This window comes from Bacillus pacificus (assembly GCF_020861345.1).
GTDB lineage: Bacteria > Bacillota > Bacilli > Bacillales > Bacillaceae_G > Bacillus_A > Bacillus_A pacificus.
The window spans coordinates 115344-173014 of the sequence record NZ_CP086329.1; the positions used below are offsets into that span (position 1 = coordinate 115344).

Annotated in this window: 49 protein-coding genes and 4 pseudogenes (2 of these 53 cut by a window edge); 37 read left to right on the forward strand and 16 right to left on the reverse strand. The window is 31.7% G+C overall.

The window, feature by feature from the left end; all coding sequences use genetic code 11:
- Positions 1-107, reverse strand: the 5' portion of a protein-coding gene (locus tag LMD38_RS27625) for a hypothetical protein (RefSeq protein WP_162837644.1). Its footprint begins 37 nt before the window's first position; the window shows 107 of its 144 coding nt (coding positions 1-107); the start codon lies at positions 105-107; the stop codon falls past the left edge of the window.
- A gap of 943 nt (positions 108-1050) precedes the next feature.
- On the reverse strand, positions 1051-2760 hold the full coding sequence (locus tag LMD38_RS27630; RefSeq protein ID WP_046647645.1) for a hypothetical protein: 1710 nt from the start codon (positions 2758-2760) through the stop codon (positions 1051-1053).
- A gap of 1178 nt (positions 2761-3938) precedes the next feature.
- On the opposite strand from LMD38_RS27630, the gene LMD38_RS27635 reads away from it, so the two are divergent.
- On the forward strand, positions 3939-5636 hold the full coding sequence (locus tag LMD38_RS27635; RefSeq protein ID WP_046647643.1) for a helix-turn-helix domain-containing protein: 1698 nt from the start codon (positions 3939-3941) through the stop codon (positions 5634-5636).
- Between the two features lie 161 nt (positions 5637-5797).
- On the opposite strand, the gene LMD38_RS27640 is transcribed toward LMD38_RS27635, so the two are convergent.
- Positions 5798-6265: an RsfA family transcriptional regulator gene (locus LMD38_RS27640; protein ID WP_046647641.1), complete on the reverse strand. Its 468-nt coding sequence runs from the start codon at positions 6263-6265 to the stop codon at positions 5798-5800.
- 355 nt (positions 6266-6620) lie between these two features.
- Here LMD38_RS27640 and LMD38_RS27645 point away from each other — a divergent pair, with 355 nt between their 5' ends.
- Positions 6621-8270, forward strand: coding sequence for a S8 family peptidase (locus LMD38_RS27645; protein ID WP_046647639.1), 1650 nt, complete (start codon positions 6621-6623; stop codon positions 8268-8270).
- A 131-nt stretch (positions 8271-8401) separates the two neighbouring features.
- Here LMD38_RS27645 and LMD38_RS27650 read toward each other — a convergent pair.
- Positions 8402-8941 (reverse strand): annotated as a pseudogene (locus LMD38_RS27650) (TetR/AcrR family transcriptional regulator).
- Between the two features lie 177 nt (positions 8942-9118).
- Between LMD38_RS27650 and mntA the strand changes: the two are divergent.
- The 6 genes from mntA (at position 9119) to LMD38_RS27680 (ending at position 13222) form a co-directional block, all read left to right on the forward strand.
- A complete protein-coding gene (gene mntA, locus LMD38_RS27655) occupies positions 9119-9526 on the forward strand; it encodes a type VII toxin-antitoxin system MntA family adenylyltransferase antitoxin (protein ID WP_000577223.1) in 408 nt (135 codons plus the stop codon).
- The gene (gene hepT, locus LMD38_RS27660; protein WP_046647635.1) at positions 9516-9929 is read left to right on the forward strand and encodes a type VII toxin-antitoxin system HepT family RNase toxin; all 414 of its coding nucleotides are present in this window, start codon (positions 9516-9518) and stop codon (positions 9927-9929) included. Before mntA ends, hepT begins: the two co-directional genes overlap by 11 nt.
- 431 nt (positions 9930-10360) lie before the next feature.
- Positions 10361-10771, forward strand: a complete 411-nt coding sequence (locus LMD38_RS27665; protein ID WP_046648596.1) for a hypothetical protein — start codon at positions 10361-10363, stop codon at positions 10769-10771.
- Between the two features lie 415 nt (positions 10772-11186).
- A complete protein-coding gene (locus tag LMD38_RS27670) occupies positions 11187-11822 on the forward strand; it encodes a recombinase family protein (RefSeq protein ID WP_000681164.1) in 636 nt (211 codons plus the stop codon).
- A gap of 22 nt (positions 11823-11844) precedes the next feature.
- Complete coding sequence (locus tag LMD38_RS27675; RefSeq protein ID WP_000683046.1) at positions 11845-12069, forward strand: DUF2187 family protein; 225 nt, start codon at positions 11845-11847, stop codon at positions 12067-12069.
- Between the two features lie 280 nt (positions 12070-12349).
- Positions 12350-13222, forward strand: coding sequence for an Rpn family recombination-promoting nuclease/putative transposase (locus LMD38_RS27680; protein ID WP_046648599.1), 873 nt, complete (start codon positions 12350-12352; stop codon positions 13220-13222).
- Positions 13223-13438: 216 nt separating this feature from the next.
- On the opposite strand, the pseudogene LMD38_RS27685 reads toward LMD38_RS27680, so the two are convergent.
- The 4 genes and pseudogenes from LMD38_RS27685 to LMD38_RS27705 all read right to left on the reverse strand — a co-directional run.
- A pseudogene (locus tag LMD38_RS27685) lies at positions 13439-13996 on the reverse strand (methyl-accepting chemotaxis protein); the annotation flags it as partial.
- A 124-nt stretch (positions 13997-14120) separates the two neighbouring features.
- The gene (locus LMD38_RS27690) at positions 14121-14399 is read right to left on the reverse strand and encodes an ArsR/SmtB family transcription factor (RefSeq protein WP_046648601.1); all 279 of its coding nucleotides are present in this window, start codon (positions 14397-14399) and stop codon (positions 14121-14123) included.
- A 1242-nt stretch (positions 14400-15641) separates the two neighbouring features.
- Positions 15642-16700, reverse strand: a complete 1059-nt coding sequence (locus LMD38_RS27700; protein WP_046648603.1) for a hypothetical protein — start codon at positions 16698-16700, stop codon at positions 15642-15644.
- Complete coding sequence (locus tag LMD38_RS27705) at positions 16694-18103, reverse strand: DUF3696 domain-containing protein (protein WP_046648605.1); 1410 nt, start codon at positions 18101-18103, stop codon at positions 16694-16696. Before LMD38_RS27705 ends, LMD38_RS27700 begins: the two co-directional genes overlap by 7 nt.
- 879 nt (positions 18104-18982) lie before the next feature.
- On the opposite strand from LMD38_RS27705, the gene LMD38_RS27710 reads away from it, so the two are divergent.
- The 3 genes from LMD38_RS27710 (at position 18983) to LMD38_RS27720 (ending at position 22293) form a co-directional block, all read left to right on the forward strand.
- Complete coding sequence (locus tag LMD38_RS27710) at positions 18983-19822, forward strand: abortive infection system antitoxin AbiGi family protein (protein ID WP_046648607.1); 840 nt, start codon at positions 18983-18985, stop codon at positions 19820-19822.
- Between the two features lie 2 nt (positions 19823-19824).
- Positions 19825-21042, forward strand: coding sequence for an abortive infection system toxin AbiGii family protein (locus LMD38_RS27715; RefSeq protein WP_046648609.1), 1218 nt, complete (start codon positions 19825-19827; stop codon positions 21040-21042).
- A 726-nt stretch (positions 21043-21768) separates the two neighbouring features.
- A complete protein-coding gene (locus tag LMD38_RS27720) occupies positions 21769-22293 on the forward strand; it encodes a C40 family peptidase (protein ID WP_046648611.1) in 525 nt (174 codons plus the stop codon).
- A 544-nt stretch (positions 22294-22837) separates the two neighbouring features.
- On the opposite strand, the gene LMD38_RS27725 is transcribed toward LMD38_RS27720, so the two are convergent.
- On the reverse strand, positions 22838-23473 hold the full coding sequence (locus tag LMD38_RS27725) for a hypothetical protein (protein ID WP_000724525.1): 636 nt from the start codon (positions 23471-23473) through the stop codon (positions 22838-22840).
- Between the two features lie 26 nt (positions 23474-23499).
- Positions 23500-24312, reverse strand: a complete 813-nt coding sequence (locus LMD38_RS27730) for a C39 family peptidase (RefSeq protein WP_046648613.1) — start codon at positions 24310-24312, stop codon at positions 23500-23502.
- A 580-nt stretch (positions 24313-24892) separates the two neighbouring features.
- Here LMD38_RS27730 and LMD38_RS27735 point away from each other — a divergent pair.
- The 4 genes and pseudogenes from LMD38_RS27735 to LMD38_RS27745 all read left to right on the forward strand — a co-directional run bounded on the left by LMD38_RS27735 (position 24893) and on the right by LMD38_RS27745 (position 27946).
- A complete protein-coding gene (locus tag LMD38_RS27735; protein ID WP_000754399.1) occupies positions 24893-26563 on the forward strand; it encodes a M4 family metallopeptidase in 1671 nt (556 codons plus the stop codon).
- 224 nt (positions 26564-26787) lie between these two features.
- A pseudogene (locus LMD38_RS28885) lies at positions 26788-27054 on the forward strand (PAS domain-containing protein); the annotation flags it as partial.
- On the forward strand, positions 27034-27528 hold the full coding sequence (locus tag LMD38_RS28890) for a methyl-accepting chemotaxis protein (protein ID WP_370530099.1): 495 nt from the start codon (positions 27034-27036) through the stop codon (positions 27526-27528). The pseudogene LMD38_RS28885 and the gene LMD38_RS28890, both read left to right, overlap by 21 nt.
- A gap of 202 nt (positions 27529-27730) precedes the next feature.
- Entirely contained in the window at positions 27731-27946 is a 216-nt protein-coding gene (locus LMD38_RS27745) for an alpha/beta-type small acid-soluble spore protein (protein WP_001167047.1), read from the forward strand.
- A gap of 69 nt (positions 27947-28015) precedes the next feature.
- On the opposite strand, the gene LMD38_RS27750 is transcribed toward LMD38_RS27745, so the two are convergent.
- Positions 28016-28435, reverse strand: a complete 420-nt coding sequence (locus LMD38_RS27750) for a hypothetical protein (protein WP_000755782.1) — start codon at positions 28433-28435, stop codon at positions 28016-28018.
- 949 nt (positions 28436-29384) lie between these two features.
- On the opposite strand from LMD38_RS27750, the gene LMD38_RS27755 reads away from it, so the two are divergent.
- The 12 genes and pseudogenes from LMD38_RS27755 to LMD38_RS27810 all read left to right on the forward strand — a co-directional run bounded on the left by LMD38_RS27755 (position 29385) and on the right by LMD38_RS27810 (position 44207).
- The gene (locus LMD38_RS27755; protein ID WP_046648619.1) at positions 29385-30659 is read left to right on the forward strand and encodes a lytic polysaccharide monooxygenase; all 1275 of its coding nucleotides are present in this window, start codon (positions 29385-29387) and stop codon (positions 30657-30659) included.
- Positions 30660-31266: 607 nt separating this feature from the next.
- A complete protein-coding gene (locus tag LMD38_RS27760; RefSeq protein WP_046648621.1) occupies positions 31267-31680 on the forward strand; it encodes a DUF6018 family natural product bioysynthesis protein in 414 nt (137 codons plus the stop codon).
- Positions 31664-31837: a hypothetical protein gene (locus LMD38_RS27765; RefSeq protein ID WP_154304934.1), complete on the forward strand. Its 174-nt coding sequence runs from the start codon at positions 31664-31666 to the stop codon at positions 31835-31837. The genes LMD38_RS27760 and LMD38_RS27765 overlap by 17 nt, the downstream gene beginning before the upstream one ends.
- Before the next feature lie 103 nt (positions 31838-31940).
- Positions 31941-33032 carry a DUF6094 domain-containing protein gene (locus LMD38_RS27770; protein ID WP_046648623.1) on the forward strand — a complete coding sequence of 364 codons (1092 nt, stop codon included), beginning with the start codon at positions 31941-31943 and terminating at the stop codon, positions 33030-33032.
- Positions 33033-33047: 15 nt separating this feature from the next.
- Positions 33048-33239: a hypothetical protein gene (locus tag LMD38_RS27775; RefSeq protein WP_046648625.1), complete on the forward strand. Its 192-nt coding sequence runs from the start codon at positions 33048-33050 to the stop codon at positions 33237-33239.
- A 59-nt stretch (positions 33240-33298) separates the two neighbouring features.
- Positions 33299-35884 (forward strand): DEAD/DEAH box helicase family protein, encoded by a 2586-nt coding sequence (locus LMD38_RS27780; RefSeq protein WP_046648627.1) that lies wholly within the window; start codon positions 33299-33301, stop codon positions 35882-35884.
- A 571-nt stretch (positions 35885-36455) separates the two neighbouring features.
- Positions 36456-38267 carry a group II intron reverse transcriptase/maturase gene (gene ltrA, locus LMD38_RS27785; RefSeq protein WP_046648629.1) on the forward strand — a complete coding sequence of 604 codons (1812 nt, stop codon included), beginning with the start codon at positions 36456-36458 and terminating at the stop codon, positions 38265-38267.
- Positions 38268-39118: 851 nt separating this feature from the next.
- Positions 39119-41017, forward strand: a complete 1899-nt coding sequence (gene ltrA / locus LMD38_RS27790) for a group II intron reverse transcriptase/maturase (protein ID WP_172656215.1) — start codon at positions 39119-39121, stop codon at positions 41015-41017.
- Positions 41018-41175: 158 nt separating this feature from the next.
- Positions 41176-41892 (forward strand): annotated as a pseudogene (locus tag LMD38_RS27795) (hypothetical protein); the annotation flags it as partial.
- A 16-nt stretch (positions 41893-41908) separates the two neighbouring features.
- The gene (locus LMD38_RS27800) at positions 41909-42607 is read left to right on the forward strand and encodes a hypothetical protein (RefSeq protein ID WP_046648633.1); all 699 of its coding nucleotides are present in this window, start codon (positions 41909-41911) and stop codon (positions 42605-42607) included.
- A 335-nt stretch (positions 42608-42942) separates the two neighbouring features.
- Positions 42943-43572 carry a hypothetical protein gene (locus tag LMD38_RS27805; protein WP_046648635.1) on the forward strand — a complete coding sequence of 210 codons (630 nt, stop codon included), beginning with the start codon at positions 42943-42945 and terminating at the stop codon, positions 43570-43572.
- Positions 43572-44207, forward strand: a complete 636-nt coding sequence (locus tag LMD38_RS27810; protein ID WP_000817512.1) for a hypothetical protein — start codon at positions 43572-43574, stop codon at positions 44205-44207. Before LMD38_RS27805 ends, LMD38_RS27810 begins: the two co-directional genes overlap by 1 nt.
- 50 nt (positions 44208-44257) lie before the next feature.
- Here LMD38_RS27810 and LMD38_RS27815 read toward each other — a convergent pair whose 3' ends face one another.
- Together LMD38_RS27815 and LMD38_RS27820 are read right to left on the reverse strand one after the other, a co-directional pair.
- Positions 44258-44836, reverse strand: a complete 579-nt coding sequence (locus LMD38_RS27815; protein WP_003305759.1) for a hypothetical protein — start codon at positions 44834-44836, stop codon at positions 44258-44260.
- Positions 44837-44855: 19 nt separating this feature from the next.
- The gene (locus tag LMD38_RS27820; protein ID WP_046648638.1) at positions 44856-45446 is read right to left on the reverse strand and encodes a hypothetical protein; all 591 of its coding nucleotides are present in this window, start codon (positions 45444-45446) and stop codon (positions 44856-44858) included.
- Between the two features lie 125 nt (positions 45447-45571).
- On the opposite strand from LMD38_RS27820, the gene LMD38_RS27825 reads away from it, so the two are divergent.
- Together LMD38_RS27825 and LMD38_RS27830 are read left to right on the forward strand one after the other, a co-directional pair.
- The gene (locus LMD38_RS27825) at positions 45572-45955 is read left to right on the forward strand and encodes a hypothetical protein (RefSeq protein ID WP_071713414.1); all 384 of its coding nucleotides are present in this window, start codon (positions 45572-45574) and stop codon (positions 45953-45955) included.
- A 16-nt stretch (positions 45956-45971) separates the two neighbouring features.
- Positions 45972-46610, forward strand: a complete 639-nt coding sequence (locus LMD38_RS27830) for a nuclease-related domain-containing protein (protein WP_000866032.1) — start codon at positions 45972-45974, stop codon at positions 46608-46610.
- 448 nt (positions 46611-47058) lie between these two features.
- On the opposite strand, the gene LMD38_RS27835 is transcribed toward LMD38_RS27830, so the two are convergent.
- Positions 47059-47724 carry a CPBP family intramembrane glutamic endopeptidase gene (locus LMD38_RS27835; protein WP_046648641.1) on the reverse strand — a complete coding sequence of 222 codons (666 nt, stop codon included), beginning with the start codon at positions 47722-47724 and terminating at the stop codon, positions 47059-47061.
- A gap of 321 nt (positions 47725-48045) precedes the next feature.
- Here LMD38_RS27835 and LMD38_RS27840 point away from each other — a divergent pair, with 321 nt between their 5' ends.
- The 7 genes from LMD38_RS27840 to LMD38_RS27870 all read left to right on the forward strand — a co-directional run bounded on the left by LMD38_RS27840 (position 48046) and on the right by LMD38_RS27870 (position 54876).
- Positions 48046-48216 carry a hypothetical protein gene (locus LMD38_RS27840; RefSeq protein WP_162837638.1) on the forward strand — a complete coding sequence of 57 codons (171 nt, stop codon included), beginning with the start codon at positions 48046-48048 and terminating at the stop codon, positions 48214-48216.
- Between the two features lie 94 nt (positions 48217-48310).
- A complete protein-coding gene (locus LMD38_RS27845; RefSeq protein WP_046648643.1) occupies positions 48311-49270 on the forward strand; it encodes a hypothetical protein in 960 nt (319 codons plus the stop codon).
- Positions 49271-49281: 11 nt separating this feature from the next.
- Positions 49282-50571 carry a YcaO-like family protein gene (locus LMD38_RS27850; protein WP_046648645.1) on the forward strand — a complete coding sequence of 430 codons (1290 nt, stop codon included), beginning with the start codon at positions 49282-49284 and terminating at the stop codon, positions 50569-50571.
- Between the two features lie 29 nt (positions 50572-50600).
- Entirely contained in the window at positions 50601-51425 is an 825-nt protein-coding gene (locus LMD38_RS27855) for a SagB/ThcOx family dehydrogenase (RefSeq protein ID WP_046648647.1), read from the forward strand.
- Positions 51415-53079 carry an ABC transporter transmembrane domain-containing protein gene (locus tag LMD38_RS27860; RefSeq protein WP_046648680.1) on the forward strand — a complete coding sequence of 555 codons (1665 nt, stop codon included), beginning with the start codon at positions 51415-51417 and terminating at the stop codon, positions 53077-53079. Before LMD38_RS27855 ends, LMD38_RS27860 begins: the two co-directional genes overlap by 11 nt.
- Positions 53057-54085 carry a BtrH N-terminal domain-containing protein gene (locus LMD38_RS27865; RefSeq protein ID WP_046648648.1) on the forward strand — a complete coding sequence of 343 codons (1029 nt, stop codon included), beginning with the start codon at positions 53057-53059 and terminating at the stop codon, positions 54083-54085. Before LMD38_RS27860 ends, LMD38_RS27865 begins: the two co-directional genes overlap by 23 nt.
- Before the next feature lie 326 nt (positions 54086-54411).
- Complete coding sequence (locus LMD38_RS27870) at positions 54412-54876, forward strand: hypothetical protein (RefSeq protein WP_225991071.1); 465 nt, start codon at positions 54412-54414, stop codon at positions 54874-54876.
- An 887-nt stretch (positions 54877-55763) separates the two neighbouring features.
- Here LMD38_RS27870 and LMD38_RS27875 read toward each other — a convergent pair.
- On the reverse strand, positions 55764-55973 hold the full coding sequence (locus LMD38_RS27875) for a hypothetical protein (RefSeq protein WP_071713415.1): 210 nt from the start codon (positions 55971-55973) through the stop codon (positions 55764-55766).
- Between the two features lie 187 nt (positions 55974-56160).
- Positions 56161-56589 (reverse strand): hypothetical protein, encoded by a 429-nt coding sequence (locus tag LMD38_RS27880; protein ID WP_046648649.1) that lies wholly within the window; start codon positions 56587-56589, stop codon positions 56161-56163.
- A 308-nt stretch (positions 56590-56897) separates the two neighbouring features.
- Here LMD38_RS27880 and LMD38_RS27885 point away from each other — a divergent pair, with 308 nt between their 5' ends.
- Positions 56898-57671, forward strand: the 5' portion of a protein-coding gene (locus LMD38_RS27885; protein ID WP_080344570.1) for an RNA-guided endonuclease TnpB family protein. It continues 588 nt past the right edge of the window; the window shows 774 of its 1362 coding nt (coding positions 1-774); it begins with the start codon at positions 56898-56900; the stop codon falls past the right edge of the window.

The window sequence follows — 57671 nt, forward strand, 5'->3', positions numbered from 1 at the left end:
CTCCAAAAGGGCACTACAAAAACTAATCCCCAAAGAATACCTTTAAAAAATCCAATCTCATTATAAGTATTCTTTTCTATGTAATTCATATCTTTTAGTACAGCCATGTTTAATCCTCCCAATATAAATTGTTTAGTAAAATGAAAAAAGGACAAACCTAGTCCTGGTAGGGATACGTAGGTTTGTCCTTTTGTATGAGGGTAATGATCTGTTTAATTACCATTATTATAACGTAATTTACAAATATTTTCAATTAAGTCGGACATCTTATTAACAAACATACTAGCTGTATTAAAAATCTATTATAAATATATATCTTATATATTAAAAAGAAATAAAGATAAAACTTTTATAGGTTATTTAAAATAGAGGTTAGACTTACTGCTGCAAGGGGAAAGTTGATATAAAAACATAAAAAATCATAAATTATAGAAAAAGTATCCGTAGATTCAAGGATTATTAGACTTTTAATTCTACAAAAAAGCAGAAAGAAAATACTATATTTCTACATGAAATCGGAAAGAATTTGATACCAATCGCATTATATATATTCAATCTTGTAAATAGAAGTTGTTTTACTTATTTTGGTAATCAAGTTGGTATTAATCTTCTAATTATCCACATTTCATTCAGGTTAGGCAGCTATTTGTTAACATTACTCAGTATTTACACATAACTCACATTATTATTGATGATTTTTATTAGATAAAATGAGCGACAGTAGTATTATCAGGGGTATTGAGGAAATATTATCCACATTGGATCATATTTATCCTCATATCCACTATTATTATTATTTTCCTTTTGATTTTTTGTAGGTATTATGAGATAGGTTTTAATACATTAGAAGAACACACTCTAGTATTATGTGGAGAGTTATGTATTGATAGAACCAAATTTGTATAGAAGTGCATAAAAAAAGACTCCATTTTACATGAAGTTCTTTCGATTTGGTATTTATAAATAGAGTAGTAGGAAGGTATTACTAATTAAAGAAACACGAATAGCCCTCCACTTTTGTTTTTTTCAAAAATAGAGAGCTAGTTGTTATTATTTTATTTCCATTGCAGTTAGTACCTGATCTGGAGCTGTTATTGTTACACCAGCACGTACTAAACGTTCGAAGGTACGCATAAACTCTAGTAAATTAAACTGCTTTGGTAGCTCAATCACACGAAGTTTTTCTTGTGGTAGCTTATCAATGGCTTCGATAAACCATTCACGTACATCACTTGGGATCGTGCGTTCTTTATGACCACGAACTTTTAATTTTTCTCGCATTTCAATTTCTAAAGCGATATATGCATGAAGATTCACACCTTGATCATATGCATATTTTCTAAATAACGTTTCTTCCGGGTATTTTAAATAATTACGGTGATAAGATTCTTCCGTCACAGGTACCGCAAACTTCTGCTTCAGTAGTGCATGCACATTCTTAAACATCTTCTTAATGTTGTGTAGAGAGTACATAGAATAATATAAACCGAAATTAAAGACAGCTTGCTCACGGTCACTATTTCTCTCTTTTGGTATATGTTGCGCAATAAGAGGGTAGATACCTTCTTTCGCTGCAGCATCAAGGATTTGATATTGAGATGTTTGATGTAATAGTTTTTTCAATGTATATACAATTTTCGTTGGATATCCTTCTTTTCGATCAATTATGTCACGAAGTCCGCGAATTACACTGCGGATTTGGCGATGACAAGTATGCTTTAATACATGAATGAATTTATTCATGTCTGCAGACAGTTCACCGATATTCATCTCTTGTAGAACTGCTTCTATAAATTTCGCTTTACGAGCATAGGTAGCTTTTGGTGTAAATGGATCCCTGTGTTGCTCTTCTCCAGATTCTTTTTTACATAAAAAATCCGAATGAATAGATAAATATAAGGTTGTATATCGTTTTGTATGCTTTACACCTTTTTGCATTTTGCAAATTTTGAATAGGGGATTCCCCGTACATGGTAATGCAGTTGTTAATTCTTCGATAACCGCACGGATCTGATGCGGATATTTTTTATGTAAGAAACGATACATCCCACCGAAGTGAGTTTTGTTGCCTCTTTCGTCCTGCTTGTCCAAAGAACGCTTTAATGTTGTTTCTGTATGTTGTTGCATGGCGATATCTAAGAATAGTTTCTTAGCCGCTACAGATAGCTTAAAGAAAGCCTTTGTAAATACAACAGGACTAATATATACGTATGGATTTGCTTTTCCTGTTTCCTCATTCATAAAATGAGTCAGCTTGATAGTATATCGGCCATCTACTCCGTTTTCAATGGAGATAATGTTATGTAAGTTTAATTTCTTTAATGCAATATAGAATTGAGAGTGTTGGATATAAGCAAATTCTTCTTTGTATTGCTTGTAATCTTCCCACATCATATGTATTGTTACATTTGGAATAACACCATTAGTAAAGCATTTCTTATGTAGATATAAGAAAACTTCGAGATCAGCATTCGTAATGCCGTATAATTTATGTTTTCTTCCTGTTTTTCCTGCAAGTGCAGACATTGCGCGACGTGAAAAAGATGGTTTGGCTTTTTCGACAAAGCCTTCTACGTCAGCAATACGTTCTTCGTATGTCATGTGCTGCAGAATATCTTCTAAATATGTATCTTTATAGCTGTAGTACTTCTCCTCAAATGTTTCCACAAATTTTTGCCAAGCTTTTAATGTTACTAACACAGCATTGGTTGTTTCCCCATTTAAGCTACGTTGATTACGTATCACAAATGATTTTCCCATCTTTTTCACCTCCGTTCTACAAATTCAGAAAGATATGCCAAATTACTATAAAATATTCCAATTTTGATTATAGCAAAACGAATTTTGTAAAAATGTGCTCCTTTAAGAAGAAAAATAGCAACTTGCAACAGCTTATGAAGCTAGTCGTATCAAGGGTTAAGAGAATTTCTTAATTTTTTTTTGTGTTAAGGATACCGCAAACGTGTTGCAAGTTGATTATATGTATATGAATAAGCAGAAAAAGTATCTAACCCCTTGATATATAAGGGATTAGAGTGAAAATGATAGGGGAGTTAGGGAAAGGATACCGCAAACGTGTTGCAAGTTGGTTAGCAGGATCATTAATAATGAATTGCAAGGATTACCCTTGATATAAAAGGGTTTTTTGGCACTTATAGATTGAAAATAGGGAAAGGATACCGCAAACAGTGTTGCATCTTGTGTAAAGAATAAGGGCATGAATACCGCAAACGTGTTGCAAGTTGGATGATATGTATATAAGTAAGTGGAAAAGTACCTAAACCCTTGGTATATAAGGGATTAGAGTGAAAATGGTAGGGAAGTTAGGGAAAGGATACCGCAAACATGTTGCATTTTATGTATGTAACTTACTCAAAATATAAGAAAAATAGCTTAAAAATTTTAAAATTACTAGGTTGAAAAATAAATTATACTGTTGCAAGTTGAGAGAAATAGGGAAAGGATACTGCAAACGTGTTGCAAGTTGATGAGTTAAGGAAAGCGAAGCGCAAAAGAAATGCAAGTAAAGAAGAAATAGGGAAGAGAAAAGGCAACCATGTTGCAAATTGAGGACTAAGGGAAAGCAAAGCGCAAAAAAATGTAAGTAAAGAAGAATAGGTAAAAGAAAGAGCAACCATGTTGCAAATTGAGGACTAAGGGAAAGCAAAGCGCAAAAAAATGTAAGTAAAGAAGAATAGGTAAAAGAAAGAGCAACCATGTTGCAAATTGAGGACTAAGGGAAAGCAAAGCGCAAAAGGAATGCAAGTAGAGAAGAAATAGGAAGAGAAAGAGCAACCATGTTGCAAGATGACGAGTTAGGGGAAGAAAGACGCAAAACCTTGTAAATATCTGTTACAATAAATTAAATATAATAGTAGTAAGGAATTTTATGATGAAAACTACTTTGTTATGATCCATGGTTTAGGGAGGGATATAAAGTGGATAATTTATTACAAATGTTTCGAGATGCATTGTTAATCTCTGAGCCAATTTATAAAACAAATGAGCTAGTATGGAATAAGTGGAATGCATACTTTAAAGATGTTGAAAACAATAATAATAAAGTATTAACCTCATCTCATGCATCTCCATCATTTACTGCATTAGTGTCTTGGCTAGAAAAAAAGCAAGAATCCGGTATTACATTAGTACAAATTTATGCGAAAATTGATTCCTATAAGGAAGAAATATATAAAGAAATCGAAGGATTTATAGAAAAAGAATTTCAAGATGTAGCACCTTCAAGTTCCATAGTAGTAGAAAATGATCAAAATATAGATAAGACAAGCATAGTAAACTATGAGGATTATTATGAGGTAAATAACTCTGCTGTTTATTATAAGCTAAGAGATGGGATTGCAAAAAATCAATTTGAAGAAGATGAGTTAAGTAAGGTTTTACAATATCCTATTGAAACTAAATCTTCTAATGGTGTAGCTCAGCTTTCTTCACACAAAGATGAAGATTTAAGACTTACAAATATAGAAGAAGCTGCTCGGTGGAATACCCTTGTCGATGATGTAATGAGTAATATGGATGATTTAACGGCAGATTGTTTAGATGCAATTACAATACAATGGATAAACGAAGCAAAATCTCCAGACGAATTCATTGATTTTTCTTATGAGCAAGTTTTAGAAATGTGTAACATTCCAAAAACAGTAGTCAAAAATAAAGAATACTATAGAGCGGAAGATAAAATTAAAATAGCAAAGAGAATTGCGGCTTTAGCAAGCATTTTTATCTATTTAAATGATGATAATGAGGTAGTAGTATTAAATGACCGTGATGATGATGGAGAACGTTTAGAATTAAAACGTGAAGTAATCAAAAGGTTATTTGTATTAGATTCAGTTGTATTGTGGAGACATAGTGTTACTAATGAATACATGGGCATTGAGTCTTGTCGTATTAAGCCAGGCAGCTTTTTAACCAATTACTTATACGGATCAAATAATACAACAGCGTTATTATCTAAAAAAGCACTTGAATACAATAGTTATAGACACAAATATCATAAAAGGTTAATTCGATACTTAACATGGCAATGGAGAATTAGACAAATGTATTCATCATTGAAAAAGCCATATTCTATAGGTGGGGACAAAGGGCTGCTAGCAGTAATGGATATCCCAAAAGATTGGAAGCCGAATCGCATTAGAGAACAGTTGGAAAATGTTCTAATGGATTTAGAAAATGAAAAAGTAATCTCTCATTGGGAGTATAGTGATCCACTTGATGAACAACAAATTGGGAAACGTAATTGGTTTAAAAACTATTACGCTAATTTAGGAATAACGATTTTACCGCCTGAGGAAATGCTGCAATCAATGGATAGGGTAATCGGAAAGAAATGTATAGAAGAACTTCAAGAACAATTACCTGAAGTAACAGTTGTTAAAGAAGTAAAGAAGACTGTAGAATCAGTCGAACAAATAGAGAAGAAGATCCGTGAACAAATACTGAAAGTACACAATGAAAAAAAAGTAAGTATTCGTGAAATAGCAGATGAAATTAGTATTTCTCCGTCTACATTATCTAGATTTTGCAATTATAAAACAAAACGTTTATCTAAAAAAGCATTAGAAAAGCTAACGAAATGGTGCGAAAGACAAGAAATATTAGAAAAGATGTAACATAGACTAAACATTTCTTTTAATAATAGTCCAATTAAAAATACACATACATTATGTATGTGTATTTTACTTATTATCAATTGCAAGAGGCCAAATTTCTTTTATTAAAAGTAATTTTGGAGGGCGAAGGTCCTACTGGAAAATCAAAATAGTTATGCGGTTTAATCCACTACAATTAAACTTCTTGTCTTATCGATATGGTTCAGTAACATATGATACTCTTCTTCATACATAGTTAAACGTTGTAGAAGGGATTGATTCTCAGCTTCTAAAGCTTCAATTTGATTTTGTAAAATTGTCAATTCATTTACATCTTTATAATTTTGTAGAAAGAGAATAATGTCATCTAATGTAATAGACAAAGAGTTTGTTTCTTTTTCTGATTGGGAGAGAGGAATGTTGTTTCCCGCTTTACGGTGTTGTTTGGCTTGTTGTATTTCGTCTTGGTATTGTTTTCTCACATATGAATTCCAACGAAATCCACAAGCTGCGGGTGTTCTAGCTAGTAGTTTTGCTACTTCTTTGAATGCAGCTAATTGTGTTCCACCGTTACGAATATACTGAAGTACTGTTGATGCGAGAAGTAAATCGTTATCATTAGTCCAAGAATCTTGTCTTGAAATTACCACGTTTTAACCCCCCATATATGTTTTATATTACATATATGCAGTTACTTAAAATGATAGAAGCTCAATCTCTCTTACAATAATTAAGGGTAAGTTTATAGAAGTATCTATGATTTTCAATGCAAAATTACATATAAGGTTGACTATTCACCAAACCTGTAACTATAATAGTTACAGGTTTGTAACTAAATTAATAGATTGGATTGACATGAGTTAGTTCTATGAATGATGTATAAACAAATATTTAAGAATGAATGGAGTTGAAAATATAGACCTACATATAAAATATATTTCTAGAAAGAAATTAGGTAATATACATTTTTTTATAATTATATATTAATAAAAAGAGGTGTGCGTTTTGAAAATTTTTAAGGGAATTCTAGTTTCTTCAATTGCATTAACAGCATTTAATGGAGTAGGTGGTATACTTCCAAGTGAAAAATCAGAAGTTGCCTACGCAGCTACTTACAATTATTCAAATAAGCAATTGAATTCTACTGTACATAAGCAAGCTACTAAACAATTAATTTTAAAATTTAAAAATGAAGCGAATTTACCATATCAGGATGGAATAGAAAAATTCATTAAAGAAGAAAAACAAGATCCTGAATTCATTGGAATTTTAGCTGAATATCCAAATGTAACTATAAATCGACTTTTTAATTCTTTAAATCCTAAAGAAATTAAAAATCTAGGTAAAGAAATAAAAGATTCTGATCATATTTCTTCTAATTTGCTAAACTACTATATTGTAGAAACTCAAGATGGTATTGATGTACAAGCGTTACTTACAAAAATTGAGAAATCATCTCTTGTTGAAACGGCGTATTTACAGGAAGAAGAGGCGTCACCAGAAGAGCGTTTACCAAATTTATCTGTTAACCCATATGATGAGCCTAGACTTACAAGACAAGGTTATCTTGAACCAGCACCATTAGGAATTAATGCACCTTATGCCTGGAGCATAAAAGGTGGGGATGGAAAAGGGACTACATTCGTAGATATGGAGTATGGGTGGTTATTTAGTCATGAGGATTTAGTGAATCAAAAGATTGAATTGATATCTGGACAAAATAAAAGCGAGCACCATGATCATGGTACTTCAGTCTTAGGAATTGTTTCGGCAGAGGATAATAACATAGGCGGAATTGGAATCGCACCCAAAGCTAAGGTAAAGGTTGTATCTCAAATTAGGGATAACGGAAATTATAATACAGCTGATGCTATTTTAAGTGCGGTTAACAATATGCAAGCTGGAGATATTCTTTTACTAGAGGCACAAGCAACTTACGATGGATATGGAGATAAGAACTATCTTCCTGTAGAAGTAAAACCGGATATATTTGATGCAATTCGTCTGGGAGCAAATAAAGGAATTATTATTATTGAAGCAGGTGCAAACGGCGGAAACGATTTAGATCAATTCAGAGACCGTAACGGTAAACAAGTTTTAAATCGTAATAGTCCTGATTTTAAAGATTCAGGGGCAATTATGGTTGGAGCAGCTTCTGCAAGAGTTCCTCATAAGCGTTCATATTTCTCTAATTATGGTAGTAGAGTGGATGTGTATGGATGGGGGAATGCAGTAGATACAACAGATGCTAAACCAAGTGAATTTACAACAAATCTATATACTTCTAGCTTTAGTGGAACATCTAGCGCATCACCTATTATTGCTGGTGCTGCTGCATCAATTCAAGGAATTGCAAAAAATAATCAGGGAAAAGTATATACACCAAGCCAGCTTAGGGATATTTTAAGTGACCCTAGTACTGGGACGAAATCTAACGATCCAATCTCTGATAAAATTGGTGTTTTACCTGACTTAAAAGCCATTTTATCTAAACTTGGTTTTTCACCAAACTTAGGTAATGATTCCTCCATTGTATTTCCTGATGAACCAGAGATAAATAAAGGGAATAAGGGAAATGAAGGATCTACTATTACATTCCCAAAAGAAGATTCCACTAATAGTGAAGGGGACTCTACCTTTATTTTCCCAGAATAATGGTAGAAAGAACTTCTTAGTATAAAGGATTCTTATATAACTAGTTATTTATAATAATAGTGAGAAAGGCTCTTATGCGTAGTAGCATAAGAGTCTTTTTGTTTTAAAATATACAAGTAGTTTAGGAAGAGTTAATTGGCATATGAATTAAGAAGATGTCTTACTTGTTCTATAAAATAATGGTGGTGTATATTATTTTTGTTACTTGACTAGCCATAATAGCCCCTTCTATGAAAGAAGCAAGTGACATAACATCTATATCATCTTTCATTTCTTATTTTTCGACTCCTTCTTTAATAAGAGATTCCATTAGTACTACTGTATTATCATATCCTTTTGCACCTGCAGCATGTAATTCAGGGAAAACATCTGTACTTTCAATTGCAACATTAAGTAAAGGATACCCACCAGCTATTAGCTATTGGGGGATTGTTGACCGTATCTTGGTATACAAGGAAGATAGCGATGATTTTATCTATAACATTTTCTTTATTTTCTATAGCCACATAAAAATGTTTCCATATGATTTCTCCACCTTTATCAAGTGCAGCCAATGCAATTTCTTCTTTGCTTTTAAATCGGCGATAAATAGCGCCTTTAGGCAGAGAAGCAGTGTCCATGATATCTTGAAGGGATGTGCGGAAAATTCCTTGCGTATTGAATAGATACAAAACTACAACATACCTACCCCTGAACTATAATAATTTAGGTCAGAAATAAACTTCTAATTTTGTGAGGAGTTAAGTACTAAAAAGGCTTAATTTTATTTAAGTATTTGTGGTAGTTTAAAGGACTTATCATTGGTTATGATATAATAAAATTCAAGTATACTAAGGGGGATTAATGAGATGATTTTTCAAAGTATGATAACAGCTATTATAGAAAAATTACAAGAGACGGTGAATCCCTATTGGATAATTGTGTTTGGATCAACGGCTGAGAACAGGGAACGAGAAGATAGTGATATTGATATAGCTTATTTAAGTGACACAACTTTAGGGAACTATGAACGTTTTTTATTAGCACAGGAGTTAGCTAACATTGTTCATAGAGATGTTGATTTAGTTGATTTATCCGAAGCTTCTACAGTTTTTCAAGCTCAGATTATACATACAGGAAAGACAATATTTTGTTCAGATGAAAAACGTAAGGTCATTTTTGAAATGAAAACCTTAAAAATGTATTCAAAATTGAACGAAGAAAGACAGATAGTATTTGATGATATAAAGAAAAGAGGTTCTATATATGAAGAATGAGGTTATTTTAAATAAAATTTCTACAATAGAGCGTTGTATAAAAAGAATCCAAGATGTATATGGAAATAACCCTGAAAATTTAGAGGACTTTACAAAACAAGATTCAATAATATTGAACATACAAAGAGCTTGTGAAGCGAGTATTGATTTAGCAATGCATATTGTTGCAGGGAAAAAATTAGGACTACCCCAATCTAGTCGAGAGGCTTTTGATTTATTGGTTACAGCAGGATTACTTAGCGTTGATCTAGCAAATAAGTTAAAAGCAATGGTTGGATTTCGTAATATTGCTGTTCATGATTATCAAAGTGTAAATTTAGATATTGTTCGTCAAATTATTGAAAAACATTTAACTGATTTTAAACTATTTACGAAAGAAGTAATGGGGATATTGGAATTTTAGGCAAAAGAACAGAATAATAGGACTGAGAAAGAAAGTAATTCTATGATTCCCGAACCAGCTATTGAAACAATTACTTAATTTCGTAAGAAGAAACTTTCGTAAGAAGAAACGCAGTCATAAGATGAATTTGTTTATGTTGTAGCGAGGCTTTGCATGAGATGTGTGTAGTTAATAGTAGGAACAATATCCACATACAATTTTATCAACAAATAAGTAAATATTTTTAAAACTAATTTTTATACATATAATGTATACCAAAAACAAAAAAGTTTCCTCACGGAAACTTTTTTGTTTTTGGTAAATTTATAGCGATTAATTAATATACAGTTTTTGAAAAAAATGATGAATCATGTCAAATCATCTTCATTTACACGAACATGAACGTAGTATAAAAATGAAGCATATCCAAAATAATTAAAGGGGCTGGAAAAATGATTAAAAAACTTATTATTGGTTCTATTGCTTTAGGCACAACAATAGGAGTGAGCAAACCTACATTTGCTGCTACAATACATTCTCCATCACAGTTTAAAGAAATTCAAAATGTTCATGTGCAATCCCTACACTCCCCACGGCAGTATTTAGGGCAAACTTCAAGGGAACTTCAAATTAAAAGTAAGGATCCAAAAGTACTAGCTTTTGAACTAGCAAAAGAAGCGCCATTTTATGAAGAAGAATTAGTAGACATATGTTCGGTAATTTTAGATGCAAATGTAGACGTTATATATTGGACAAGTAAGGAATGGGTTAGATTTGAAGAAGGAAATTATGAATTTAAACATGAAATTAAAATTTTTAGAGATAAAGAACGTCAGCAATTAATTACTGCACTAGAATCTTAGAACTTTTACAAAAAAGAAGCTATTTTTAGTATGCTATTCTACCCTCATAGTAGATAGGAAAAAGAAAACACATTAACCTATTTATTGTCGAAAATAAATTGCGATTATAATAGCAATTGTATTCCCAAAAGCAATGTGTCAAATGGATTTTAACATACCTGTAACGGTATTGTTATCAATAAAGTATGCACGGAATTACAAATGGTTGTTTAGAATATTAGAAAAAGTTTAACTGATAAAACCCATTGATCTCAGTATGTCTACATGAGATCAACGGGTTTTTATTATTATGTATTCGAAGATATGGAAAGTATTTTGTGTGTCTATAAAGTTTGGTTTTGAATTTTACGGATGTCTGTATATTACATAAACATTTACAGATGTTTTTGTTATAATTATTTATGAGGTGTATGAAATGAAACACAAAACATTTGGATATGTACGAGTTTCCAGTAAAGATCAAAATGAGGAACGACAAATTCGAAATATGAAAGATTTAGGAATAGAAGATCGAGATATTTTTATCGATAAACAATCTAGTAGAAATATGCAACGCGAAAATTATCAAATGTTAAAACGTCTTGCTCGTACAGGTGATACCATTGTATTTGATTCTTTAACTAGACTAGGAAGAAGCATGAATGATGTCCTCGAGGAATTCAGATACTATGAAAAGCATGAGATTAATTTACAATTTATAAAAGAACCATTCATTAATGTAAATTACACAGGTAAGAGTACAAATGATGTTATTCAAAGTGCTATTCAGAAAGCAACGCTTACCATTTTATCTGCTTTTGCAGAAAAAGAACGGCATGATATTAAACAGCGACAAGCGGAGGGTATTGCTCTAGCTAAAAGGCAAGGTAAACGGTTAGGACGTCCTCCAGTAGAAATTACAGCCGAATTTATTGAAGCCTATAAAGAATGGAAGTCTGGTGGTATTACAGCAGTAGGAGTCATGAAGAAATATGGTATCAAACGTTCTTCGTTTTACAAACTTGCTAAGCAGTATGAAGAAACAAAACATAAAAATCTACTGAATGATTAATGATAATTTAGGAGGTTATTATATGAAACATACAGCAAAAGTAAAAATTGGTGATTGCGTTCAATTTTCTTATCGTAAGAATCCTTCCTTGCAATTAACTGGATATGTGGTAAGAGTTTTAACGAATACCATTGTTGTAGAGGTTTCAGATATGATGGAAGAGGAGTTAATTGATGCTAGACAGGTAGTAAAGCATGGGCGTTATCATAAGATAGCCCGTAAACAAGTAAAAAGTAAAGTTTCATGAAAAACACTCTTAAAGAAATCTAGAAGCAACTTTTCAAATGTCATATACTGTCTTGAATACATTTATGTATTGGCATTTTTGTTCGTATTTTGTATACTAAACGTGAGTTTTCCTTACGTAGGCAATCTTTCAATTTCTATGAAAGCCAACTAATCTGTTAATTATGTATGGTAGCAAATAAGCTCTTATGTCCACAGATATAAGAGCTTATTTGCATATGTATCACTCTTTTATGTACAATGAAAGAAAAACATCATATGAGATGGGGAGAGGAAAACCCATGTCCAACAAACAATTAGTGAATTTACGCATTGATTTTGCTTTTAAACAATTATTTGGCACAAGTGGAAATGAAGATATTCTCATTGCTTTTTTAAATGCGATGTTACAAGAATCTTTAGAATCACCCATTGTTTCGTTACAACTAGAAGATCCACACTTGCACCGAGAACATGAAGAGGATAAATTATCGATTTTAGATATTTCCGCTACATTAGATACAGGAACAAAGGTAAATGTAGAAATACAGCTGAATAACAATCATGACATGATTAAGAGAAGTTTGTATTACTGGGGAAGGCTATATACATCCCAACTACAAAAGGGAATGCCATATAGTTCTCTTCACAAAACCATTACGATTAATTTATTAAACTTTGTAATGTTTCCAGAATATGAAGCATTTCATACAACAGGAATCTTATGGAATCGGCAACAACAAAAGAAGTTAAGTGATGATATTGAAGTTCATATTGTGGAGATTCCAAAACTCATGCAACAGTGGCGGAATGAACAAGTTAATCCCTGGGAAGATTCTTTTGTTCGTTGGTTGTTATTACTTCCAGCGAATGAGGATGAACAATTAACTCAAACATTGGAGGATATTGCGATGAACCAAGACCCTATTTTACAAAAAGCGATGAATAAATGGGAACGTATGAGTCAAGATTCTTCTTTCCGACAAGCGTATGAAGCAAGGGAGAAAGCGTTGATGGATGAAGCCGCAAAGTTTGCTTATGCAGAACAAAAAGGGATTGAAAAAGGGAAAATGCAACTTATTCGTGGTATGCATAAAAACGGAATGCCAATAGAAGATATTGCAAAGTTTACAAATTTACGTATAGAAGAAATACGAAATATTTTACAAGCCTAAATAATTAAAAGTAACAACTACAAATACTTGTAGGTATTATTTTTTAGTGACCGCCACCAGGAAGTATAGTTAATGTTTGAAAAGATTTGAACTACTCCTACTTTCACTTCGTTTTACAAAAAAGAAGGGCCAAGGTTGAAAATAGATAAATCATAATAAAAAACTACAGGTCTGTAATTGATTAAGAACCTGTAGTTTTTTTATGTTTATCCTATTTTATTTTCCATTTTTTTGCGTTTCAATAATAAATTTTGAAACTAATTCTGATAATGCTTCTACTTTTTCTTTTATGTTGTTAGATTGATTTGATACTTCCTCAATTGATGCCGCTTGTGATTGGATTGACTGTACAGTTTGAGTGGTTTCTTTAGCTATTTGTGTTGCAGTTTCAGAAACACTTGATATAGAAGCATTAACTTCTTCTGTACCAGCAGACATTTCTTCTGTTGCTGCAGATACCTCTTGAATTTGGCTAGTGATTTTATTAATAGCCACCATAATAGATGAGAATGCTTGATCTGCTTGATAAGCAGCTTCTTTTCCTTCTGTAGCCTTTTGTTGACCTTTTTGCATGACATTCACCGTATCTTTTGTATCTGTTTGAATCAATTGTATTAAATGATTAATTTCATTTGCGGATTCTTTCGACTTCTCTGCTAAATTCCTTACTTCGGCTGCAACTACTGCAAACCCTTTTCCATTTTCTCCAGCACGCGCAGCTTCAATAGCAGCGTTTAATGCGAGAAGATTGGTTTGTTTGGCAATGTTAGTGATAGGTTCTTCCAGTTAATTTTTCATTAGAGAAGATTTGAATAATTGTACCTACTTTTATTGTATTTCCCACAAATTTCTCCTCCGCACTTAAATATGATAATTACTATTTTGTTGATTATTATAATCATTTGATTTTTTGTCCTAATAGCACCTCTATAAGGGTATTTATTCTTTTATCTTGCACACTATAATAAGTTTCGTATCCCTTTCTATTGCTAGCTAGTATTTTTTGTGATTTCATTACGGCTAGATGTTGAGATGTGGTAGACTGTGGCCTTTCTAAAAAGTCTGCTATTTGATTTACATTGCATGGACCTCTTTTAGTAAGTTCTATTATTATTTTGATTCTTATTGAATGTGATATTGCCTTTAAAAGGGTAGCGTTTTCTTTGTAAATAGACATTTAAATTTTTCTCCCTAACGTGTATTTCTATTGCTGTTTAAATAAAAAATATAAAACTATATATAATGATTAATAACTTTATAAAAATATATTATAGAATGTTAACATTTTTATAAGTGAAATTGTGCTTGCCCTTTATCAAGTAGAGGATGAAAAAGCGTTGGTATTGTAAAGTAAGAGCGAATTTTAATAATTACTTCAAGGTATTTACTGATTCCTTTTCTATAAATAAAGAGAGGTCTTAAACCTTAAAGAACTTTTAATTTAACACCTATAAAATATGGTTATAAAACAAAATCCAACTATAAGGATAATGGATATTGTAATAAATTGATTGTAGTATCTTTGCAATTATTGTATTTATTTGAGGGGAATAGTCTTTTTTGTTTTCTTATGTAAATTACGTGAATCACCAACGGTTTATTTGGTAAACATGGGATGAAATATAGCTGTTTGATTGCAATTTCATCCTGGAATTGAAGTTTCTTAATGGATTAGACGATTGCTTTCAAAGATGAAAAGCCCATGTCAATGAAGGTATTGAAGAAATATATTTCTTATCATCTTGAGGAGAATGTTGCAGAAACATTTTATAAATTTGCTCTCATTGAATTTTAAACATACAGGTAGAAAAACAAATAAAAGGGTTACTTTATAAAGGTGCTCAACAAAAATAAACGTTTATAAAATTATTTATATCACCTTTATAAATTTGATATTTCAATGTTTCATGAATATGGACCCTACGTTTGTAAAGGTATACCTTTACAAACGTAGGGGTGTAATAAAATTTCGTGGGATTTAATTTATAATTTAATTAGAATGAAAGAACAAAAGTATCCTTTATAAAAGAGATGAGCAAATTGATCTATTATAAAAGTTCATTAGTTTTAGATAAATTAAGATTCAATTGTTTGAAAAAGGTTTTGTAAGTAGTTGGTTTATTTGGCAGGATTATTAGATATCAAATCAATTATATATTTTATGACTAAAAATAAATTTTTAACTAATTTTTCAAGTTAATATTTTAATAGGTTTCGTTTTGGAAATATTTCAATGGTATTTTCTTTATATAATGGAATAGGGGACGAGAGGAATACCAAAATAATTTTTACTACTACTGAAAAAGAACTTGTAGCAATTTATACAAGTTCTTTTTGGTGTTCAGATTTAGTATGAATAATCAGTTTACATAACTATATATCAGAAATTTATATAGTGATTGATATATAAAGAGTAAATTTAGGCAAATTGAATAATTTTTTTGGTTAGTTCTTTTAATTCATTCTTATCATCTCTAGATAGTAATTCTGCTGGGCTTTTTACGTAGTGAAAAGCTTTCCAAACCTGCTCGCCAAATCCATCTACAATACTACTTTTACCTGAAACGGTTGCTGCTACCTCTTCAGTTCCTTGTATATTGAGATCACACCAAATTGGTAATTTACAATTTCGAAGCGTTAACCCCTTTTTCATGTCAAAATAATCTTTACATTGATCAGGAAAGGAAAAATAAACATGTTCTAAAATACGATTTTCTTGCTCAAGATATTCCTCTAAAGCTTTATCAGGTAAGTAATTTTCCATTTCTCGCTTATTTAGGATATGTAATATATAACCATGACTTTCACAAATACGTTTAATTTTATTAATGTATCTTTCTTTTGATGGGGTGTTATATGTACTAGGAGGAGAAATAATATCACTATCTATTATACAAATGGTCCTATGTTTTCCATTTATACTTTGGGCAACTTTTGATAAATCACTTCCCCCACCATGTACAAACTCAATCCATAATTTATTCGATCTGCTTTCTCCTAAAAGTTCTAAACATTTCTCTATAAAAAGTCTATCGGATTCTACATTTTCTAAAACTATTTTTAATGGTTGTCCTAGAAAATCCCATACAGTATCTATAGTTATTAACTCATATCTAATCCCATTTAAAATAACAGTATACCTATGACCATTTAAATATTTAAACACTTGTACTCCTGAAATTGTACCAATTTGGCTTTCAATAAGAGTATTTAATTCTTCTACACTTGAATATACCTGAACTATTGTCTTATCTTCATGTTGTTTTGATTTATAAAGAGTATTTTGTACTACCTGTTTTGTTATATAGTCTCTATAGCTTTCTAAAGCAGTTGTTTCGAAAAGTGTTAAATCGTCTTTATCATCAATAAACCATTCATGCTTTCCTGATTCAAAGTAACAAAAAAGGAACTTTATAATTTGTTTTACTCTTTCATCACCTATTTTTGACATTAATTCATTTGGAAGGTTTATCACCATGGTATTTTGCTGCCTCCCTGTTTCTCATGTAAAGAACTCCTAAGTTTTAAGACTTCATTGTAATCTTCTTCAAAAAATCCCTCTGGCCAGTTAGATATATTTCCAAATTCATCGATTTTCAATTTTCTTATTATATTATGATTTTTGCTTTTTAATTTTTCTGTATAATAAATTGCAACTTCTTCAGGATTAATTTTTCCTTCTACTATATATCTTCTCAATCTTATAATCATATGTTCACTGTGTGTCTCAACTAAAAATTTGTTTTTAAAACCATAATTTTCCCTAGTTCCTTCAATAAATAGGTCAATTAGGCAAGCTTGAGCAGAGGGATGTAAATGTAATTCTGGTTGTTCTATTATATGTAATTTTGCTAAACTACGCTTGGCATCATAGGATGTTTTAGACTGGTGTAAAAAAGTTTGTACAACAATAGGAATTAATTGAGATAGGCCGTGTCCAACATCGATTAAATTGTTTTTTTGACCAGTTATTTCATCCGTTACCATCAGCCGAAATAAATCAGTTCTGCCGCCATATTCACTTCCTATTAAATCTTCGACATCTATTCTATGGTTTAAATTTTTACTCAGCCAATTTGATACCTGATTAATTAATTGCTTTCCTTTCCTTATATCCTGTCCAAGGATGGCAGGAGCAAACTCTCCGTCATGTCCAACATAGTTAACAGCATTTTCTCTATATCTATAAGAACGTTCAGGGGTTTTTCTAAATGGACCAATATAAAAAATATTACTTGCATAAAAGTTTAGATATCGTATTAATTCCATAAACAAATAGCGGAAAGCCATAACTTGTTCATCGTCATCATCTTTAACATCTAAAGGTAATATTTTGAAATCTGGAATGAATTTATCAAATACAAACTTTTCTGCTTTGATTTTAAAGCTAGTTTGAATTATTCCTTTCACTTCATAAGACTCTGAATCTCCTATTAAATTTAAAGAGAATACTTCACCATGGTTTATATCTATATCGGAAAGGATAAATTTTTTGATTTTTAATACTCCGTATTCGTCCTGTAAAATACAAACATTAAGTTTAAATTTTTCTAAACCAGAAAAAAACCTTAAAAACCTGTTGCGTACATATGGAGAAAAACGATTAAGTTCTTTACGATCAATAATTAATTCAAACTCTATGGATTCATTTCGGTCATGCTCAAATACCACATCTTCAAAGTTTCCATAATCTATTGTTTTTCCATATAATAACAAAGGTGCCATAGAGTCATCTAGAAATGTTTGTTTTAGTACTAATGGAAACCGCATAATACTACTTTTTCCAGAGCTATTTTGTCCTATTATAAATGTTAAAGGTTTTAGTTCTATTTCCTCACTATCAATAAAACCCTTTATACGTTTTAATCTGAAACGTTCCATTCAAAGTTCCCCCTTATACATTGATTAGAAAAAGACTAGTAGTAAATTCATTCCAATTATATCTTAAACAGACCTTAATTTTATACAATTTTTCAATATGTAATTTATAAAATTAATATATACGAGAATTTAATTCATTTTTGTTTTGAGGAGGAATCAATTTCTTGATTTGATGGTGGTGTAAATGCAACCCTTAATTGAATTTTTAAAATAGCCAAAGCCCCCATTACTCATATACGATAAAGTATCTATGAAAGTAGGTGCTTTTTTCTTTGTTATATAGAAATTATACATTAATTCATATTTGGAATACTTTAAAAAGAAAAGGTGATGACGGAAGTAGAGACGGTTTGATATCCTCATGATTAATAGTTACGTTTAACTATATGTACATTACAAATATAAATATTATTCTTAAATATAGATAAATATCTTTCTGCAAGACTGCAACATTCTTCTTTACTTACCCATGTATACATTTTTACGTATTTATTATGGTATCAAAGTTGATTTAAAACGGTTTATATAAAATCAATAAATGAGATTTTTAGAGGAAGGGCAGATCTTTATTTATTGATTCACATAATTTTCAAACATTAAAACTCTAGACGTTAATATTTGTTATATAATGGAATCAATATGGTTTCCCCGTTATGAATAATGAGATAATTTATGTGTTCCGTGTATTCGTTTTAAAGCAAAAAGAACTTGTAGTGATTTCTACAAGTTCTTTTTGTTTTTCTTATTGTATTAGAAAAAAGCCCTTTAAATATAGCAGAAACAATAATAAAGTATTTATTTCTTGTTTGCTATGTAAAATGATAATAAGTGGGTTTAATATTAAAGATGAAATATTTTATAGAAATGAGATGAAGTCGAATGAGTGAAACAAGTATACATATTGAACTTGAACAAAAACCTGAAACCAAGGAGGAGACTTCTTATATTAGGCCATTACAAAGTGCAAATGTTTTGTTTAAGTTTATGAATAGAATAGAATTTCTTAAAGATATTTTATTGAAAAAGGCTATTTTACCTCGATATTACGAAGAAAAAATAGGTTACTTGGAAATTGAAGAATTGGAAAAAATTGCATTTCCTATGAGCTGTTTTTGCGATATTCATTTAAACAAACTTGTACCACATATGGTGAATTACGGTTCGTATGGGATTGGTTTGAGTAAAGAGTGGGGTATAAGACAGGGAATTCAGCCAATCCATTATATTAATAAACACTCAAATTTACGTAAAGATTTTAGTATTATTCTTAGTAAAGCCATTAATGATTCACCAGAAAAAAGTGATGAAAACAATGATTATAATAATTATTTGTTACATGATTTATTGTATATGAAGCCTCTTGATGGAGAAATGCCAACAAATAATCACCGAGAAATAGCTATAAGGAATTTTCATGATGAAAAAGAATGGAGATATATACCTAATATTGAGCAGGTAGAAACAGAATTACCTTTAATTATTAGTCAAGAGCAGATGAACCCAAAAAGTTATTTTACTTATTCACAAGCTATTGCCCAATGTCCTGATTTATGGTTGAATTTTGAATTTGAGCACATTAAACATATTATTGTTAGCAAAGAGAGCGAGAGAAGTGAACTTATAGAGTTTGTCGTCCAAAACAATATTGGTGAAACTTACGAGCAATACATATTATTCTCTAAAATAATTGTTTTTGATGAATTAAGAGAGGACTGGTAAAAATGTTTGCTAATTTTAACAAAGCTTTATTAAACAATAATCAAAAGGATACAAAAATACCGAAAGAAGTATTGGGTTCATTAAACGAGAAACTTCCTAATGACTTAGTTTATGTTGAAATAGAAGATAGGAAAGGTGTAGTTGCACTAACATCAAATAGTTCATCTATGGAATTTGGTGGACTTAGTTTCGATTTAAACAATGATGTATTTGCAGAGTTCAAACCTTCAAATGTTAAAGAAGTTTTGGAGTTTCTATATAGAACTCAGCGTAAATATACAATTAGTAAAGACGCTAATGAGTATATAACTATAAATGGTAATAAGTTTAAAATAGATGAAGTAATTAAAGATCCTTTCAAAGAAAATGAAATAGGGAAATATGACATAACTATTTATCCGCAACCTTTTCCAGAGCCATTTAAGCTGTCTTTTGAAGGAAAAGGAGTAAAGAAAGATATTACTTTCAAAAGACAACCTTTTGCTGATATGCACAAAGTACTATTTAAAAATATTGATAATGAAACTTTCAGTATTTCTTATGTTTTAGATGAGAGAGAGAAACATCTAAAATTCAATTTTAGTCTAAATCTTGAAAATACAAAAACAGTTGAGGAAACAGTTGAAGCACTAAAATTATATTATGCATTCGTTTCAGGTGATATTAAACTTAATGGGTCTGAACTTAATGAATATGCGATTAAAGAAACAGAGAAAACCTCTGTTTTGGAGACGATAAAGTTTTGGGAAAAAGTTTTGGAGTTACAAAGGAGATTGAGGGTTACTTTTATCCCTAAGTCAAAACTTGAAATAGAAGATATAGTATTGATTGAAAAGTTGTACCGGACTTTAATTGAAGAAAAACCCTATAAAGAATATATAAATATCAGTGAATTAACTTTGACAGGTACTAATGATGTTGAGAAGTTATTAGGGCAGAGTGGTTTATCTATGTCATTTCATCAACATGATAATGTTAAAGTATTTGGGGTTAATTTAGACTTGTATAGCATTATCTGTTACTTTGATTTTAAAGTGACTGATATAAAATCTTCGGAAATAAATAAAGCTGATGTTAGTAAAAGTATTTTGGTGGTTGAACCAGTAGAAGGAAGAAAAACTTATCAATCATCTATTCATTTTTCTACTGAGCAAGAGCTTAAAGATTATGAATTGAATAATACCGAATTACAATATGCTGAAGAAATAATAATCAATTAAATTATAAAAAAATTTTATTAAAAAAAAGCATCATTGGGAGATAAACAATAGTAATTGTAACTTCTTTAACAACCAGGTACGATTATACAATAACACTACAGAAACGACTATATTGTTTTATATTTAAGTATAATGAAGAGTTCACATCAAAAATTAAATGAATTTAGTATAGCCCCGTTTTAAAAATCAGAACGGGGTTATACGTGCTTTAGATTTTTAAGATAATCGGATTCATTTTCCAAGTAACATTTCTGGTACGCTATTAAAAGGTACACCTTTTAGAACGTATTTAATATTTGTAAATTGAAAAATGAGTTTTACAAAACATACAAAATGTTAAACTCATAAGAACCAGCGATATCATATAATTTTCTTTGGTATTAATGGTTTTTTTCGCTATAAAATGAAAAGAATAAGATTATCAGCTTTACAAAATAAGTTTATAGTTAAGGTAAGTTTTATATAAAATAATTCTCTTTATTTCTCAATTGATATTAGAATATTCGCATTATGTATTTTTTGTACTTTTATTGCATAAATCATTAATCTAATCTCATAATGTATTGAAAAAACAAAGACATTAAAATTAAATATTAATAAAAATACAAAACGTAAAAAATATGTAGAATACTGTCTAATTTATTATATTTTCTCCTCTTTATATAACAATTAATCTATTAGGTGATAAGAATAAAATCTTACAATAGATTATAGGGGGAGAAATTTATGAAGAAAATTTTAGTTGGTGCAATAACAATAGGAGTTATACTAGGATCTGGTAGTAGTTTTGCTGCTGCAGATGAACTTGATAGCATTTCTAAAAATGAAAATACAATTCAATCAATATCTGCTTCAACCACAAAATCAATAACTACGAATCAATTTAATAAAATTTATGCAGCCATGAAAAAATATGAAGGCACACCATATAAATATGGTGGGAATAGTCCTAAAACTGGATTTGATTGTTCGGGGTTAATGCAATGGGGATATGGGACACAAGGGATTAAATTGCCACGTACAGCACAAGATCAATATAATAAAACTACACGTATCGCTAGAAGTGCTCTCCAACCAGGAGATTTAGTTTTCTTTAAAGGAACAGTTTCAGGCAAGTCAGGTATCACTCACGTTGGTATGTATATTGGCAACAACAAGTTTTATAATGCTAGTAATTCTGGAGTTGGTGAAGCTAGTTTAAATAGTTCTTATTGGAGTAAATATATTGCAGGATACGGTCGAGTTAAATAAAAATATAAGATTTAATAAAAAGAACTGAAGTTCATTTTGACTTCAGTTCTTTTTGATAATCATTTGCTTTAAACTATCAATCTTCAATAATTTATTAAATTTTTCATCTCAGAGTGGAGAAAAATTATAAGACAAGAGAAGCAATAAAATAAAATTGGTGTATCTGTATGAATAGTTCTTTACAAAGGAAAAAAGTTAAAATCGCTTCAATATGCCATATAAGAAAGTAAAAGCTGCTTCACAAAAAAAGCCCTTTCCATTGCTACAAAGCAATAGAAAGGGGGAAGTATGATGAGTGATCGTATTGGTGAAGGGTATAAATAATGATATGCTTTCAAAAATATTTTAGCATGTTCATAAAAGAAATGAAGGAGGAAATTTAACTTGATGAAAACCTATAGAATACTTTGTAAAATTAGTTTTTTGCAGTCTTCTTTAAGGGTTTCGTTTTTTTTATGTCAGCTACTGTTTTAACTACTTTACTAACAGTATTTTAATAAAGAAATTTCTTCCTAAATGAGACCCTGTTGTCCCTTCATCAATCTTATTGTTGAGATAAGAGAATTCTTTCCTTCATTTTTAAAATGATTTCATCAGAATTAATTTTTTTGGCTGATGGAACTCCTAAAATAGCAGAAGCCCCCTCACTGGCATATACTTCTTCTCCATTTTCGTGAGAAACAATAAATAACCCTTGTCCTTCAAATTCAATATATATAATTTTTTTAATTTGTTTTACATTTGTTTGTATAGACCTATAGATTTCATATAAATCTTTACTACGTTTTTCTCCCCCCATACGTATAGGCTCTTGTTCATTTGTAAAAATTAATCCCTCTGGATTGTTTCTATTTAAAATAAACCATAATTTTTCATCTGTGGGCAATAAATATTCAGATAGCTTTTTGGAGTCATTATTTATAATGTTTTGTTGTTGTATTTCATAAACATGGAAAAAAAATGTGGATATTTCTAAAGTTGAATTAGACGTAAAATTATGATTTTGATAAAGTTGCTTGCCGTCTTTTAATAGAGCACTTTTACTATTTTGATAATCTTTTAGTGCTATCTTTTCAGGTGACTCTTTAGAATTATCTGTTGCTTGAGCAATTTTATTCATACTTATTAATGCAATACTTAAAAATACGCCTAAAATTATAGTTCTCGTTATTTTTTTCATAAACTTATTTTCCTCCTTATTTTCATTTAATATCCTCTACTAATACCTTGAACTGTTTCATTCCACCAAAATCTATCGTTATTTTTAAATGATTCAAAGTTATGTTGATAATGATCTCCATACCAAGGATCCATATAGGTAATATAGTTCATATTATTCATACCTTTAAAATAACCATCTAACACAAGAAAATGACCAATATTCCCTCCGTTTTTCCAATTAATTAGTGTAATCATTGGTTTATTGCTATTAATTTGGCTTCTAAACTCATCATAAGAAAGAGTTCCTCTATTAATTGTTGAAGTTAAACCAAAATAAATAAGGCCATTTTGTATTTCTCTAGAAGTAGCTGGATAATTGTATAAGCCTCCCTTTACATATCCTACAAATTGCTGTTGTGTAGTTGGTTGCCCAAAATAGTTTAAAACAGATACTGAAGTACCTGCCCAACACCAATTAGACTGCTGTTGTTTAATGTTAGGAACATTTAGTTTAATAGTTGTTGTAGAATTAGGTGGATTTCCATTTATAAATGCCGAAGCAACATATGCTTTTTTCCCGTTTTTAAAAAAATAAAACCAGCGATTATCTATACTTCCAGTCCAATAATCTTTTAAACCCTCTCCATATTCCCAACCATTGAAGTAAACGGTTTGATTTCCTTGAAGAACATCTATTATATTTCCAGTCGAATCTTTATTATCGCGCACATTTACCCCGATAGGAGCAGTTACACCTGAAAATTCAACTTCTTCGGCAAACACATCATTGACATTAGTAAAATTCCACAGAGATAAAATAAATACAACTATAATTAAAATTCTTTGTGCAAGCTTCATCTTCTCACATCCTCATATGATATGTTGAAAAAACTATTAAAACGAAAAATTAAGTTACTTAACTTTTTAAAATTTCAAGTACACACTACTTTTTTATAACCCATGATGTAACGCCCCTTTCATTTTATTTCTATACTATTTTAATTTATTCTAATATCCACATAATTCCTCTTGAAATTCTAATATGTAAAAAATATGACACAATTAAAATTTGGTTCTCGAATGCTCCCTAGCTAGCAAATAGGAGCATAAAATGTGAGACAGGTAGTCAAATATGGCTGTTATAAGAAAATAGTAGATAGAAAAGGAATCAATCAATAATAAATCATAAAAATACCCCTAGAGAAATCGCAGGCGTTTTTTATAGATGAAGTCTTCAAAAACATACCTTTAACTCATTTTTTAGAAATCTACCTTCCGTTCATTAGTTCCAATATTCTGAGTTTGTTTTAGAAATAGACACCACTTTATTTATATAAATATGCAATTATTCATATTTATATAAATATTTTAAAAGTAATTGTATATTTAAGTTTGTAATTATACTTTTTATTTGACTTATATTGAAGGGGGAAGATGTATGAAAAAAACTGTTATTACATTACTTGCTGCAGGAACAATGTTAGGTGCGCCTTTTTCAACTGCATTTGCAGAAGAACAAGCATCCCAAAAAGAAGTAATGGATAAAATGGAAGTGCAACAAAAGAATTGGAATGAGGAACAAGGAAGTCCATCATTTCTTTCAGGTGAATTATCTGATAAAAAGGTAGAAACTCAAAAAGCAGTGAAAGAGTTTCTTGAAGAAAATAAAGAACTATTTAAGGTAAATCCACAAACGGATCTGACACTGAAAGAAGTGAAATCGGATGATTTAGGTATGAAACATTATGTTTATACAAGGTCTGTAAATAAGGTGCCTGTTGATGGTGCACAATTCATTGTTCATACAGATAAAGAGGGCAAGGTAAAAACAGTAAATGGAGATGTTCATCCGGCTGCTGCAGAAAGTTTAAAAGGTGATACAGAAGCAAAGATTACAAAAGAAACAGCGCTTTCAAATGCTTGGAAACATATTAAACTTACAAAAAATGATACATTAGTAAAAGTAGATGGAAACACATTAGACCAGGTAAAAGAAAACTTAGATTCTACAAATGAAAAAGCGGACTTAGTTGTATATGAAAAAGACGGAAAGTATTATCTAACGTTTAAAGTGCAACTGCAATTTATTAAACCTTATGGAGCTAACTGGCAAATTTATGTGAATGCAGAAGATGGATCAATCATAGATTCATATAATGCAGTTACAGACGCAGATAGCGCTCAAAAAGGATATGGATATGGAGTATTAGGGGATCGAAAAGAACTGAATACAACATTTGATAGTGTACAGAAAAAATACTATTTAAAAGACACAACAAAGCCTATGAATGGAGGCTATATTGAAACATTTACGGTAAATCATAGTGATGCAGATTATCCAGTTAACTATCGTCTACTGGATAATGATAATGCTTGGATAAATAAAGATCAAGGACCTGCGGTCGATGCTCATTATAATGCTGGAAAAGTCTATGACTACTATAAAAATATTCACAATCGTAACAGTTTTGATGGAAAAGGAAAAACAATTCGCTCTGGTGTAAATTATGGAGTAAATGTAAATAATGCATTTTGGAATGGGCAGCAAATGGTTTATGGAGATGGTGATGGGCGCATATTCTCTCCACTTTCAGGTTCCCTTGATGTTGTTGCGCATGAATTAACTCACGCTGTGACACAGTATTCAGCTGATCTTCGTTATGTAAATCAATCAGGTGCATTAAATGAATCTTTCTCTGATGTATTTGGATATTTTGTTGATCCAACAAATTGGGATTTAGGAGAAGCTGTATATACGCCTGGTATTTCTGGAGATGCACTTCGCAGTTTATCAAATCCTGAAAAATATGGCCAACCTTCTCATATGAGGGATTATCAATACCTTCCTGCAACTGAAGAAGGCGATAACGGTGGGGTACATATTAATAGTGGTATTCCGAATAAGGCTGCATATCTGACAATCAATGCTATTGGTAAAGAGAAAGCAGAAAAGATCTATTATCGCGCGTTAACAACATATTTAACACCAACAAGTGATTTTAAACAAGCTCGTACAGCTTTATTACAATCCGCAGCTGATTATGATGGCTATGGTAGTGCAACCTATAAAGCAGTAGAAAATGCTTGGAATCAAGTGGGCGTAAAGTAAATTAAAATTCGTTTATAATATTTTTATGTTTTTAACATTTAAATCATAAAAGGACCTATGTCTTGTTAATACAAGTAGGTCCTTTTATTGTATTAATTATATTTATTAAATGTTATAATATGTGTAAACGATAAATGGAGGTTATTATGAATCTTTCATCAAGTGTAAGCAATCAGGTACTAGATCAAACAATGATTTTGGTTGGACTGGAATCCAATTTAGCAATGATAGAATTTAATTTAGATACAGAGGTAATTTGGGTAAATGATCATTTTGCACAAGCTTTAGGTTATACAATCAGTGAAATGAAGAACATGGTACATAAACAATTTTGTCCCCATAGTTTTATAAATAGTAGAGAATATAATCAGTTATGGGAGAATTTAAAAAAGGGAATTAAGTTTCAAAAGAAAATTCAAAGAGTTGGTAAAAAAGGCGATTTAACTTGGTTTGAGGCTACCTATATTCCAATTAAAAATGAACAAGGGGTAGTAGATGCTGTACTAAAAATTGCAACGGATATTACAAATCGTGAAAATCAAACAAGAGAAGTTGTTTCACATTTAAAGAATTTATCTATAGATTTAGGAAGTAAAGTCGACATTAATTCTAAGGAAAATATGAAAGCTCTACAATCTTTAAAAGAACAGATTAACTTAGTAAGTGAAATTGCTCAAATGATTAAGGAAATTTCTTCCCAAACTAATATTTTATCTTTAAATGCAGCAATTGAAGCGGCAAGAGTAGGAGAACATGGACGTGGATTTGCAGTAGTAGCAGAAGAGGTAAGAAGATTGGCAAGTAATGTTGATGGTGCAATAAAAAAAATAAATTTAAATGTAGAGAGTATCACAAATGGTGTAACCATTGTTAGGAATGTGACTGAAAAATTACAAAGAGAAGTGATTAATAATCAAATTGAAATTAGTAATACTATGGAAAAGTTCGAAAATATTGTGGGGTGAATATAAGCATAAAGAACTATCTTTTGAAGTTAAGCTATAAATTATACATAAAAAAGAAAGGCATGTCTTACATGCCTTTCAAGTGATTACTATTTTCTAAAGAGGGATGAAAGCTTAGGTATATAATGGCTAAATAATTTTTTTGCATATTTTGTTGGTAATAGAGCATGATATTACCAAATTCAACGGAGGTGTTTAAAAAATGCAAATTCGCGAAAATAATAATTCAAACGAAATTTTAATAGCAGCTGCAGCAAGTGCAATTGAACAAATGAAATATGAAATTGCTCAGGAGTTTGGTGTTACACTTGGACCGGATTCAACAGCAAGAGCAAATGGTTCAGTAGGTGGAGAAATTACAAAACGTTTAGTTCGTATGGCGCAAGAGCAGTTATCTGGTCAATATAAAATTCACTAAAGTTAAAGGTATATCCCATTCAAGGGATATACCTTTTTAATTTGCTTTTAAAGAGGGCTGTTCAATTTTTTATTGTTGGTTTAGTTTAGATACTGCAAATTTAGCTGTGAAATTCATTTTCTTCATGTAAGAAGAATTTACTCCTGCTTGAAATTGAACGGAAATATTACCATCTTTTTGTGCTTTGAAGACGCGACCGTATGGTGAATTAGCATTGTATGTGCCAATTACTTGATTATCTGCATCAAAGACTGTATAAGAAATTGGGAACCCTGAATTTTGTACAAAGACTGTAAGCTCTTCCCCTTTATTAAGATTAAATGATTCTTTTTGAGAAACTTCATAGGAACTCATAGAGTAATATTTTGTAACTTCTTGAATATCTAAATTTGTAGTTGCCGCACTCGCTTTAGGTGCCTCTGCTCCTGGTAAGTTCATACCTGATAGTACTGCAATTCCTAATGCCCCTGCTAAAATAACTTTTTTCATAATGCTAGTTCCTCCTTTAATATACTGTGAGATTTGAAACCGGAGTGAAAATATCACTCCTTGAAACCATTATAGTTACAACGAGAATGATTTTCAATGAGATTTGATATGTAATTCTGCATACATAAGGTGTCGATATAGGGTAATCTATCCGAAGTTTAAAGTATTCTTAAAGAAGGAGAGGACAATTTTTCAAAACTATGAATGAGATGGTGGCTGGTTTTTATATACGTTGGTTCTATAAGTAAATATTTTGTTGTTTTCTATCGTGCATTGTATATAATGTAAATAAACACTCAAATGTTGATAAAGTTGTATAATATGGAATTATTAAACAAAATTAAATGATTATATGCTATAATAAAGCTGCAATAAGGTTCAACATCCTAATCTTATTGTGTATATTTAACCTATGTATGTCGTTTGTATAAAAAATAAGAAGTCTCTCAAAAAGAGGCTTCTTATTTTTTTGATAGAGGGGGAATACGGATGATGGATTATTATCAAATTTTTTTATTTACGATGGCATGTATTGCCTTGTTTTTTTATATACTACATGCTGGGAAACCAACAAAAAGAAATAAATGGAAATTTATTGGTGTAATATTTTTATTTTTCCTTTTAAATTATTTATTTCTTAAATTCCTATAGGTAAATGTAAGAGGAAATATGTTTGTTGCTCTAAAATTACAGTAAGAAGAACTTTTAAGACAAAAGAGAGCTACAGGAAAAAGTCCAATAACTGTCATAATTTTTGTGCGAGTTTAATAAATTGATATGCGATAATTTAACTATAGGGTTATTTGAATGTGATAAAGGTAAATGAATAATTGAGTATGAAATTATAAGGTTTTGTATTCAATTGTTAATTTTAGTTATACGTGTTTAGCCTTCACTTACATTCATGCTCTTAATATAGTAAGAAATTCAATAGGAGGGGACTAGTAGTATGAATAAAAAAATTTTAGGGCAGTTTAGAAAAATGGCTACAAATAAAAAAGGATTAAGTGCTGCTGCAGTAGCAGTGGGAATTATGAGTACAACTCTTATTCCTCAAAATGCCTATGCACATGGGTTTGTTGAAAAGCCAGGTAGCCGTGCAGCTTTATGCAGTCAAAATTATGGGGCGCTAAATTCAAATTGTGGAAATATAATGTATGAACCACAAAGTTTAGAAGCTCCTAAAGGATTCCCACAGGGTGGACCAGCAGACGGGAAAATTGCTTCAGCAGGAGGCCTGTTTGGTGGGATTCTTGATCAACAAACAGCTGATCGATGGTTTAAGAATACGATTAAAGGCGGAGAAAACACCTTTACTTGGAAATACACAGCTCCTCATTCAACAAGTCAATGGCACTATTACATCACGAAAAAGGGATGGAATCCAAATAAACCTTTAACAAGAGCAGATTTTGAGCCAATTGGTACTGTAAAACACGATGGTTCTAAAGCATCTAATAATTTATCACATAAAATCAATGTACCAACTGATCGCAGTGGGTACCATGTTATTTTAGCTGTTTGGGATGTAGCTGATACTGTAAACGCTTTCTATAATGTAATCGATGTGAATCTAATAAATGATGAAAAACCAGATACAGAAGCACCAGCTCAGCCATCTGGACTACAAGTAGTAAAAACTACCTCAAATAGTGTAGAACTTAATTGGAAACCCGCAACAGACAATGTAGGAGTGAAAGAATATCAAGTGCTACGTAATGGAGAACTAATTAATACTGTAGTCGGTACAAGTGTAATTGATAAAAAATTAAACCCAAACACAGAATATACGTATACAGTAAGAGCAGTAGATGCTGCAGGAAATATATCTGAGAAAAGTGAAGCATTAGTTATTAAAACAACAGAGGAAAAACCAGATACAGAAGCACCAACTCAACCTAAAGGATTACACAGTATGGGAACTACTACGAGTAGTATTGATTTAATGTGGAGTCCATCGGAGGATAATGTAGATGTGAGCCATTATATTGTATACAGAGAAGTTGGAGGGGCCATGAAAGAAATAGGTACTGCTAATACAACTTCATTTATGGACAAAGATTTGCAAGCGAATACAGTATATAAGTATGTAGTATCTGCTGTCGATACATCTGGTAATGAATCAATGAAAAGTGATGCCATCACAGTTACAACAAAAGGACAAGAAAACTCTTATGAACAATGGAATGCGCGTAAAGCGATAGGTGCGTGGATTGAAATGTGACGGATATAGAGACAGGTGAAAAAACAAAAAGTCGCACCTTATATAGGTGTGTGTGGATTGAAATCTTAAAGAATACTATGAAATTGAAAGAAGTACTGTCGCACCTTATATAGGTGCGTGAATTGAGATCGCTAGTGCTAAACGTCTAAAGGAATTGTATGGGAGTCACACCTTTAGTAGGTGTTTGGATTGAAATTGATAAGACACTTGATAGTATTTTATTAAGCCTTAACGCATTACCCATATACTATTTGACTAACGTCCTTCATAATCTTGAGGGAAAAGGATTCTTTTGGTAATGCGTTAACTTTAATTAAAACCTTCTTGAAATGTATAACAATATTATATAATATATAGGTATATTGTTAGTTTATTTGATTCCGTTTATTCCCACACCTTATGTGTTGTGGTTGAGTTGTAGAAGCAAGTTGCGTCTTGTTTCAATTGTGAAAGGGCTTCTTTGAGCCGATTAGTGTATATATAGCTTATTTTGCTATACACATTTTTAATCGACTTGAAGAAGCCCTTTTTGTGTTGTTTTCAGGTTTGCAGGCGGGGTTATTTTTGATTTATAAAATAACAAATTAAAAAGTAGAGGAGATAAAAAATGAAAAACGATTGTAGACACTTAAGACTAATACCAACAGTAGAGGAACATAAAAAACGAATGGAAAAAAACCGGAAGTCATATGCTGCATCAGCAATGTTAATCGAATCCAGATCGAGAATTAATCAATTGCGAGGTTGTTTAGAGGCAGAAATCATATTACCTGATGGTAAAATGCAATATTTTAAACCAAACGCCATTCATGAAAAGGAAGCCATTCAAGAAATTGCATTATTTATTGAAGGCGTACAGGAAGCAAAAGGAGGCTATGTTATCTTATGGCGCTTTGTCGGGCAACAAAGTTTTTTCCAGGGTACAAAGGTCGTAGCTGAACCGAAGTTTCGTAAAATTATGCGTAAGCTGAAAGATTATTTTTTTGACTACGAGGAAGTTGTTTATGAGACTGAAAAATAAGGAAGATAGAGGGATAGATATGAAAAAAGATAACATTTGGACAGTATTAGATGATCCAAAAGAGCAGGAAACAAGAGGGCCATCTCAAGAACCGGATGATATATTCGCTGGTGTGGATGAACTACCGGAGATTACAGATGAAGAACTACCATTCTAATTATGTCGAGGTAGTGTATAGAGGGTAAAAGGAAGAACTAAGTAATGTATATACTTGGATCTTCCTTTTTTTATTATAAAAAAAGAACTTGGAGGAAAATATAATGAGAATCGGAAATGATTTAGCGGCTGGATTTTATCCAACACCACTAACAGAAGGGAAACATTTAGTACAATTATTACAAATGGAATCACAGCGAGCTTATGCTTGCTTTGACCCGTGTTGTGGAGAAGGTACAATTTTACGAAGTTTTGCAGATGAGGTGAAACAAGTTGGTATACAACTTGATACATATGGTGTGGAATTAGATGCAACTCGATATTACAAAGCAAAAGAGCAATTAGATGTAGTGGTACGCTCGAGCTTTGAAAGCATGATGATTAGTCATGACTATTTTCCACTAATCTTTTTAAATCCACCTTATAATACGGAGCTTCGTATAGATAATGAAAAATCAGAGGAAATGGAGTTCAACTTCCTAAAACGTGCTCACCATTATTTAGCAGAAGGTGGGATTATGGTATATGTAATTCTATATGACAGATTTGCTAGAGACGATATCAGTTATTTCTTGGCTAAGAATTATGAGGAAATAGGCTTAATGCGTTTTGGTGATGAAAATAAGGAGTTCGATGCATTTAAACAGTGTGTCTTCATCGGTCGTAAGCGTGAAGCTATGAAAAATGATACATACTTTAACGATCGGTTCGCTAATTTTTGTGAAAATATGTCAGACCTTATTTTCGTCAAAAAAAATGTGAATACATTAGCAGAAATGGTGAATCGTAAAAGTTGGATTATACCTGAATTGCATCATCAGAAAAAAATCATTTTTACATCAAGAGTGGATTATAAAAGTGCTTATGAAGGAGTAGGGAAATCGGAAGGTATCTCGTCGCTCAAAAAGCGTTTAAATAGAGGGAATGGTTACTCACTACAAGGCGAGAAAACAGCTGCAGAGAGAGCAAAGATGCCAATTGCTTCTGGACAATTAGGACTATTGCTGATAACAGGTGTGGCAGATGGTTTGCTTGGTGAAGGTGATACACTCCATGCAGTTCGTGGATCTGAAAATGTGTATTATGAACATTCATTTGAGCAATTAGAAAAAACAACAAAAGAAGTTGTTTTACAAAAACGTCGCGCTAAATTTATCATTGCAACGCCAAAAGGTGAAGTCAAAGAACTTGTCTAGGAAAGGAAGAAGGCTATGTATGTACTATTAGGAATAGGAGCATTATTTATCGTATGGGAATTTAGTAATCGTATGTTTCGTATTGCTATTGTACTTACAGTCATTTGTTTATGTGCTTCTCAATTAGGTGCAGGTGATATGTTACATGCGGCTGAACAGTCATTACCAGAGTGGAAACAGTTTATAGATTTTCAGCCAATAAATTGAATGAGTAGGACATGAAACGTATCGAATAAGATGCGTTTTTTATTTTAGGAGGGAAACTTATGTTACAAGAAATGATTCAACAAGATACATTTGATCAGGGACAAACACCAGCGATGTTGCAATTGGAGACGGGAACTGCTTCCCATTCAGCCTTCTGCTTTGCTATGGCAATAAATCATCATCGTGAAATACAATTTGCAGTACTAGGGGCGAATGATAGTACATTAAAGTCATTTAGGGCTGCCATATCGATGGGAACTAGCCGTTTGTATTTTGGAGAAGGAAAAAGGGAAGAATCACATTACACATTAGATAAAAAAGTGAATGTGATCTCAAAAGGACAATTTGAATTTATTAATACGCAAACTATCAATAAAAAGAAAGCAATTATTGCGTTTTCTAAACAATTAGAGACGAAATACATTGTTGCAATTGACGAAGCACCAGAAATGCAAGTGAGAGACTTCTTAATGGCTCCTCCGTACGGCTTGCCAATTTTAGAAGAATGGGCGAAGCCAATTTATGAGGAGATGCTAACAAGAAATCTATTACAGCCATTAAAGGTATATTTTGATAAGAATGAATTTTCTTCTCTATCTATTGCACAAGTCGTACTAAAAGAAAAGGATTGTAAAGAGTTTTTATCAGAAATGATTCGCTCTGGAAAATGTCAATTTCCACAAGAGGGTACAGGTGAAAAAATTAATAAAATACAAGATTTAAATGAATATCTATTGGAATATTCACCTGTCATGCTTGATAAGGTAACAAAATTAGATGAGCCATTGCATCAACCAATGAAAGATCAGGCATTATCTCATTTTGATACATACAAAAGACCATTATTCCCTGTACAGGCACATGTAGCAACAGGTGCAGCAAAAGCATTACAAGTACAAAAAGGAATCATTATACAGGGGGAAATGTCGTCCGGCAAAAGTGCAATTATGACAGCGACAGTAGATGGATATTTCCATTTAACCGGGAAAAAAGGGTATCGTACCTGCGTATTTGTTCCACCTACTCTTACTGAGAAGTGGGCAAAAGAAGAAATACGACACTTAATACCAGAAGCAGAAGTACATCTGATTAAACGTACAGAGGATTTAATTGGCATTCATCAATCATGGATTCAATCTGGAAGACCAAAACCAGAAAAACCAACCTACTTTGTCATTAGTTTTACTACGATGCGAGGGGATTCTATTAAACACATGCCATTACGCTATAAGAAAATTGCACTTTCCAAGAAATCGGAGGAAGAGGTGCAAAGATATTATAAGAATGGATACTACTGTCCAGATTGTGGTGCTAGGTTACGTAAAAAAGTGTCTTCTATTATGGTTCAACAAGCTAATGGCGAACAAAAGGAAGTCTGTCAGTATAAAGAATTTACAGGAAGTGACTTAGATTCTAAAACCAATAAAAATAGTGTATGTGCCGATTGTAATTCAAATATTTGGAGCCCGAAGGTAAAAACAAAATATGCAAGTTTTAAAGAGTGGACAAAATATGAGAATAAATTAGTACAGGCAATTAAAGAGGGAAATAAAACTTTACAAAAACAACTAGAGTTAGAAAATCGCAACAAACCTTATAGTGCAAAACACTCAGGAAGAGCATATAGAAAAGTAGCTACAGTTGAGTATATTCGTAGGAAAATGAAGCATTTCTTCGATGCTCTTATCGCTGACGAAATACATGAACTGAAAAGCGAAACTGCACAAGGAACTGCTCTAGGGAGTTTAGTTAAAGTTTGTAAGAAATTCGTAGGTGGAACAGGAACTCTATTTGGAGGGAAGGCAAGCGATGTATTTTATACGTTATGGCGTTTATATCCTTCCAAGATGGTTAAAAGTGGGTTTGAATATAGCTCTTTAATGGATTGGAATGAAACCTACGGAAATATTGAGAGAACGTACTACCATGATGGTGAAGTTGTATCTAATGTAGCTTCACGTGGTGCGCAAGGAATGCTGGATAAGACAAAAGTTGTTCCTGGTATTTCACCTTATGTGTTTACTCAATTTTTAATGGATACAACAATAAATATACGCTTAAAAGATGTATGGCCAAATCCAGTCGAATTAATCAATGTACCTACGATTCTTGTTGATATGTCAGATGAGCAAAAACAAGCATATGAGCATATGAAAGAGTCGTTTGAAAAAGCAATTGAAGCAGCGAAAGGTACACCTGATGTCGGCAAATTATGGCTTTCTTACATCCGTACAGGCAATGCATACCCAGATAACATGAATCATTATCCTGACTATTACTTAGATGGTAATGAAAAAGATGTTGTTTGGTCCAATGGAGAATTTAGATTCGATGAGGATTGTATACAGCCTAAAGAAAAGAAGTTGCAAGAGATATTGTGTACTGAAATTTCTGAGAGCCGACCTACTATCATTTATGTATCAGATACAGGATCTACAGTGAAGGAACGAGACATTCAGCCTCGTTTACAGAAAGTTGCAGAGCAAGTACCTGGTGCGAAAGTAGCAATTTTACGTACCAATACAGTTACTCCGCCAAAACGTAGCGAATGGTTAAAAGAACAAGTAAATAGTGGTGTGAATGTTATCATCTGTTCACAAGAATTGGTAAAGGTAGGATTGGACTGTGCGACAAGAAGTTGCTAACAGATAGTGCTTCATAAGAAGTCATCTTAGTCGTTAGAGATGTTCCCGCCCAAAACTGCTTTTCGAGTAATCGAATTGTTGGGTTGCATGAGGGTTAAATGCTTAATGGAGGACTTTACACAGAAGCTCAACAGAGCTAGGGAAAGATTGAGAAGGTATAAGCGAAGCTGAACCTTTGTAGACTCCGTCACCGACAGCAGACGTACTGTGGTAGAAAAAGTCTGTAGAAGCGGATAGGAAAAGTTCTACGGTCGAGGGACTGTGCGACGACCCATAGATCCGCCGGAGGAAAGAAGGATGCCTAACCCAATCGTATCTATCGTTAGTGAAACTTGGTAAGCCCTATGTATTCCTCTCATTCGAGGTAGGAGAATCGTAAGAGACTTACAACATACAGAGGGTAAAGGATTGTGGAAAAAGCGAATGCCAACAGAACGAAAGTTCAGACGAAAGCTCATTTGTATAAGTCGTTGGATAGGGCAATACCCGAACTGAAAGGTTGCTGACTTCCACATGGTCTTCAACACGAAAGAAAGCGAAAAGAATAATCCTATAGAGAGGGAGATATGTTATGAAAACTAACGAGAGTGTTAAGTCGGCTGTTTCCCCACTAGTGGAGAATTGGCACTCAATTAATTGGGTGAAAATTCAACGCTATGTTAGGAAACTTCAACAACGAATCTATCGTGCCGAACAGTTAAACCAAACAAGGAAAGTAAGAAAACTTCAAAGATTACTTTTAAGAAGCAAGGCTAATCTACTTCTAAGTATTAGACGAGTCACTCAAGAGAATAAAGGTAAAAAGACAGCAGGTATAGACAGTTATATCTCTAACACGCCTCAAGAAAGAGTTGATTTATTCAACAAATTAAGCAGATATAGTGTTAGAAATATCAAGGTTAAACCAGCTAGAAGAACCTATATTCCTAAGAAGAACGGTAAACTTCGTCCACTAGGTATTCCAGTTATAGTTGACAGAGTATATCAAAATGTATTCAAAAACGCATTAGAGCCACAATGGGAAGCAAAATTTGAAATGACCTCTTATGGATTCAGACCTAAACGCAGTACGCATGATGCAATGAGTGATTTATTCACTAAATTAAGCAAAGGTAGTGCTAAGGGATGGATTTTTGAGGGGGATTTTGAAGGTTGCTTTGACAATTTGAATCATGATTACATTATGGGTTGTATTAATAACTTCCCTAATAAATCAATAATTCGAGACTGGCTCGAAAGTGGATATGTAGACAATGATGTATTCAATGAGACAACAAAAGGAACGCCACAAGGTGGAATTATCTCACCATTGTTAGCAAACGTGGCACTACATGGAATGGAGAAAGAAATCGGTGTTAGATACATCCATACAACACGACAAGGAGATACATTGTACTCAAATTCAGTCGGTGTTGTTAGATACGCTGATGACTTTGTAATTGTCTGTCCTACAGAAGAAGAAGCATATGGCATGTACGATAAGTTAGAACCATACCTGAACAAACGTGGATTAAATCTTGCGAAAGACAAAACAAGAGTAGTACACATTAGTAAAGGGTTTGACTTCTTAGGATTTAATTTCAGACAATATCCAACAAAAGACGGAATGCGCTTGTTCATTAAGCCTTCCAAAGATAGTGTCAAACGAGCTAAACAAAAGATTAAAGAAATATTCGAATGGGGTAAAGGTAGAGAAACGTCGGTCCTAATTGATAGATTAAATCGTGTCGTTAGAGGAATAACGAACTATTGGTCTCCTACGGTTGCCAAGAAGATCTTCAGAGATATAGATAGTTATATTCTGAAAAGAACGCTAATTTACTTGAAACATAGACATCATCGTAAATCAATTAAATGGATTAGAAAGATATATTTCAAACCCGACCATACTGGTGTGAGCAAGGACAAATGGATTCTTACGTGTCCACATGATAATACAAAACAACTCATGAAAATGAGTTGGGTAAAAATCGAAAGACATATTAAAATCAAACAATATAACAGTCCATTTGACGCTTCACTAAAAGAGTATTTCGAGCGACGAGATAAAAAAGAGTTCGATAAGGAGAACACTTTAGCGAAACAAAAACTTGCTAAAAAGTCTAAATACAAATGTAGGGTCTGCCATGAATCGCTTGTTGGAGACGAACCATTAGAAGCAAATCATATAATACCGAAAATTATAGGTGGTCGTGACACTTATGAGAACCTTGAGTTACTTCATAAGTCTTGTCATAAAACACATCATGCATTATTAGAGAGATATGGTAACGGTAAGCAATTACCAAAAGTTCAGTCTTACCTTAAAAGAAATAATGTGGATGTAAACAGTAAACAAGCGGTCAAATATATGATGGATGCATTTAAGAAGTTTGCATACTAATTGTCTTCGGATGAAAGAGGGCTTGAGCCGGATGTGCTGAAAGGTACAAGTCCGGTTCTTAGGGGGGAAAGAGATGGTAACATCTTTGACCTACCCGACTGCTGGCAACGCCAACATTGATTTTCGTGCGAAACGTTCATCATTGAAAAGATGATGCACTATCAATCAGAAGTTTCTATGTGAATAGCAACACAGAAAGATAGGAGAACTTTTATTCCGAGAAGTGGAATGACGGAGTAACGCCCCGAAACGCTTCCCCTAAAGCTACGACGTGCATTGAAAGATGTGTTTATTTCTTTGTACGAGGCTCGTTAAGGTCGGCAGAAGTTTGCCGTAAATTCATTTTTATAAATGAAATGCGAAAAGGCGCTGGAGGCAGTGTCCGTAGATGATATGCCGGGGGTCATAAAAAACTAGATATGGCGAGAATGTGTGGAAACACTGACGAACTTGCGAATGTACGGCTCCTGAAGTGACCATATAGAAACTGTATGGCACGCAACAAAAGCGTGGTATCTGTGGTTTAGTACGATTGAAGATTAGGAAAAACCATATGTAGTTATAGGCTACATCAAGGATACGGGGTTAAAGCAAGCGCCTAAGTCTAGGTCTGATAGGAATAAAGGAACGTTGGAAGCTATGGATGTGGAGGGAACACACCCGTTGAAGCAGTACAAGGGAATTCATAACCTTGTTTAATCATAGTGAAAGTAGTGGCACGACCGTTGAAGTCCTTGTAATGAGGATGGAGGAACAGCCACAAGTCGTACCTAATAGAATTGAAACCTCACACTTCATGGATTCTCGTAAGACTTAAAAGGTCACAGATCCAGAAAGGAGTGTGATAAACCATGAGATTCAATTTGGAGAACAAAGCAAGAAAAAATGCTAATCTTCGCCACGCAGAGTATTACGATATGCAAAGCGAATTTGATGCACTATACCAAGATAGCAAGGATGGTAAGAGCTTCAAGAATTTAATGAAACTCATAACATCTGACAATAACATCATACTCGCCTATCGGAATATCAAAAGAAACACTGGTAGCCCGACACCTGGAACTGATGGAATCACTATCAAGGATATAGAGAAAATCGAGACTAATGAGTTTCTTATAATGGTTAAAAAACGGTTTAATTTCTACAAACCAAGAAAGGTAAGAAGAGTAGATATTCCTAAAAGTAACGGTAAAACAAGACCTCTTGGCATACCGTCAATATGGGATAGAATCGCTCAACAGTGTATCTTGCAGGTAATGGAGCCAATTTGTGAAGCTAAATTCAATAGACACAGCTACGGTTTCCGACCATTCCGTTCAACCGAACAAGCCTTTGCCGATGTTTCACATCGAGTCAATAGTAGCAACATGCAATATGTCGTTGATATTGATATAGAAGGATTTTTCGATAACGTGAGCCATACAAAGCTAATGCGTCAAATATGGTCACTAGGAATACAAGATAAACAACTATTGGTCATAATCAGACGGATGTTAAAAGCACCAATCGTCATGCCCGATGGTAAGATCACTTACCCAACAAAAGGTACTCCGCAAGGTGGGGTTCTTTCACCCCTACTAGCAAACATCAATCTAAATGAATTTGATTGGTGGATTGCCAACCAATGGGAGGAAAGAAATCTAAAAGAAATTACACCGCAATATCGCAAAGATGGTAGAAGAAATCGTAAAAATGAAAATGTGAAGCTAAGGAAATCGACCAACCTTAAAGAAATTTACCTTGTAAGATATGCAGACGACTTTAAGATTTTCTGTCAAACCAGAAAGGAAGCGGTCAAAACATATCATGCAGCTAAATTATGGTTGGAAGAAAGGTTGAAACTAACCATTTCCAGTGAGAAATCAAGAATAACTAACCTCAAAAGAGAACCCAGTGAATTCTTAGGTTTCACATTCCGAATGGCGCAAAAGGGAAAAAGAGCATCAGGCGAAACAAAATTCGTCATACGCTCCAATGTCTCACCAAAAGCCATAAAACGAATTCATAACCAATTACGCGACCAAATTAAGAAAATTCAAAAGGCAAATAGAGGATACAAAGCCCTAGCAGAAATGAACAAATACAACAGCATGGTAAACGGTATTCACAACTACTACCGTTTAGCTTCTCATGTATCAAGAGATTTCGGCACACTAGGGGGTCACATCCTAATAACCTTATATAACAGGTTAAATGGACTTAGTAAGATAGGGAAATATGAAGGGAAGCATAAAGGCATTCTCGCATATATGGAATCATCCGGTGTGAGATACTACCGCAAATATCCCATCTTGCCCATTTCTTATGTTCAACACAAAAGTCCAATGAATGCCAAAGTTTCGATCAACAAGTATACAAAAGAAGGTAGATTAGGAATTCACAAAAATCAGTCAATCATTCCTGAATGGAAATTGAAGTGGCTGCGAGAAAATCCTGTAGTAAACAATAGGGTATCCATTGAATTTGCAGATAATAGAATATCCAAATTCATAGCTCAGGGTGGAAAATGCGCTATTACTGGAATCGAATTAGACCTTGAAACCATGCAATGTCATCACGTCAACCCTTACCATAAAACGAAGGATGACTCGTATAAAAACCTTGTAATTGTAAGTTACGAAGTCCACGCACTAATTCATGCAACCAACCTTGAAGTTATTAAGAAATATCTAAAGGCTCTGAAATTAAATGACGAGCAACTGGACAAGCTTAATAAATTGAGGAAAAAAGCAGGAAATGACAAAATTTAAAACCTAATCACCTAAGATGTTAGGAAAAGCAAACTATCCAAATTAAATTGTTGTGAGGGAAACAGATATTTTATTAGATACGAGGGAGCGCCGTATGTGTTGAAAGGCGCAAGTACGGTGTGGATCGGGGGAAAAGGTGGAGATTACCTCAAAGCCTTACCTATCGATATTATCAATTATCATTTAGCTTATTTACGTTAAATCAGGCTGCAAGAAGACATTGGCGTATTGGTCAAACAAAGCAGTGCAGAACTTTCTATCTTGGTTACCGAGAAACGTTCCAAGAACAACTGGCGCAATTAATTGCCCAAAAGAACAAAGCTGCTGAAGCAATGAACGGTGATGCAACAAGCGACGGACTGAATGCAATGCTTGGTGATACTGGTGATCTACAGACTCTATTAATTCAAAACATTAAGAGAGGGAATCAATTAAAAGGTTCAACAGAGGAATGGACAAAAGCAGCATCTGATGAATCTAAACGCGTCCTTGAAAACTTTGGCAATGTAATAAAGACTGTATTTGAACCAATTGAAATTCAATTTATGAATTGGGTGGAAAAATTGCCAAAAACAATGAACGTAGCATTTATGAAAGAGGCTAAATTTGTACAAAAAGCTGTTGAATGTATTAAAAAAGAGCAAGTACCTGGTGTTCGAATGAAGCAGAATGTACTTGAAATAGATGGAGAAATAGAAGATGTGATTCGAACTTTAACAACACTGAATACAGATAAGCGTATGCTTGTACAAAAACAAGACATTACACTGTGGGATGAATTGATTGTGGAAGTAGATACTTCTCAAAAGAAAGGGAAAGGGAAACAAAAAAATAAAGTAATTGAAGGACAATTTGAGTTTGATTTATTTGGTTAAATGAGAGGGGAAAATCATGTTTAAGATGCTTCTTATCGCATTAATTTGCTATATATGTTTTGTAGTTTACAAAACAAAAAGAAATATGTTGATAGAAGAGAAAAGTAAAGAAAAAGGACCAGAACCGGTGGAACGACCTGTTTATTGGTGTCCAAGAGAAAATAGGCCTATTGGCAGGGAACAAGAACGTGTTACTGTTCCAACGAGAGAAATTACCTTAGAAAAGGATGTAGCAAATATATATGATTTAGTTGCTGCATCGATTCAAATGAATGTAGGTGAAGAAGAAAAAACGTTAGAACAGAACAAGGACGTTGCAAAGGAAGTGGAGTATGTTGAAGATTTTCACCATACTCCTGCTTCTGAAGCAGTATATAATATCCCTTTTCCTAGCGATGAGGATATACCAGAGGAATTACTAGAATATGAGGAGACATTTCTGGAACTAGAACAGTTGCCGATCCCACAAGAAACAGAGCATATCGTCACTTTTCAACAAGGAATTTCAGGGGTAGATGATATGGATTTTGTAAAATGGATCGCAAAAGTAATAGGGCGAGAACAAGGACTGACACGTGTACTTAATATGTCTAATAACAAGCGTTATTGGATTCATACAGAGGGAGAAATATTACCAGAAAATCAACTGTTGTATATAGAATTACAAATTGATTCATTGTATTCCTATACACTAGTTAGATGGAGTGAAAGATAACTAGGAAATAGCTGAATGTATTTCCTAGTTGTATTTTCTTGGTTAAATAGCATGAAATACAGCATTTTCTCACTCATTTGTACAAGGATAAAATATTTTTTTATTTTTGTACAAATGAGTGGGACAGAATGATTCACCATATAAGGATATTCGACTATAATGAGACATTGTACGTCATTGTAATATTAAAATGTTTTGAGATTAAGGTGATTAACAGTCTTAAAACAGGAGAATTGAGAACTCTTCGTAATATTACAATGCTTTAAATAGATAGCATCAAATCATGAGAAGTGTATGAAGAATTATTTTATCAAAGTAAATAGGAGTGATAATATATGGCAATCGATCATATAAGCAACAACGTAGTAGAAAAATTAGAACAAACGGTGCGCTATGAAAAGAAACAAATCCAGGTATTACGTGTAAGTAAAAGTAGTTCAAATGTACATGCTTACATGATTTTTCCGGAATTCTCAGAGGTTAAAATTTCAAATACCGAACTGGATGAATATATAGAAAACCTGTCAACAAGCGTGAAGTATGTCATTGATCGCAAGTTGAGTCAACAAGAAATTGAAAAACAAAATCATTCTTTCATCATGACGTGTGAAGTCGAGGAAGATGGTGTGATAGATGATGAAACAATTCATTTTAATACGACGTATGTCAAACCACCAACAATTGCAAATAAAGTATTTAAGTTAGTGTGTGGATTAGGCAATCGATTAGATAGCTTAAAAGAATTACATATTACAGTATTAAATAATAATATTAATCGAATTGAAATTGAGTTTTACAATGAAAATGAAACATATGTGGCAGTAGAAAAAGAAGAAATTGCAAATGCAATTATGGGGGCATATACAAAAGCAAATATCTATTATGCAGCAGATCTTTATTATGCAGCAGTAGGAAATGAAATCAAATTAAAGAGCATCAAACCAAAATTAGCGGGTGATGTGTGATGAAACGAGATAAAGGAATGATAGGAGTCTTATGCACGCTTATTTTAATGATTTTATTACTTGTACCCTTACAAGCAGCTCAAGCTTCTGTAAAAGTAGATTTTAATGAATTAAAAGGAAATGATGTTTCGTCATCATTTAAAAATGGACTAAATAATCGAACGAAAACAACAGAGAAAGATGATTCCTTTGGATCATCAATCATACAAAAGATTGAAGGATTGTATGCACCGGCTTTTAAAGTAGGAGTCAATATCTTTTCTATTTCATTCGTATTGGGTGTTATTGTCATGGTTATGGCATTAATTACAAAGAATGGTCAATGGATGAAGTGGGCAACTGGAAGTATGATTTTCTCATTTATCAGCATGATGTCGATGAGACTAAGTGTATACTTCTTGTTTAGTTCCGATGTATTTTCATTTATGAACATCTTTACGGATTTTTTAGACCTGTTTAAAGCAACAGCACTTATTTTCACACCATTTATGTTAATCGCAGGTATTCGTTTAAGAAGAATTCATGAGAGTACGAAACAGCCGGAATATTACCGTTGGGCAAATCGTGTCATAACGGGATCTTGTTTGCTGTGTATGTTAGCCGTACTCGCTCCATGGCTATTTGCTAATATGTAAAGAACCATATGTAAAGATAGAAAAGGTACTGAATCTGCATTCAGTACCTTTTATCTACCCATTAGGTTGTTTCTTTCATATTCTTCAAAGACTTCTTCTGAAATTGGCGATAGTATGCCGCTCAAATACACAGCGGTATATAAAAAGTATTGCTCATCCCTTGTTTTAATTGTATGAGTACCGTGTTCCTCATTGTTTGGAATAATTCGTTCAATTTTGAGTTGTTTTTTATCACAAATGATCTCTTTTACTCTATATAAATTATGTATCGGTAAACGATCAATATACAAACAAAGGTACTCTAGTAGAAATAGAATAACAGTCATTTGTAGAATGAAAGCAATCTTTAATAGAGTTGGTATGGATGCAAATAATACTAGAAATATAGAGACCAAGAAAATATTTAACTTTGAAAACCACTTTTCGTGTTGATTTAAAGAAATAATACTTTTTTTATTCTGAAACACCTGGAACCTCGTTATAAGAAAAATAGTTGCAAAGATTCCTTCATAACTAAACCAGGTTTTCCACTCCGTATCAGTAAGTTCTAGCAATATATATATGATACCGGTAGATACGAGCAGTGGTACCAGCTGTACCAAACTAAATAGTATGGTATGTTCTAACATTCTTTTCTTGTAGATACGATTAGTAATTGAATCCAAGTTTCTTAACTCCTTCTGCAATTTTCATGATGACACCACCAATAAGAAGATGGTATTCGCCAATTCCTTTTTCATTTACGTACCAACACATATAGTGCCGGATACCTTCTTTTGCATCATGGTCATGTAAAGGAAAAGGAGATGCGTATTTTTTAGATGACATATTATTATCACCGAAAGGTACCTGTTCTGCAAGTACAAAACGTTTCTTTGAATCATTTATAATCCAACAACCATAGTTTACTGACCCATACCATATTGCGTCTTTATGGATTGGATCGATAGCAGGTTGTGCTGGATAGCTTTCATCTAGTATTTGTGCTTTTTCTTCACGAAGTCGTTGATGAATATGTGAATTCAATGGATCTTCCGTTCCGATTTCATAGGTTTCCTCAAAATTCCCACACTCATAAGGAATAAGGGGACTATTTGAATCAGCTGCTAATTGTAGACTGCAAGAATCTGATTTTGAAAGATAATATACGCAGTCTTTGCAGGTGAAGTAGTTTGAAAAAGCTGAATCTGTTTTTGGTTCTGGTTCTGTTACGGTATTATCTACTACAAGTTTTAACATATCTATCACAATCCTTTATAGGCTATTTCAAAATTTAATATAGACGTATCATATCATGCTTATTTTTAAATGTAAATATTTTCCATTTAAAAATACCCTAATTTATTTTGAAAGGAATGTTTGTTTTGAAAAGAAATCGAGAATATATTGCTTTGCGAAATTCTATATTAATAGGCTGGTTACTGACATGCATCGTAATAGGCTTATCTATCTATTTTTCTTCTGTTGTTTATTTATTAATCGGATGTTTCATTCTATCGTTAAAATACGGATTAATGGGTACCGTGAAAAATGTGGAAAAACGTTTGCCTACCTGGGCTAACTTTGGCGTCATTGAAAAACCAGTAAATAGAAGGGTGACCAGACCTTTTCAGTTTCGAGGTGGGCTCCTTGTTTCATTAGCATTAGGATTCGTAGAGATGGTGATAAAAGGCCTATGTATCTCATATTTTATTTTAGGATTAGAAACGCATGTATATCGTTTAATGCGCAGAAACGCAAGGGTGTAAAAAAGGGGGGGCTATTATGAAAGTATTAATATTTGAATTAGTTCTCATTGCGATTCTGATTCCGTTGAATATTGTTGTAAAAAAACATGTCCCAAAATGGAAAGGGAAAGCGGGAGAAAAATTAGTAAAACGTATATTAAGTAAATTGGATCCAAAAAGTTACTATGTGTTACATGATGTTACGGTTCATACGGAGTATGGTGATACAACGCAAATTGATCATATTGTTATCGCGGAAACCGGTGTATTTGTTATAGAGACGAAGAACTACGAGGGATGGATCTATGGAAATGAGAAATCTGCAAGGTGGACACAGGGTATTTTTAGAAAAAAATCCTCTTTTCAAAATCCATTTCGACAAAACTATAAACATATAAAAGCAATTGAATGGTTAATAGAACAACAGCTGCCGTGTATCTCTATTGTAGCGTTCCATCCAAAATGCAGTCTAAAAAGAGTAAATGTTCAATCTAAAGATAAACATGTCCTGTATTATAACGATCTACAAAAATGTATTGAATCATATACTGAAACGCAACTAACAAATGATGAGGTCCAGCACATCTACCAAACAATATTGCGAGCGGACATTATGGATAAGGATATCGAAAAGAAACATGTGAAGTATTTACACAATAAGTTTGCAAAACAATAAGAAATGGAGAAAGGAATAATGTTATATGTAATAGGGTTCATTGTAATCTCTGTAGTATCTATTCGTCTTAACATGAAGTATTACAAATTAAAAGGGGATCCAAAAGATTTGGTGAGAAAGAAAAATAAGTGAATTTATTATTATATTATATATAGTGGTGAAAAAGTAAAGGCATCAGTAGAGATGCCTTTTTTGTTTATTATAATTTTTAATGAATCGACTATGTTAATGTAATAATCAATATAATGGCCTAGTGAAGTAGTTGATTAAAGTTGTAAAATTAATCAACTTAATGAAAAAGGATAAAGTGTTTTACCAAACAAGTCTGTTCGAAAAAAGAAGATAGTTATTCATAAATTGTTTGTCTTAGTTTTATAAGATGGAAATGTGAAAAATTGGCTATTCTATGTTCCTAATAACCACTTTTACAACGGAACTATTTATTCTATTACAAATAGTTACTGTAAAAGATGATAAATAAATTCCAAATACTATGAAAAATAATTGGTATAGAAAGTGACCTAGTAAAGCGATATAAAGATGTAGCTAAAATTCCAAGCAGAAAAGCAATGAATGCATCGGTAAATGTTATTGGAAGGTGTAAAATTGAAAAAAGTGCAGCAGATAGACACATACTAATGAAAAGATTGAATTTTTCAAGTAATTTATTAAAGATAATCCCTCTAAATATAGCTTCTTCAGCTATTGCGGTTAATAGAGTCATTCCTATAATGAATAAAGTTTTTTGTGCCCATGTAGCTTCAAAATAATAAGCCGTGGGACTAGTAAGCAGTTTCCAGGTACTAAGAAGGGGGATATTTAATAGCCAGGCGGAAATTATAAATTGTAGTATAATCGCTGTGAAAAATAAAATATAGTTTTTCCACTTTAAAAGAGCAAATAAGTTCCACTCACCCTTTAAATAATGATAGGATGCACTATATAAAAATAAGAATGTTACTATAATAGAATACAAAGAAATTTCAAAGTTAAACCATGTTATAATATTTTCATTTCCTAGGTTTCTTACCAATGTAGTAGTAATCACTATAATAGATGAAGTAATCAGTATAAAAAACACTTGTAACCAAGTGATTTTTTTTTTAGAAGTCATATATGTCCTCTCCTTATTTGATTTTATTATAAAGAGTATTTTGAATTCAATGATTTAAAAATATTTTTTTAGAAGAACTTAATTTTAATTTAGCGTAATCAAAGTAATTATCCTTAATATGAGACTATTGAAATTTAATGTGAATTTTATTACTTAACGTGAAGTTTCATATTACTTTTTTTTTAATGCATTGTCAATATATTATTCTGAATATTAATATAAAACAAAAAAATTTTATTTTTCTGTTTATTTACCCCTAAAATTGGGCTATATTGGAAAATGCCTAGGCGTTATCATTATACAGGAAAGGAGTTGATATATGTGGAACAGAAAAAAATTCTAGATATTAAATTAACTGAGTCTGGAAAAATTAATTATGTAAAAAACCATGATCCCGGTTGTGCAGGAGCAGGATGTGGTGGTTCGACTTCTTGTTTGGGTCCTAAACCAGGAACAATTGGCAAAGACATATGGAAAAAATGTTCTGGATAACAATTAGAAAAAGGGAGGATTCCCTCCCTTTTTCTTTAAAATTCTCTTAGATTAATGAAACCGTGTACCTAAGCACTAATATAGGAGGGGAATAATGGATCATCTAATTCTTAATTATAAACCCATACTAGATAGCTATTGTTTTGTGAAAGAAGAGAGTGAAGAAATAGTTTTTTTTAATAGAGATACATATATAACCCTTAATGGAGATTCTGTTGAGGATATACTTGATTTAATTCCGTTACTATCTGGTGAATTAAGCACAGAACAATTAGCGAAGAAATTGGAATTACCTATCGAATATCTTTGCGAAATAATTAAAGTGCTAGATGAAAATAACATTATAAAGAATTATGATATGCTTGAAAAATATAAATTTATGGATAAAGATTTGCAAAGATATGAAAAGTTCATCTCAAATTTAACAGGTTCTGTATCCAGTGCTTTTGGAGATATAGAAGTTACTCATACAAAAAAAATAGTATTAATGGGAAATAGAGAATTACAGGAGAATTTAAAGAAAGCTTTTGGTACCAAATTTTCATTTTTAGAAATGAGTCAAATTCAAAATGCAAGTCTAATAATAGCAGTCGACTTTTTTGAAAATGAGGACTTATTTAGTGAAGCAAATGAATTATCTAAATCTTATGGAATCCCATTTTTAAGAGCTTTAGTACAAGAGCAATATTATAGTATTGGTCCAATATTTATATTTAGTGAAACTAGTTGTTATAATTGTTTTTTGAGTAGGAAAATTACGAATTGCGAAAATTCTTACCTAAGCTATAAATATCTGAAGAGATATAATAGTGAATGGAATGAAACTCATATTAGTTTAATTCCAGGGACAATAGAGATGTTTAGTTTTCAAATATTAAGTTTTATTATGAAATATTTCTCTAATTGTATGACTTGCGAAATAATTGGAAAAGAATTTACCTATAATGTATTTAGCTTAAATTCGAATTTAAACCCCGTATTAAAAGTTCCAGGATGTTCTAAATGTGGAACTTTTAATAAAAATATAATCAAAGATTTTGTATTAAATAGTTAGGAGTAAAAATTATGGGAATGCAGAATGCTTTAGAATATATTATAAATAAAAATACTGGAATTATACATCATGTAAAGAATAAGATGGATTTCAAACTGCCATTTCCAATGCACATTTATTTTGCATTTAGAAATGAATTAGTTGATGTTAGTGAGGGAGTAAAAATTCGTGGGGATTATAGCGGATTAGGATATAGTTATGACTGTCCTGAATCGGCATTAATATCAGCTGTGGGTGAGGCACTTGAGCGTTATTGTTCATGTTACCTAAATTCAGAGGTTTTAATAAAGGATTCATTTAACTCTTTAGTAAAAAAAAACGTTCATGCTTTGAATCCACTATCAATTACACAGCCGTTGAATGAACAATATCAAGAAACATATCATACTTGTAAAGAAATTGATGGTGAAACCATATTTTATTGGGTTGAAGCAATGGATGAAATCCATAATAAAAAAATACTAGTTCCTGCTAACACAATGTATTTTGATGTTGATAAAGAGTTCTTACTTCCGCATATAAGAGATTCAATTTCTACTGGTTTAGCAACAGGTTCTACAAGGTTACAAGCGATAGAAAACGCAGCATTAGAATGTATAGAAAGAGACGCAATTATGATTACATGGTTGAACCAATTGACAGTTCCATTAATAGATTCTAAGACGATTCCAGATGAAACTGTGCAGTATTATTTGAACGTTGCAAATGAAAAAGGTTTTGAAGTTTTCTTCTTTGAGATAACAACAGATATCAAAGTTCCTACATATTTTGTCTTAATAAGAAATCTCTATAATAATTACCCTTATATACAGGTAGGGGCAAAAGCACATTATGAACCTATTATAGCGTTAAAAGGAGCTCTAATGGAAACGTTAGCAAGTCTAAATTTATTAGCTGATCCTAACCTTGAAATGGCGGAATTTTCGGATATTAAAAACGTGAAAAATATAAGGAGTATCAAGGATCATATGCTTTATTATGCAGCAGGAAACGATAAAGAAGCTTTTGATTTCTTGATTTCGAATTCTGAAAAGCCATTTAATAATTATTCGAAAGTTAATAATTTTGAAGAACTAAAAGAAAATCTCGATAAGATGGAGTTAAATCTTTATTCATATGATTTAACTACAGAAGATATAAATTCTTTAGGTTTATATGTATATAGAGTGTTAATGCCAGAGTTGGCTTTTCTGGAAATAACTTTACCTATGTTAGGTTGCAATAGATTAATAGATGCCCCCAATAATATGGGATATGTTCCAGCGAAAACTTTTAATAAGAATCCACATCCATTCCCGTAAAGAATATATAAAAAGAGGAGGTAATTGTTGTGAATAAATTTGAAGATCATACAAAGCAGTATATATTATCCAGAATGTATGATTGCAATACTCGAGCAACCCCCATGAGCTCATTTGGGATTTCAAAGCATAAAGTATATGACTATTCCACAAAAATAAAAAAACAACATTATTGTATTAAAAGCATTCCTCTTTGTATAGATAAGACTATGATTAAGCAAGAATTTTATCAAGTTTTAAATAGTAGGCAATCTGTTGCAGAATTAGAAATCCGCACAAGAATTGGTTTTAAAACACTTTCAAACTTGCTTCATTTTTCATATGGATATGTTAATCAACAGCATAATGCTACCCCATCTGCAGGGGGGAAATATCCTATAAGTATTTATATAGCGATTTTTAACGTCGAAAATTTAGAACAAGGTATATATTATTATAATAAGGAAGAAAGTACCTTAGAAATGATTAGAAAAGGAAATTTTAGAGAAGTTATTAATAATCTATATGTTGATAATACACATATTCATTCCGCTTCTTTTATTATGTTTCATGTTGCAAATCTTGATCAAACAAGTAGTAAATATGAAGATAGGGGTTATAAATTAATACATTTAGATATGGGGCATCTTTCTCAAAATCTTTATTTATTAAGCAGTGCACAACACTTAGGTATTAGAGCAATTTTTGGAATATATGAAAATAAAGTAAATGATTTTTTAGAAATTGATGGAGAAAACGAATTTGTGTTACTTTCGCATGTTTTCGGAGGAATAAAATACCCTACCCCAATAATAATGGGGACTAAATATAGTGATTTATATTATGAAAATGAGGAAACAGGAAGTGAAGAATAAAGTGCTATGGAAGTTTCTCGTAAATCTGTATAAGAAGCAAAAATATAAACTTATCATATTGTTCTTATTTTCCTGCTTTCTTGCTTTAAATGAAATCGCTTTCCCACTTATTTTAAAATATATTATTGATAATGTTACAATTAGTAATTTGTATGGGTTTGCAATAAAATATGGCTGGATCTTTATTTCTATCATAATTGTTCAATTAATAATAAAATATTATGCTGTAATTTTAGATAATCAAGTTGTAATTGACAGTAATTTAGTATTAAGAAAGAAGATAAATGAAACATTAAAACGATCGGATTATTTTAGATTTATAAATCTTGAAAACAAAAATCTTACGCAGATTATTACATATGATGTTCCACAGTGTCAAGGAATTCTTAATTCTATAATATTTGACCTAATCGTGCAGTGTTTGGTATTTATAAGTACCTTCTTAATTTTAATGGCTCTTAACCTAAAATTAACTTTAATTATTTTGATGATTTTACCAATATATTATGGTGTGTTTTATCTATTTAATAGCAAACTTAATATAATCAATATGCAACTGATAGAACATCGAGATTATTTATCAAATGTAATAGAGAAAATTCAACTTAATTTTAAAAATTATAAAATATATGTAAGAAAAAATGGTTTTGATCAACAATATAACGATAGGGTCGTTAAAATTTCTCAAACTCAATCCAAGAATGCTAAATTAGTTGCAGTTATGAATATTACAATGACTATTCTATTTTGTCTATTAATTGGTTTAATTGCAATAATTGGGTTTTCAGAGGTGAAGAATAACACTTTAAGCATTGGGGCCTTGTCTGCATTTTTAGTTTATACTATGAATTTTTTCTCACCAATTCAAAGAATTATGTCATTGTTTATTGATTTTAAGATTAGTGTAATTTCTATAAAAAGAGTGCATGAATTACTATGTTTGGACTTGGAAGAAAAAAATCATGTTAAGTTAGAAAAAAATATGCAAGGTAATGTGCTTTTTAAAAATGCACAAGTAAAGCTAGGGAATAAAAATATTGTTAGTAATTTTACAGGTGAGATTGTAAGAGGAAAAATTAATTATTTAGTGGGAAGAAATGCATCTGGAAAATCAACGCTAATTTTATCTTTAATTCAATTTATAAAATCTAGTGGAATCTATATAGATAGTTATGAAGTAACAAGATATGATATTGAAATGTTAAGAAAAAACATTAGTGTTGCATTTCAAGAGCCTGAATTTATTGCAGAAAATGTTACCGATCAATTAAACTTAATTGAAGAAAATAATTATAACAAGCTTATAAACCCTGAGAAAAAAATCATAATTGATAAATATGTGAAAGTACTAGTTTCTTTATTAGAACCTAGTAAAACTATTTCAGAATTATCTGGGGGAAAAAAACAACTATTATCTATTATTAGCGTCTTGAAAAGTTATCCGGAAATATTAATTCTGGATGAAGCTTTTTCCAATTTAGATTCTGAAATTAGATACGAGATCAAAAATGTAATGAACAGTTTGAAAGAACATATAACAATTATTGTTGTAGATCATTTTGCAAATCCAGCGCTAGAAGATAATGTGATTAGCCTGGAACAAGAAAAATTTGTACGGGAGGGAAGTATAAGTGAACACACACATAATTTCTGATTTTCCTTCTTTAGTTGGAAAACATTGTTCTTCTACTGCTATTCAAGAAATTATGATGTATTATAAGCAGCCTTTAAGTGAGGCTATGATTTTTGGGATTGGGAGCGGTTTGTTTTTTAGTTATTTTAGTTTTGCAAATAACTATCCAAGGTTATTAATTACTCGTACACCCTATTTTGAAAATAATTTTTTTAATGCTATTAATCATAATTTTAAGTGGTATAGTGGTGAAGTACTGAACGTAGATAAAATAATTAGTTTTTTAGAAAATGATATCCCTATATTAGTAATTTCGGAAACTGGTTATTTGGATTTTTATGGAACTAAAGGAGGAAGAAATGTCGCTGGACATACGTTTACTATTTTAGGTTTTGATATAAGAAAGAAGACTTTCCTTGTATCTGACTTTATATCTAGTGAATATTTTTCATTAAGCCTAATAGATTTAAAAAAAGCAATTAATCAAGCGAAAGTGCCATATGATCGTAAAAATGTTTGGGCACCTGTGTATCCGTTTGTTATCGAAGATATTCGTGAAGCCATGCTGAAAGGTATGTGGAAAAATGCTAATGATATGCTTCAAAATCAAAATGATAATTATGGAATTCTGAACATTAAAAAACTTTCAGCTGAAATACCTTATTGGACTGAATTACCAGAATGGGAAGAATGTTGCCTCCATACTTATATGATGATTGAGAAAATTGGAAGTGGGGGAAGTGGATTTAGAAAGTTATATACAGAATTTTTAATAGAAGCTTCTTCGTATTTCAAAGAAATTGAGCAGTATTCCTGTATTAATAAAATGCAAAAAATCAATAAGTTGTACAAATTACTTGGTAGAAAATTCTTTGTTACAGGCCGAACTAAAGAAAGAAAAAATTTAATTGAAATTCAAAAGTGCTTAGAGGATATATACTTATTAGAAAAAGAATTTTGGGAAACAATATCTTACATCGTTAATAAAACAACTTCCTCCAAGTTAATTCTAAACTCTAGCAATTAAAAGTGGTTCCGAATGTACAAATTCACGTCAAATATTGTTAAGTTATATATGCAATATAAACATTTACGGTTTCTGGTGTTTTATAAAGATTATTTTGGATTAGCTCCATAAACTTTCTTATTTATAGTATTACGTAAGTTTTGAAAACTTCTTTAATAGCATTAAATTATAACTTCTTTACAAAAAGTGTTTAAGAACATAAAAAACTTGAACTATGTAGCAAATAATAATTATAAAGAAATAAAGCAAAAATGAGTTCTGAGCGATACCGAACAAAAACTCAAATATTTAATAAAATAACATGTTTAACTTTTTGAGGTGTGATTATGTATATTTTTATCTTTGCTGTATTTAAAATTTTAGTAAGTTTTATATTATTAGGCTTGATTTTGTTACTCAGTATTTTATGGGTTAAAATAGAAAAAATTCTAAATGACACCTTATTTAAAACACTTCCCAAAAAAGTTAAAAATATAATAATTATATTGTTTGTTATTTTAATAGAGCTCACTATAATATTTATTGTTTCATTAAATTGGAGTGTTCCATTTATTGATGCACTATTTATAGGAAGCCTCGTCCTCTTGTGTTATATTTGGTTAGTACCTTATTTTGTTAATTATCAAGAGAATATTGCTAAAGTTACTGATAAGTATTTTAATGCGGGAGTAGAGATAGGTGAAATCAAAACATTTCAAATGAAAATTTCTACATTCAGTTTAGGGAGTATACTATTTGCTGTAGTAGGTATTATTGTTACTATTTGCTGTTACTATAAATACTTTTTATAGGTGCTCTATTGCAAGGCTACTAATTTCAACTGAATTACAAGGATACACAAAACTTTTATATTTAGAAGACCTGATAAAGAAAATTAGATTTATAAACAAGAATGCAAGTTTTCAGATTCAGTAATGAGCTTTTGATACAAAGAGCTACAGAGAAATTATAATAGGCATCTAAAGCTTAGATATACTGATAACCATTATTGTAGAAATGATGTATGATTAACATAAACAAGTAAACTTGATGTCATCTAATGATTTGTAGAGAATCAACGGCATTTATATTAAAGTATAATGTAAACTGCTATATTTATATTTTATAGTTTACTACAAGAGAAATTAAATCTAATAAAATATTAAGTTAGTAGGGGATAGTTTGGTGGATTTCCACATCATAAATGGAAAATTACACCAATTAATTTCACTAGATGCTAATCTTTTACAAGATAATGTCAGGTGTAAAAATTATTGATATGTGAGTATTGAAAATGCCTTGAAGGATGTAACTTAAAGACCGGTGTATTAGTTTACTGGTTGGAAGGCAAGATATTGTTGTTTTCTAAGGAATTTTCACAATATTTAATGCTAATTGTTCTTATATTATCGGAAGTTAAACGTAACAATAGATGTTAAAGAGTTCCGTTGAATCTTAATTCTATTTGTATATAAATAGAGGGAATGTTATCATATAAAGTAATCCAATACTTAAAAATCATATTGCAAAAGGACACACCTACGCATAACCATAGCGTAGGTGTGTCCTTTTTTGTTTAAGGAGGAAAAAGGTATGGGGAAAACGTTATTTATTGCAGAAAAACCAAAAATGGCCAATGAAATTATAAAATCACTTTGATTCTAACTTTTAAAAGGAACAGACACCCTAAGATACCTGTTTATCCTGCAACAAATATAAATACATAGTACATGAAAAATAATAGAGATAGACTTGCAATTCTGCCAGCAATCGACTCTTTCATAAATTTCATAAGTATAACTTTGACAATTAATGCTAGGAATAACGGTATAAATAGTACCATGGCAAGTTTGATTGCTATGTCATTCATAACTGGACTTAATGGCTCGAAATTAATTATGATATACACCCCATTTACTTATAATTACTATATATTTATAATATAATTTATATTACTTTGTCCATAAGAAAAGACACTCATTTGAGTGCCTTTTCTTCGACTTGATAACCACTTTAAATTTAATAAGATTTATACGAGCTACCATCCAAATATAATCATATCATATTTTCTGAAAAATGAAAGCGGATTCCTTAACTTACTTAATTATTTTGTCCATTACTTCTTTATATTTGTTAAATTGGGCATCTTCCATGTCACCATTCATTTGTAAAAGAAAATTACCTTTTGCGTAAGTATGAGAGAATAACATTTGATTACCGTTACCTAAATCGTCATAGTACTTTTTCGCTTGTTCAAGATCTTGTTTGTTTTTAAACTCAAATATTCTACCACCACTATCTTCTCCTAGTGCTGGTACAAGAATGCGTTTCGCATCTTTTCTAGTATTCCCAAATTCTTTTTCCGGTAGATCACTAGGCTGTTCTGCTTCAAGTCCTGCAGTCTTAAATTCTTCAATTACTTTTCCTACTGTAACATCGCTAGCCACCGATTTGATGCTATCACAGGCTGCTAAACCAAATAATAGCAAAGTACCAATAAGAAATACTGATAATTTTTTTAACATATTTATGCGTTCCTCCTACTGTAGATAAATCCTTCGATATCATAACACAATATACATTTATAAAATGTAATATATTGTCGAATGGATATTTATATGGCAAATTTTTTTCGAATTAGAATAATATCCTTACATTTATGATAAACAATCGTCTTTTCTTTAAATATTAAAACATTAGTTCCGTTACGAGTGGGACAGGGTACTACATTTTAGTATATATTTTAATGCAGCACAAATAAGGATAAAAGCTAAACAGAGTATATTTTTTAATAAAACGGTTATATTGATGTATTGATTAATATAACGGTGAGGTGACATATTTGAGCATAGCTGTAAAAGTAATGAAATACCAAATAGTCTGTCCTGTAAATATAGAATGGAAGACGTTTGAAATATATTTACGTACACTTTCATATCATTTTAGAACTATTGGGAATAGAACTATACAAAAATTGTGGGAATATGATAATCAATCATTGAAGCACTTTAAGGATACTGGCCAATATCCAAGTGCCCAACAATTATATGGGTGTACTCAAAAAACCATAAGTGGATATATTTATGATCAGTTAAAAGAAGAATATCAAGATATTAATAAAGCCAATATGTCCACTACTCTACAGAAGACAATTAAGACCTGGAATAGTAGAAAAAAAGAAATTTGGAGTGGTGAGATGTCCATTCCTTCATTCCGAAACAATTTACCAATTGATATTCATGGAAACTCTATTCAGATAATAAAAGAAAAGAGTGGTGATTATATCGCAAGCGTATCTCTTTTTTCATCAAAATTTATAAAAGAAAACGATTTACCCAATGGTAAAATTTTAGTGAAATTATCGACAAGAAAACAAAATAGTATGAAGGTAATTTTAGATAGAATAATTGATAGTACATATGCCAAAGGCGCTTGCATGCTCCATAAACATAAAAAGAAATGGTATTTATCTATTACTTATAAGTCAAATATAAAAGAAGAACTTAAATTTGATGAAGATTTAATTATGGGCATAGATATGGGGAAAATAAATGTTCTCTATTTTGCGTTTAATAAAGGTTTGGTAAGAGGGGCAATTAGTGGTGAA

Coding starts and splice junctions, on each gene's coding strand:
- LMD38_RS27770 (WP_046648623.1), top strand. CDS start 31,941: ATGAGAATCGGAAATGATTTAGCGGCTGGATTTTATCCAACACCACTA.
- LMD38_RS27715 (WP_046648609.1), top strand. CDS start 19,825: ATGTTTGCTAATTTTAACAAAGCTTTATTAAACAATAATCAAAAGGAT.
- LMD38_RS27705 (WP_046648605.1), bottom strand. CDS start 18,103: ATGGAACGTTTCAGATTAAAACGTATAAAGGGTTTTATTGATAGTGAG.
- LMD38_RS27700 (WP_046648603.1), bottom strand. CDS start 16,700: ATGGTGATAAACCTTCCAAATGAATTAATGTCAAAAATAGGTGATGAA.
- LMD38_RS27775 (WP_046648625.1), top strand. CDS start 33,048: ATGTATGTACTATTAGGAATAGGAGCATTATTTATCGTATGGGAATTT.
- LMD38_RS27725 (WP_000724525.1), bottom strand. CDS start 23,473: ATGAAAAAAATAACGAGAACTATAATTTTAGGCGTATTTTTAAGTATT.
- LMD38_RS27835 (WP_046648641.1), bottom strand. CDS start 47,724: ATGACTTCTAAAAAAAAAATCACTTGGTTACAAGTGTTTTTTATACTG.
- LMD38_RS27880 (WP_046648649.1), bottom strand. CDS start 56,589: ATGTTAAAAAAATTATCAGTATTTCTTATTGGTACTTTGCTATTATTT.
- LMD38_RS27870 (WP_225991071.1), top strand. CDS start 54,412: ATGTATATTTTTATCTTTGCTGTATTTAAAATTTTAGTAAGTTTTATA.
- LMD38_RS27845 (WP_046648643.1), top strand. CDS start 48,311: ATGGATCATCTAATTCTTAATTATAAACCCATACTAGATAGCTATTGT.
- LMD38_RS27820 (WP_046648638.1), bottom strand. CDS start 45,446: ATGTTAAAACTTGTAGTAGATAATACCGTAACAGAACCAGAACCAAAA.
- LMD38_RS27670 (WP_000681164.1), top strand. CDS start 11,187: ATGAAACACAAAACATTTGGATATGTACGAGTTTCCAGTAAAGATCAA.
- LMD38_RS27810 (WP_000817512.1), top strand. CDS start 43,572: ATGAAACGAGATAAAGGAATGATAGGAGTCTTATGCACGCTTATTTTA.
- hepT (WP_046647635.1), top strand. CDS start 9,516: ATGAAGAATGAGGTTATTTTAAATAAAATTTCTACAATAGAGCGTTGT.
- LMD38_RS27805 (WP_046648635.1), top strand. CDS start 42,943: ATGGCAATCGATCATATAAGCAACAACGTAGTAGAAAAATTAGAACAA.
- LMD38_RS27730 (WP_046648613.1), bottom strand. CDS start 24,312: ATGAAGCTTGCACAAAGAATTTTAATTATAGTTGTATTTATTTTATCT.
- LMD38_RS27755 (WP_046648619.1), top strand. CDS start 29,385: ATGAATAAAAAAATTTTAGGGCAGTTTAGAAAAATGGCTACAAATAAA.
- LMD38_RS27780 (WP_046648627.1), top strand. CDS start 33,299: ATGTTACAAGAAATGATTCAACAAGATACATTTGATCAGGGACAAACA.
- LMD38_RS27745 (WP_001167047.1), top strand. CDS start 27,731: ATGCAAATTCGCGAAAATAATAATTCAAACGAAATTTTAATAGCAGCT.
- mntA (WP_000577223.1), top strand. CDS start 9,119: ATGATTTTTCAAAGTATGATAACAGCTATTATAGAAAAATTACAAGAG.
- LMD38_RS27675 (WP_000683046.1), top strand. CDS start 11,845: ATGAAACATACAGCAAAAGTAAAAATTGGTGATTGCGTTCAATTTTCT.
- LMD38_RS27750 (WP_000755782.1), bottom strand. CDS start 28,435: ATGAAAAAAGTTATTTTAGCAGGGGCATTAGGAATTGCAGTACTATCA.
- LMD38_RS27765 (WP_154304934.1), top strand. CDS start 31,664: ATGAGACTGAAAAATAAGGAAGATAGAGGGATAGATATGAAAAAAGAT.
- LMD38_RS27720 (WP_046648611.1), top strand. CDS start 21,769: ATGAAGAAAATTTTAGTTGGTGCAATAACAATAGGAGTTATACTAGGA.
- LMD38_RS27710 (WP_046648607.1), top strand. CDS start 18,983: ATGAGTGAAACAAGTATACATATTGAACTTGAACAAAAACCTGAAACC.
- LMD38_RS27735 (WP_000754399.1), top strand. CDS start 24,893: ATGAAAAAAACTGTTATTACATTACTTGCTGCAGGAACAATGTTAGGT.
- LMD38_RS27800 (WP_046648633.1), top strand. CDS start 41,909: ATGTTTAAGATGCTTCTTATCGCATTAATTTGCTATATATGTTTTGTA.
- ltrA (WP_172656215.1), top strand. CDS start 39,119: ATGAGATTCAATTTGGAGAACAAAGCAAGAAAAAATGCTAATCTTCGC.
- LMD38_RS27850 (WP_046648645.1), top strand. CDS start 49,282: ATGGGAATGCAGAATGCTTTAGAATATATTATAAATAAAAATACTGGA.
- LMD38_RS27690 (WP_046648601.1), bottom strand. CDS start 14,399: ATGTCTATTTACAAAGAAAACGCTACCCTTTTAAAGGCAATATCACAT.
- LMD38_RS27630 (WP_046647645.1), bottom strand. CDS start 2,760: ATGGGAAAATCATTTGTGATACGTAATCAACGTAGCTTAAATGGGGAA.
- LMD38_RS27815 (WP_003305759.1), bottom strand. CDS start 44,836: ATGTTAGAACATACCATACTATTTAGTTTGGTACAGCTGGTACCACTG.
- LMD38_RS27680 (WP_046648599.1), top strand. CDS start 12,350: ATGTCCAACAAACAATTAGTGAATTTACGCATTGATTTTGCTTTTAAA.
- LMD38_RS27830 (WP_000866032.1), top strand. CDS start 45,972: ATGAAAGTATTAATATTTGAATTAGTTCTCATTGCGATTCTGATTCCG.
- LMD38_RS27760 (WP_046648621.1), top strand. CDS start 31,267: ATGAAAAACGATTGTAGACACTTAAGACTAATACCAACAGTAGAGGAA.
- LMD38_RS27665 (WP_046648596.1), top strand. CDS start 10,361: ATGATTAAAAAACTTATTATTGGTTCTATTGCTTTAGGCACAACAATA.
- ltrA (WP_046648629.1), top strand. CDS start 36,456: ATGAAAACTAACGAGAGTGTTAAGTCGGCTGTTTCCCCACTAGTGGAG.